This window comes from Shewanella algidipiscicola, from assembly GCF_900380485.1.
GTDB lineage: Bacteria > Pseudomonadota > Gammaproteobacteria > Enterobacterales > Shewanellaceae > Shewanella > Shewanella algidipiscicola.
On the sequence record NZ_OXJV01000001.1, the window covers coordinates 865073 to 922743 of the forward strand.

52 protein-coding genes and 1 pseudogene (2 of these 53 running past the window's edge) are annotated in these 57671 nt (G+C 42.3%); 7 read left to right on the forward strand and 46 right to left on the reverse strand.

Translation table 11 applies throughout. The annotated features are described in order from the left end of the window. The 4 genes and pseudogenes from rfbC to DN599_RS03910 all read right to left on the reverse strand — a co-directional run. On the reverse strand, nucleotides 1-292 hold the 5' portion of the coding sequence (gene rfbC / locus DN599_RS03895; protein ID WP_110456309.1) for a dTDP-4-dehydrorhamnose 3,5-epimerase. 263 nt of this gene lie to the left of the window's left edge; 292 of the gene's 555 nt are visible here — the first part of the coding sequence; the start codon lies at nucleotides 290-292; its stop codon lies beyond the left edge, outside the window. A gap of 10 nt (nucleotides 293-302) precedes the next feature. Beyond that, nucleotides 303-1187 (reverse strand): dTDP-4-dehydrorhamnose reductase, encoded by an 885-nt coding sequence (gene rfbD, locus DN599_RS03900; RefSeq protein WP_110456310.1) that lies wholly within the window; start codon nucleotides 1185-1187, stop codon nucleotides 303-305. Nucleotides 1188-1195: 8 nt separating this feature from the next. After that, a pseudogene (locus tag DN599_RS18835) lies at nucleotides 1196-1336 on the reverse strand (glucose-1-phosphate thymidylyltransferase); the annotation flags it as partial. 334 nt (nucleotides 1337-1670) lie between these two features. Continuing rightward, nucleotides 1671-2837, reverse strand: coding sequence for a nucleotide sugar dehydrogenase (locus DN599_RS03910; protein WP_110456311.1), 1167 nt, complete (start codon nucleotides 2835-2837; stop codon nucleotides 1671-1673). A gap of 553 nt (nucleotides 2838-3390) precedes the next feature. On the opposite strand from DN599_RS03910, the gene rfbB reads away from it, so the two are divergent. Next, complete coding sequence (gene rfbB, locus DN599_RS03915) at nucleotides 3391-4488, forward strand: dTDP-glucose 4,6-dehydratase (RefSeq protein ID WP_110456312.1); 1098 nt, start codon at nucleotides 3391-3393, stop codon at nucleotides 4486-4488. Between the two features lie 52 nt (nucleotides 4489-4540). On the opposite strand, the gene rfbA is transcribed toward rfbB, so the two are convergent. From rfbA to gspG, 15 genes are all read right to left on the reverse strand, one after another. After that, nucleotides 4541-5440: a glucose-1-phosphate thymidylyltransferase RfbA gene (rfbA, locus tag DN599_RS03920; RefSeq protein ID WP_110456313.1), complete on the reverse strand. Its 900-nt coding sequence runs from the start codon at nucleotides 5438-5440 to the stop codon at nucleotides 4541-4543. A 98-nt stretch (nucleotides 5441-5538) separates the two neighbouring features. Continuing rightward, nucleotides 5539-6420: a UTP--glucose-1-phosphate uridylyltransferase GalU gene (galU, locus tag DN599_RS03925; RefSeq protein WP_110456314.1), complete on the reverse strand. Its 882-nt coding sequence runs from the start codon at nucleotides 6418-6420 to the stop codon at nucleotides 5539-5541. A gap of 287 nt (nucleotides 6421-6707) precedes the next feature. Beyond that, a complete protein-coding gene (locus DN599_RS03930) occupies nucleotides 6708-7445 on the reverse strand; it encodes a DsbA family protein (RefSeq protein WP_110456315.1) in 738 nt (245 codons plus the stop codon). Between the two features lie 89 nt (nucleotides 7446-7534). Beyond that, the gene (locus DN599_RS03935; protein WP_110456316.1) at nucleotides 7535-9322 is read right to left on the reverse strand and encodes a hypothetical protein; all 1788 of its coding nucleotides are present in this window, start codon (nucleotides 9320-9322) and stop codon (nucleotides 7535-7537) included. A gap of 591 nt (nucleotides 9323-9913) precedes the next feature. Further along, nucleotides 9914-11788 (reverse strand): secretin N-terminal domain-containing protein, encoded by a 1875-nt coding sequence (locus DN599_RS03940; RefSeq protein WP_162599143.1) that lies wholly within the window; start codon nucleotides 11786-11788, stop codon nucleotides 9914-9916. A gap of 178 nt (nucleotides 11789-11966) precedes the next feature. Further along, nucleotides 11967-12479: a hypothetical protein gene (locus tag DN599_RS03945; protein WP_110456318.1), complete on the reverse strand. Its 513-nt coding sequence runs from the start codon at nucleotides 12477-12479 to the stop codon at nucleotides 11967-11969. Then, nucleotides 12476-13027, reverse strand: a complete 552-nt coding sequence (locus tag DN599_RS03950) for a GspMb/PilO family protein (RefSeq protein ID WP_110456319.1) — start codon at nucleotides 13025-13027, stop codon at nucleotides 12476-12478. The genes DN599_RS03945 and DN599_RS03950 overlap by 4 nt, the downstream gene beginning before the upstream one ends. Further along, a complete protein-coding gene (locus DN599_RS03955) occupies nucleotides 13024-14097 on the reverse strand; it encodes a hypothetical protein (protein ID WP_162599144.1) in 1074 nt (357 codons plus the stop codon). The genes DN599_RS03950 and DN599_RS03955 overlap by 4 nt, the downstream gene beginning before the upstream one ends. Continuing rightward, nucleotides 14094-14984 (reverse strand): type II secretion system minor pseudopilin, encoded by an 891-nt coding sequence (locus DN599_RS03960; RefSeq protein ID WP_110456321.1) that lies wholly within the window; start codon nucleotides 14982-14984, stop codon nucleotides 14094-14096. Before DN599_RS03960 ends, DN599_RS03955 begins: the two co-directional genes overlap by 4 nt. Next, nucleotides 14977-15678 carry a PulJ/GspJ family protein gene (locus DN599_RS03965; protein ID WP_110456322.1) on the reverse strand — a complete coding sequence of 234 codons (702 nt, stop codon included), beginning with the start codon at nucleotides 15676-15678 and terminating at the stop codon, nucleotides 14977-14979. The genes DN599_RS03960 and DN599_RS03965 overlap by 8 nt, the downstream gene beginning before the upstream one ends. Next, a complete protein-coding gene (locus DN599_RS03970; RefSeq protein WP_110456323.1) occupies nucleotides 15657-16046 on the reverse strand; it encodes a PulJ/GspJ family protein in 390 nt (129 codons plus the stop codon). Before DN599_RS03970 ends, DN599_RS03965 begins: the two co-directional genes overlap by 22 nt. After that, nucleotides 16033-16443: a prepilin-type N-terminal cleavage/methylation domain-containing protein gene (locus tag DN599_RS03975; RefSeq protein ID WP_110456324.1), complete on the reverse strand. Its 411-nt coding sequence runs from the start codon at nucleotides 16441-16443 to the stop codon at nucleotides 16033-16035. The genes DN599_RS03970 and DN599_RS03975 overlap by 14 nt, the downstream gene beginning before the upstream one ends. Further along, nucleotides 16430-17620 (reverse strand): type II secretion system F family protein, encoded by a 1191-nt coding sequence (locus DN599_RS03980; protein ID WP_110456325.1) that lies wholly within the window; start codon nucleotides 17618-17620, stop codon nucleotides 16430-16432. Before DN599_RS03980 ends, DN599_RS03975 begins: the two co-directional genes overlap by 14 nt. Further along, nucleotides 17620-19356, reverse strand: coding sequence for a GspE/PulE family protein (locus tag DN599_RS03985; RefSeq protein ID WP_110456326.1), 1737 nt, complete (start codon nucleotides 19354-19356; stop codon nucleotides 17620-17622). The genes DN599_RS03980 and DN599_RS03985 overlap by 1 nt, the downstream gene beginning before the upstream one ends. Next, nucleotides 19334-19738, reverse strand: a complete 405-nt coding sequence (gene gspG, locus DN599_RS03990) for a type II secretion system major pseudopilin GspG (RefSeq protein WP_110456327.1) — start codon at nucleotides 19736-19738, stop codon at nucleotides 19334-19336. The genes DN599_RS03985 and gspG overlap by 23 nt, the downstream gene beginning before the upstream one ends. Nucleotides 19739-20330: 592 nt before the next feature. Here gspG and wcaK point away from each other — a divergent pair. The 3 genes from wcaK to DN599_RS04005 are packed head-to-tail and all read left to right on the forward strand — an operon-like array spanning nucleotide 20331 to nucleotide 24126. Next, a complete protein-coding gene (gene wcaK / locus DN599_RS03995) occupies nucleotides 20331-21590 on the forward strand; it encodes a colanic acid biosynthesis pyruvyl transferase WcaK (protein ID WP_110456328.1) in 1260 nt (419 codons plus the stop codon). Next, nucleotides 21587-22804 (forward strand): glycosyltransferase, encoded by a 1218-nt coding sequence (locus tag DN599_RS04000; RefSeq protein ID WP_110456329.1) that lies wholly within the window; start codon nucleotides 21587-21589, stop codon nucleotides 22802-22804. The genes wcaK and DN599_RS04000 overlap by 4 nt, the downstream gene beginning before the upstream one ends. Further along, nucleotides 22801-24126, forward strand: coding sequence for an MOP flippase family protein (locus DN599_RS04005; RefSeq protein ID WP_110456330.1), 1326 nt, complete (start codon nucleotides 22801-22803; stop codon nucleotides 24124-24126). The genes DN599_RS04000 and DN599_RS04005 overlap by 4 nt, the downstream gene beginning before the upstream one ends. Before the next feature lie 16 nt (nucleotides 24127-24142). Here DN599_RS04005 and DN599_RS04010 read toward each other — a convergent pair whose 3' ends face one another. The 9 genes from DN599_RS04010 to DN599_RS04050 all read right to left on the reverse strand — a co-directional run bounded on the left by DN599_RS04010 (nucleotide 24143) and on the right by DN599_RS04050 (nucleotide 35131). Then, complete coding sequence (locus DN599_RS04010) at nucleotides 24143-25276, reverse strand: acyltransferase family protein (RefSeq protein WP_110456331.1); 1134 nt, start codon at nucleotides 25274-25276, stop codon at nucleotides 24143-24145. 14 nt (nucleotides 25277-25290) lie between these two features. Further along, nucleotides 25291-26043 (reverse strand): glycosyltransferase family 2 protein, encoded by a 753-nt coding sequence (locus DN599_RS04015; RefSeq protein ID WP_239473218.1) that lies wholly within the window; start codon nucleotides 26041-26043, stop codon nucleotides 25291-25293. Between the two features lie 14 nt (nucleotides 26044-26057). Then, nucleotides 26058-26864 (reverse strand): glycosyltransferase family 2 protein, encoded by an 807-nt coding sequence (locus tag DN599_RS04020; RefSeq protein WP_110456333.1) that lies wholly within the window; start codon nucleotides 26862-26864, stop codon nucleotides 26058-26060. 47 nt (nucleotides 26865-26911) lie between these two features. Further along, nucleotides 26912-27817: a glycosyltransferase gene (locus DN599_RS04025; RefSeq protein ID WP_110456334.1), complete on the reverse strand. Its 906-nt coding sequence runs from the start codon at nucleotides 27815-27817 to the stop codon at nucleotides 26912-26914. Further along, on the reverse strand, nucleotides 27814-28641 hold the full coding sequence (locus DN599_RS04030) for a glycosyltransferase (RefSeq protein ID WP_110456335.1): 828 nt from the start codon (nucleotides 28639-28641) through the stop codon (nucleotides 27814-27816). Before DN599_RS04030 ends, DN599_RS04025 begins: the two co-directional genes overlap by 4 nt. A gap of 55 nt (nucleotides 28642-28696) precedes the next feature. Next, nucleotides 28697-29983 (reverse strand): hypothetical protein, encoded by a 1287-nt coding sequence (locus DN599_RS04035; protein WP_110456336.1) that lies wholly within the window; start codon nucleotides 29981-29983, stop codon nucleotides 28697-28699. 6 nt (nucleotides 29984-29989) lie between these two features. After that, nucleotides 29990-30895, reverse strand: a complete 906-nt coding sequence (locus DN599_RS04040; RefSeq protein WP_110456337.1) for a Wzz/FepE/Etk N-terminal domain-containing protein — start codon at nucleotides 30893-30895, stop codon at nucleotides 29990-29992. 261 nt (nucleotides 30896-31156) lie between these two features. After that, a complete protein-coding gene (wecA, locus tag DN599_RS04045; RefSeq protein ID WP_110456338.1) occupies nucleotides 31157-32212 on the reverse strand; it encodes a UDP-N-acetylglucosamine--undecaprenyl-phosphate N-acetylglucosaminephosphotransferase in 1056 nt (351 codons plus the stop codon). A gap of 147 nt (nucleotides 32213-32359) precedes the next feature. Further along, nucleotides 32360-35131 carry an SLBB domain-containing protein gene (locus DN599_RS04050; protein ID WP_110456339.1) on the reverse strand — a complete coding sequence of 924 codons (2772 nt, stop codon included), beginning with the start codon at nucleotides 35129-35131 and terminating at the stop codon, nucleotides 32360-32362. Between the two features lie 910 nt (nucleotides 35132-36041). Here DN599_RS04050 and DN599_RS04055 point away from each other — a divergent pair. Next, entirely contained in the window at nucleotides 36042-37553 is a 1512-nt protein-coding gene (locus DN599_RS04055) for a peptide MFS transporter (protein WP_110456340.1), read from the forward strand. Between the two features lie 100 nt (nucleotides 37554-37653). On the opposite strand, the gene DN599_RS04060 is transcribed toward DN599_RS04055, so the two are convergent. Both DN599_RS04060 and DN599_RS04065 read right to left on the reverse strand, forming a co-directional pair. Then, nucleotides 37654-38757, reverse strand: a complete 1104-nt coding sequence (locus DN599_RS04060) for a response regulator (RefSeq protein ID WP_110456341.1) — start codon at nucleotides 38755-38757, stop codon at nucleotides 37654-37656. 122 nt (nucleotides 38758-38879) lie between these two features. After that, on the reverse strand, nucleotides 38880-39662 hold the full coding sequence (locus DN599_RS04065; RefSeq protein ID WP_110456342.1) for an MlaA family lipoprotein: 783 nt from the start codon (nucleotides 39660-39662) through the stop codon (nucleotides 38880-38882). Nucleotides 39663-39846: 184 nt separating this feature from the next. Here DN599_RS04065 and DN599_RS04070 point away from each other — a divergent pair, with 184 nt between their 5' ends. Both DN599_RS04070 and DN599_RS04075 read left to right on the forward strand, forming a co-directional pair. Beyond that, the gene (locus tag DN599_RS04070; RefSeq protein ID WP_110456343.1) at nucleotides 39847-41682 is read left to right on the forward strand and encodes a hypothetical protein; all 1836 of its coding nucleotides are present in this window, start codon (nucleotides 39847-39849) and stop codon (nucleotides 41680-41682) included. Nucleotides 41683-41694: 12 nt separating this feature from the next. Further along, entirely contained in the window at nucleotides 41695-42015 is a 321-nt protein-coding gene (locus tag DN599_RS04075; RefSeq protein WP_110456344.1) for an EscU/YscU/HrcU family type III secretion system export apparatus switch protein, read from the forward strand. 411 nt (nucleotides 42016-42426) lie between these two features. Here DN599_RS04075 and DN599_RS04085 read toward each other — a convergent pair whose 3' ends face one another. The 16 genes from DN599_RS04085 to fliQ all read right to left on the reverse strand — a co-directional run. Next, nucleotides 42427-42828: a DUF2802 domain-containing protein gene (locus tag DN599_RS04085; protein WP_204165101.1), complete on the reverse strand. Its 402-nt coding sequence runs from the start codon at nucleotides 42826-42828 to the stop codon at nucleotides 42427-42429. Between the two features lie 153 nt (nucleotides 42829-42981). After that, complete coding sequence (locus DN599_RS04090) at nucleotides 42982-43476, reverse strand: chemotaxis protein CheW (RefSeq protein ID WP_110456347.1); 495 nt, start codon at nucleotides 43474-43476, stop codon at nucleotides 42982-42984. A gap of 7 nt (nucleotides 43477-43483) precedes the next feature. After that, nucleotides 43484-44476 carry a chemotaxis protein CheW gene (locus tag DN599_RS04095; RefSeq protein ID WP_110456348.1) on the reverse strand — a complete coding sequence of 331 codons (993 nt, stop codon included), beginning with the start codon at nucleotides 44474-44476 and terminating at the stop codon, nucleotides 43484-43486. Further along, the gene (locus tag DN599_RS04100) at nucleotides 44460-45251 is read right to left on the reverse strand and encodes a ParA family protein (RefSeq protein WP_110456349.1); all 792 of its coding nucleotides are present in this window, start codon (nucleotides 45249-45251) and stop codon (nucleotides 44460-44462) included. The genes DN599_RS04095 and DN599_RS04100 overlap by 17 nt, the downstream gene beginning before the upstream one ends. 51 nt (nucleotides 45252-45302) lie before the next feature. Further along, a complete protein-coding gene (locus tag DN599_RS04105; RefSeq protein ID WP_239473219.1) occupies nucleotides 45303-45779 on the reverse strand; it encodes a membrane anchored protein in chemotaxis locus in 477 nt (158 codons plus the stop codon). Further along, on the reverse strand, nucleotides 45772-46890 hold the full coding sequence (locus DN599_RS04110; RefSeq protein ID WP_110456350.1) for a protein-glutamate methylesterase/protein-glutamine glutaminase: 1119 nt from the start codon (nucleotides 46888-46890) through the stop codon (nucleotides 45772-45774). The genes DN599_RS04105 and DN599_RS04110 overlap by 8 nt, the downstream gene beginning before the upstream one ends. A gap of 93 nt (nucleotides 46891-46983) precedes the next feature. Further along, on the reverse strand, nucleotides 46984-49155 hold the full coding sequence (locus DN599_RS04115; protein ID WP_110456351.1) for a chemotaxis protein CheA: 2172 nt from the start codon (nucleotides 49153-49155) through the stop codon (nucleotides 46984-46986). 15 nt (nucleotides 49156-49170) lie between these two features. Next, on the reverse strand, nucleotides 49171-49908 hold the full coding sequence (locus DN599_RS04120; RefSeq protein ID WP_110456352.1) for a protein phosphatase CheZ: 738 nt from the start codon (nucleotides 49906-49908) through the stop codon (nucleotides 49171-49173). A 13-nt stretch (nucleotides 49909-49921) separates the two neighbouring features. Further along, nucleotides 49922-50305: a chemotaxis response regulator CheY gene (cheY, locus tag DN599_RS04125; RefSeq protein ID WP_110456353.1), complete on the reverse strand. Its 384-nt coding sequence runs from the start codon at nucleotides 50303-50305 to the stop codon at nucleotides 49922-49924. Between the two features lie 42 nt (nucleotides 50306-50347). Then, the gene (locus DN599_RS04130; RefSeq protein ID WP_110456354.1) at nucleotides 50348-51067 is read right to left on the reverse strand and encodes an RNA polymerase sigma factor FliA; all 720 of its coding nucleotides are present in this window, start codon (nucleotides 51065-51067) and stop codon (nucleotides 50348-50350) included. After that, entirely contained in the window at nucleotides 51060-51941 is an 882-nt protein-coding gene (locus DN599_RS04135) for a MinD/ParA family protein (RefSeq protein WP_110456355.1), read from the reverse strand. Before DN599_RS04135 ends, DN599_RS04130 begins: the two co-directional genes overlap by 8 nt. Before the next feature lie 4 nt (nucleotides 51942-51945). Next, nucleotides 51946-53337 carry a flagellar biosynthesis GTPase FlhF gene (gene flhF / locus DN599_RS04140; protein ID WP_110456356.1) on the reverse strand — a complete coding sequence of 464 codons (1392 nt, stop codon included), beginning with the start codon at nucleotides 53335-53337 and terminating at the stop codon, nucleotides 51946-51948. An 11-nt stretch (nucleotides 53338-53348) separates the two neighbouring features. After that, nucleotides 53349-55448, reverse strand: coding sequence for a flagellar biosynthesis protein FlhA (gene flhA / locus DN599_RS04145; RefSeq protein ID WP_110456357.1), 2100 nt, complete (start codon nucleotides 55446-55448; stop codon nucleotides 53349-53351). A 92-nt stretch (nucleotides 55449-55540) separates the two neighbouring features. Continuing rightward, the gene (gene flhB, locus DN599_RS04150) at nucleotides 55541-56674 is read right to left on the reverse strand and encodes a flagellar biosynthesis protein FlhB (RefSeq protein ID WP_110456358.1); all 1134 of its coding nucleotides are present in this window, start codon (nucleotides 56672-56674) and stop codon (nucleotides 55541-55543) included. After that, nucleotides 56674-57471 (reverse strand): flagellar biosynthetic protein FliR, encoded by a 798-nt coding sequence (fliR, locus tag DN599_RS04155; RefSeq protein WP_110456359.1) that lies wholly within the window; start codon nucleotides 57469-57471, stop codon nucleotides 56674-56676. Before fliR ends, flhB begins: the two co-directional genes overlap by 1 nt. Nucleotides 57472-57558: 87 nt before the next feature. Continuing rightward, nucleotides 57559-57671, reverse strand: the final stretch of a protein-coding gene (gene fliQ, locus DN599_RS04160; protein ID WP_110456360.1) for a flagellar biosynthesis protein FliQ. Its footprint extends 157 nt past the window's final position; 113 of the gene's 270 nt are visible here — the last part of the coding sequence; its start codon lies beyond the right edge, outside the window; its stop codon occupies nucleotides 57559-57561.

Below are 57671 nucleotides of genomic sequence, written 5' to 3' on the forward strand. Positions count from 1 at the left end.
ATTGGCCAAACGTTGGTGAGCCTTTACGAATATCAACCGCGACATCGAACACCTCACCCGATATGACACGTACTAACTTTCCTTGAGTATTTTCAGTTTGGTAATGCAGACCACGCAAAATTCCTTTTTTGGACTTCGAATGGTTATCTTGCACAAAAGAAGTTGGTTTACCTGTGACTAACAGTTCAAATTTCTGTTGGTGCCAGCTTTCCATAAAGAAACCACGTTCATCACCAAATACCGTAGGCTCGATAATTTTCACATCTGGGATCGCTGTATCAATAACCTTCATAACGTAACTATCAACCTTTATATGCGTGTATATTGGTGTTAAGCACCTGTTTCCAGTCGCTCGCCTCGATACCGAAGTGCTGAGTAATTTTAGCCGTATCTAACATTGAATTAACTGGGCGCTTGGCTGGTGTGGGGTACTCTTGAGTGGGGATCGGAGTCAACTTGGGCTTGTTAGAGATAAGTGACTCATTGACCGCAATATCAAAAATAGCGTCAGCAAACTCATACCAACTCACATGCGGTAAACCTGAATAGTGATAAACCCCATATTCAATCGGCTCTTGCGTAGCAATCGCATCGGCGATGGTGAGCAGCGCACTGGCGATATCGCCGGCATACGTTGGGCCGCCAAACTGATCCCCCACTATGCTCAAACTGTCGCGCATGTCGGCTAGGCGAAGCATGGTTTTGACAAAGTTATTACCATGCTCACTAAACACCCAAGCGGTTCTCATAATGATATGTTTATCACACAACTGCATGACGGCACGCTCACCGGCAAGCTTACTCTCGCCATACACACTCTGTGGGGCTGGGCTGTCACTTTCTTGATAAAGCCCCTGTTTATCGCCAGCAAACACATAATCGGTGGAAATATGTAATAAGGTTGCGCCTATCTGTTGCGCCGCTAACGCTATAAACTTAGGGCCATCACTATTGATGGCAAACGCTAACTCAACCTCATCTTCGGCTTTATCGACCGCAGTGTAAGCCGCGGCATTAATAATAATATCGGGGGCATTAGCCAATATAAACGCCGCTACCGCGCTGTTATCGGTAATATCTAAGGTATCTCTGTCGGCGGCAATCACCACCATAGCGTCACGTTGAGCAAGCAACCTTGTTAGACTGCGACCGACTTGGCCATTACAGCCAGTAACCAGTATTTTCATCTATGAAACTACCTGTTTTTCTCTGTAACGAGCCGAGTAAGATACTGGCCATATTCGTTTTTCATCATAGGCTTAGCAATGTTTAACACCTGCTCTCTCGTCAGCCAGCCATTACGCCAAGCGATCTCTTCTAAACACGCCACTTTAAGTGCTTAAACACTCTCAATACGTTACATAAAAGACGACTCTTAACGCCCCACCCTTTGTTCATAACCATTTCAAACGTAAGGGTGTGATGGGTATATTGTATCGCTTTTTTTATTGCATGAAAAAAAATGCTGGCATGCCGGAATAAAAACACAACTTGGACAATAACTCAAAAAACGCTTGATAATGGCAAACGGCATAATACTAAAAACTCATACTAACAACTCCCCAATAAGAAGAAACGATAGCTTTCTTTCATCATAGGGAGATTTAGCCAGGCCAATGCAATTTAAATTTAATTACTGTTTTTCTTTCAACGTATAAAGCTTAATATAATCAATCTGAACCAAATAAATCGCGAGTATATACTTTATCGGCAACATCATTTAGTTCATCAACCATACGGTTTGACACGATAACATCTGCAATTTTCTTAAACTCATTGACATTCTTTATTACTTTTGAATTAAAGAACTCAGTATTTTCAAGCACGGGTTCATATACCACGACCTCGATGCCTTTAGCTTTAATACGCTTCATAATACCTTGAATTGAAGAGGCTCTAAAGTTATCGGAACCACTCTTCATGATTAAGCGATAAATCCCCACTGTGGTAGGGTTGCGCTTTATGATTGCGTCAGCGATAAAATCTTTACGGGTAGTGTTAGCATCCACAATTGCACCGATAAGGCAATTAGGCACATCAGCATAGTTTGCTCGTAACTGTTTAGTATCTTTAGGTAAGCAATACCCACCATAACCAAATGAAGGATTATTGTAATGGTTTCCAATTCTTGGATCTAAACCTACACCTTCTATAATTTGTCTTGCATTTAACCCATGACTCTCTGCATAGGTATCCAGTTCATTGAAGTAAGCGACACGCATAGCTAAATAGGTATTTGAAAATAGCTTAACAGCTTCAGCTTCAGTGGAATCTGTTAATAGAACCGGAATATCATGTTTAACAGCTGCTTGAGTTAGTAAAGATGCAAACACTTCCGCACGGGGTGAACGTTCACCTACGATCACTCTAGAAGGATGGAGGTTATCGTACAAGGCTTTACCTTCACGTAAAAACTCAGGAGAAAAAATAATATTGTCGCAGGAAAACTTAACTCGAGCACTCTCGGTGTAACCGACAGGAACAGTCGACTTGATAATGATAATAGCATTTGAATTTATTGTTAATACATCTTTAATCACAGATTCGACTGAGCTAGTATTAAAGTAGTTTGTTTCAGGATCATAATCTGTTGGTGTTGCTACAATAACATAAGAAGCATTTGTATAAGCGAATTGCTTGTCACTCGTCGCGGTCAGATTTAATGATTTAGTCGCCAAATAATACTCAATCTCACTGTCAGCGATTGGCGATTTCTTATCATTGATTAGCGCGATCTTTTCTTCAATAATATCAACAGCAACAACCTCATTATGTTGCGCTAATAGTACGGCGTTAGACAAGCCAACATAACCTGTGCCAGCAATAGCAATTTTCATTTTAAAACCTTCCCAAAAAATATGCGCGTACGTTACCATCTCAAAAGCAAAAAGTCTCGGCTATGTTGCACAAAACAGTCGTTGCATAGGCACTTTGATGTTGAGAAATTAACTGGTTTCTCCCCCCCTTTTACCCGCTAAAGACTTAAAATATAACGGCCTCTTTTATGAGAAAAAGCATCCACTATCCCGTCAACTATTAGGGCCTGTTGATCTTTGCTGGTTGAATGTTGTTCGAGACAAAAACGTGTTAATCGAGGCGAGTGGATTGCAGTCTAGTCATCTAAGCAAAATTCACTTAACAAAGAGTAAAACGTTACAGAGAAAAAATTATCATTAAAAACATCGACAAGTGCCTTTGAGAACGTTAAAAGTTTGCTAAGCACCTCATTACAAAACCCCAATACCCTACTTGAAAACGATATTGAAACCGCTTTAGCCAAAAATGGCATGATTTTTTGGTAAATTAAGCAACGGCACTGAACCTAGAATACCTTAGACGTTATAATATGCGGTGCCAGTAGCACTTTCAAAGAAACAACGGGTTTAAAAGATGAAAACTATCATAGTCACAGGTGGGGCAGGTTTTATCGGCAGTGCATTGATCCGCTACCTAATTTCAAATACAGACTCCAAAGTTATCAATATAGATAAACTCACGTATGCCGGTAACCTAAGTTCACTCGATAGTATTGCCAACCACCCGAATTATACTTTTATTCACGCCGACATCTGCGACAATCAAGCGATGAAACAGGCTTTTAAACAGCATAAACCTGACTTCATCATGCACCTAGCGGCCGAATCACATGTTGATCGTTCGATAGATGGGCCTGCTGCGTTTATTCAAACTAACATCGTCGGCACATACAACTTATTAGAAGTTGCCCGCGAATATTGGCAACACTTAAATGAAGATCTCAAACTGGCTTTCCGTTTTCATCATATATCTACCGATGAAGTATATGGTGATCTAGGAAACTCAGGTGACATGTTCACCGAAAAAACAGCCTATGACCCTAGTTCTCCCTACTCAGCGTCGAAAGCGAGTTCAGACCACTTAGTTCGTGCATGGCAAAGAACCTATGGACTTCCAGTCATCATCACTAACTGTTCAAACAACTACGGGCCATACCACTTCCCTGAAAAGTTAATCCCACTGGTTATTATCAATGCGTTAGCAGGCAATCCTCTTCCAATATATGGGGATGGCCAGCAGATAAGAGATTGGCTGTATGTTGAAGATCATGTACGAGCTCTGTATAAAGTGGTCTCTGAAGGGAAAACGGGTGAGACCTATAATATTGGTGGCTTTAATCAAAAAACGAATCTTGAGGTGGTTACCGCTATCTGTACAGTCTTAGATGAGTTGATCACTAACAAACCTGAGAAAGTCTGCAAAAAAGATAATAGCGCTTTTGCTAGTTTGATCACGTATGTAAAAGATAGACCCGGTCATGATTTGAAATATGCCATAGACGCCAGCAAAATTGCCAGTGAACTGGATTGGCAACCCCAAGAAACATTTGAATCAGGGATCAGAAAAACGGTTCAATGGTATTTGGCCAATGAGCAATGGTACCAAAATATACTCAATGGCAGTTATCAGGGGCAAAGATTAGGGCTGATAAGTAAAAGCCTTGATTTTTAAATAATTAAAAGTGGTCACTTAATACGATAACAAAGCTTCTAATTATCATATTTCACTTATTGAACAATCGTTTTTCCGCTACCAACCCTAAGAGATACTGACCATAGCGATTGTTAATCATAGGTGTGGCAATACGCTTAATATCTGCATCGGTTAGCCAACCATTACGCCAAGCAATCTCTTCTAAGCAAGCCACTTTCAGACCTTGCACAGCTTCTATGGTTTGCACATATGACGATGCCTGTTGCAAGCTATCAAACGTACCTGTATCAAGCCATGCAAAACCACGCCCAAGCAACTCGACTCGCAATTGGCCGTCCTCAAGATAAGCCTGATTAATTTGAGTGATTTCTAATTCACCACGCTTTGATGGCAGCAAACTTTTAGCAAAATCGACCACCCTGTTATCATAAAAATAAAGCCCGGTTATTGCCCAGTTGGATTTCGGTATTGTGGGTTTTTCTTCAATTGAAAGCACATTTAATACGGAATCAAACTCAACCACACCAAAACGTTCGACGTGATCCACTTGATAGGCAAAAATGGTTGCCCCCACCCTATTATTACTTTCCAAAGTTGATACAGTACGTTTTAATGTCTCGCTAAATCCTTGCCCATAAAAGACATTGTCACCAAGCACTAAGCAAACAGCATCATCGTCAATAAAGTCTTGAGCAATAATGAAAGCTTGAGCTATTCCCTCAGGTCTAGGCTGTACTTCGTAAGATAGACTGATGCCAAACTCACTACCATCACCTAACAAACGTTGGAATAAATGCTGTTCTTCAGGCGTAGTAATAACCAAAATATCACGAATCCCCGCCAACATAAGCACTGAGATAGGGTAATAGATCATCGGTTTGTCATAGACAGGTAACAATTGTTTAGATATTCCTTTTGTGATTGGAAATAATCGAGTTCCGGTTCCTCCAGCTAATACGATACCTTTCACACTTGCCACCTTATCCCAAAAGACTTTACCTATCACATAACGAAAAGTGCTCACGTTAACAAATTAAAGTGAGCACTTCAGGATGTTTAGCAACCTTGCTAATTTAATAGTTGTTTAACCAACGCCGCAAAATCATCACCTAACTCTTCATTGCGAAGACCATACTCAACAAACGCGGCCATATAACCAAGTTTATCTCCACAGTCATGTGATTTTCCAGTCATGTTGAACGCTTCAACGGTATCTGATTCAATCAGCATGTCGATCGCATCAGTTAATTGGATCTCATCGCCCGCACCCGCTGGCGTTTTAGCAAGTAATTCCCAGATTTTTTCTGACAACACGTAACGGCCGACCACAGCGAGGTTGGATGGCGCCTGATCCATTTCGGGCTTTTCTACCATAGCCTTAATCTTAGCGGCATCACCAGGAGCTATTTCGACGCCATTACAATCAGCTATACCATACTTATTAACTTCACTTTCAGGTATTGGTGCCACCATAATTTGACTAGCCAAGGTTGTTTTATAACGCGCTATCATCGCCGCCAAATTTTCGTTTTTTTGATCAGCGCTATACTCATCCAAAATCACATCAGGCAATACCACGGCAAACGGATTGTTACCTATACAAGGTTTAGCACACAATACCGCATGGCCAAGGCCTTTTGCTTCACCTTGACGCACATGCATAATGGTCACATCTTTAGGACAGATAGATTGTACTTCATCGAGTAATTGACGCTTGACGCGCTTCTCTAATGTAGATTCAAGTTCATAAGAAGTATCAAAATGGTTTTCGATAGCATTCTTACTTGCATGAGTAACCAATACAATTTCTTTAACGCCAGCCGCAACGCACTCATTAACGATATATTGAATAAGCGGCTTATCGACTAGTGGTAACATCTCTTTAGGAATGGCTTTCGTTGCGGGGAGCATACGAGTCCCAAGGCCTGCAACAGGAATAACAACTTTCATCTTAACCCTTAAGATCGAAAGCCCAAATTTGTTAGACTTTCTGATTAATTAATAGTAAAGCTTAGCTAACATCGTCAGCTAGATATCACTTGCGAACAGACCTCTAGTATAAACTTTATCTGCAATATCGAATATCTCTTTGTAGCGATGTGATGGATACCGCGCCCCCAAGCTTTCAACATTTTGCCAAGCTTGAAGCAAAACAGCTGGTTGTTGACCAATAGTAAAGGAATTATTGTTCGATAAAAAAAGCAGGGCCTAGGCCCTGCTTTGATGAGTATCTGCCACTATTTGGCTAGAATAGCCTCGATTTTTTCAATAAAGAAGGCACTGTCTTTGGCACCAGTGATCACTTCAAAATCAACTAGCTTACCATTTTCATTACGCCCTAATAGGAAAGTTGGGGTAGACTTAATCCCCATATCACGACCTACTTTCACTGATGAATTCACTTTCGTCTGCATAGCAGGATCTTTCATGCAGCTTCTAAACTTTTCACTATCTAAGTTATAATCTTGCTCAAGCTGGGCAAATTGCTCCTCTTGCGCCGCTTTCATCTCAAATAAGCTCTGTTTAACTTTTGAATAATCGGCTTGCTCTGAGGCACAACGTAGTGCTAATGCAGCAAAGCCTGCTCTTGGATGTAATGAAACCAAGGGGAAATCATGAGCGACAAGTACCATCTTACCCGTTGCTACATATTGTTCTTCTATCTCTGGCCAAATTGTATCGTTAAACTCTTTACAATAAGGGCAATGTAGATCGGTAAACTCCATGAGTACAACCGGTGCATCAAGTTTACCCTCTATCGCTGCGTTCTCGAAGCTCAACGATGTTGGTCTAACCAACTCCCCTAAACCAATACGGCGAGTCACTTCATGCAGTAACACTTGGTCTTGTTGCTGCTGTGCTTCCAACTTAGCAAGTCTTGTTTCAACTGAGCTATCAAAAGAGTGGCAACCTGCCAAAGTTGAGAACACCATAGTAGCGATAGCAAGCTTTTTAACGCTTTTGATTTTTAACATAATTTTTCCTTATAAAAACAAAAACCTCCGCTAAAGCGGAGGTTTTTTATTAGCGATTTATAACAAAGGGAGAACCCTTAAGTTATAAATTACTGTTGCCAAGTGTTCAAATCAAGAACAGGCATTACACGGTCGCCACTAGCAACACGTTGAACAGATACACCGTGAACAGTTTCACGAGGCGCTGTAACAGTGAAAGTCAAAGTGTGACGAACAGCGTTAGAACCAGCGTTAGTACCTAAAGCACCAGCAGCATAACCACCGTCTTGACCAACATAACCTTGGTCAGCTTCAGCTTTAGCCACTAGATCTGGTACAAAGTAAACTACTGAAGATTTAGCAGGTACTTTACCTAAGCTAACAGCGATTGCTTCGCGGTTTGCTAGGTTACCGTCAGTTGACTCACCGAAGATATCTACAGTGACTTCAGCTTCATCAGTATGTTCGTTAGTTACACGTACGAAGTTACCTTGTGCATTAGTTGCATAAGGAACTTTAAGTACTGCACCATTTACACCGATGTCGTGAGTGTTTTTAGCAGTTTCACAGTGATCAAGGTAAGTGCTGTCATCAAAGTTCAACGTGTAGTCAGTAGTGACTTTGTAGTTGAAGTTCATGATGTCAGCTGGTGAAGTGTTAGTCACAACATAGTATAGCGCGTTGTAAGCAGCACCATCTAGGTATGCTTTAGTTGCATCCATAGTACCAGTGTATGGGTTAGGTTCAGCGTCACCGCCAGTCGCTTCTGGAGTAAACACGTCAAGAGCTTCAGTCTGGTACATATCAGCAGCAGCTAGTGTTGCGCCAAATACACCGTACTCAGTACCAGTTTCAACTTCTTCTTGAGTATCTAGTACACCAGTAGCAGCTAGACGAGCGTTCCAAAGTGCCATTTTAACGTTTTCACGTGGGTCAGCACTTGCAACAAACTTAGTTTCTAGTTCGTCATCAGCACTTAGGGTAATGGCTTTATCTAGTGTTGCACCGCGGTCATAGAATTGACCTTTGTAAACAACTTCAGACTTCTTAGCAATCAGTTGCTTATCAGCATTAGCAGCATCGTATACAAACTCAGTACGAGCAACGATTGCCGCGCCAGCGCTGTCAGCGCTTTCAGCATTAACTTCAGCTTCTGAAGTTGCATGGTCGAAGAAAGTCACGAACTGTGGAGAGATATCTAATACAAGTTGCGCTTTTGAAATTGCACCTTGGATATCGTAACCTGTGCCACCGTCAGTTTTAGCCGTAGTAGCTGCGATGCTAACTTGCTTAGTAGAGGTAGGATCGGTACAACCGTCGTTAGTGATTTTCACTTCAACTGGCGCGATATCAGCAGCAGCTGCTACAGTCGCAGTTTGAGAAAGCGCTAGACGAGTACCCGCACCGATGGTGATACCGGCTTTAGTGATGAACTTAACTTTGTTAGTGCCATCAACGGTACCGTCTGAAGAACCAACAGCAGCGAAAGCAACATTGTCATCAGTTTTGATCAGGTGGATTTGGTTAGCGTTGCCAAAAAACTCAGCGCCTGACAGTTCCATCTCAATCAATGTCCCTGGTGGGATATCGGTAGTAGGTACATAAACGATGTGTAGATCGTTAGTCGTATCAATTGCAGTGAATGGCACTTCAAGTGACTTAGTCAACTCGTATGCAATTTTACCTTCAACAGTTTGTTCTAACTGATCAACAGCTGCACCAGTACGATCGGCATCAGCCACACAAGACGCATTAGCATAGATGTCGTCGTGAGCTAGAACACCAGTAGTCGTTGGTACTTTGTACACTTCGAAACACGCTTCGGTACCAGCGTATGCATTACTAGCAAGACCTGCTAGAACAGCAGTAGCTACTAGCGCTTTCTTTAAGTTTTTCATTCATTTTCTCCGTAAAAAAATTTTAATGAACGGTAAATTTTTTAAAATCCGTTCATTTGGTCCACGTGTCCCAGAGGATAACTAATGCCATTCAATTGGCAATCAGTTGCTTCCTCTTAAAATGTAAAATACGACTGCAACACATGTACAGCGGCCGGTGCTTGCATGCGTTCACTTGCCGCAAAAAGTGTCACCGTTAGATACTTTACGGCGGACATGATAGTCAGATTGTTTAAACATAGTCAACAGGATTATAACTAAATGAGACCTAGTTGTTTATTTTTCCAACGTCTCGTTATTTTCTACAGATAAGCGATTAATAAAAATACTAATCTGCATCCTATTGCCAGCAATAATATCACTCGTTCGTGTAAATTTAAAAGCACTAACATCACATTATGTATGCTTGTTCTCAGTACTCATAACAGCCAAGTCAATAATTGAATTCCGCGATATCAAATCGACCACAAATCCCCCTATAACAGGAGATCTCTCCCCATTAGAAACAGGCCAAACCAGATTAAATTTGCAACAAAAAAGCCCTATTTTAAGAATAGGGCTTTAGCGGTAACACTGTATTTGACTTAAAGATTAGTTAATGGTGACAGGAAAGCTGTATAACTCAGACAATTTACTTCCAAAATCATCTAAATCGACAGTATCTCTGATAATCCGTGGGGTAATAAGGATCATCAACTCGGTACGGCTCTTAGCGTTGTTCTTCTTCTGAAATAAACCACCAAGCCACGGAATATCCCCCAGTACCGGTACTTTGTTGTCGGTCACAGTTGTGCTGTCTAAAATCAAACCACCTAAGATAATCGTCTGACCATCGGCCGCAAACACACTGGTGGTGATACTGCGGCTGGTGATCGGCGGTGTTAGTGAGTCTTTCGAGGAATCTGGCACGTTTGAGGTCTCTGTCGATAACTCTAAACTGACTAGTCCGTCAGCATTTATCGTTGGAGTGACCGATACATTCACCCCCGTAGAGCGGTATTGAATTGCAGTTCGAATCGCGTTTGGATTATCATCGGTACTGGAGCTTTCTGTTTGTACGGGAATTTGGTCCCCAGAATTAATGCTGGCACTTTCACCATCTCTCACGACCAGATAGGGACGAGAGAGCACTTTAAAATCTGTCTTACTTGCCAGTAAGTTTAACGCAACCTTCCAGTCACCTCTGACGGCATTCATGACTAGGCTACTAGCAGAAGCATTGAGATCGACTGTGGCCATGTCTCCGCCTTTAATGCCTTTTTCATTATAAAACCAATCGATGCCGCGATTAACATCATTACCTAGGCTCACTTCGGCAATGATGACTTGCAGGGCGATTTGCCCTGGCAGTCTATCGAGCTGCTCCAGCAGGTTCATGATTTCATGGTATTTATTTGGCGTAGCATGGATCACAATCGCATTTTGTGATTCATCGGCGGTCACTTTAATGCTGCCCTCCATATTGGCCGGGGCAACGGCATCTGGACCCACTTTATCATCCGCCCTTCGACCGGACGCTGTGGGCGCTGGAGTACGGGGGAATAAGATATCAATGCTCTTAATTAAGTCGACCGCTTTGGCAAATTGAGGGCGATAGACATAAAAGCGCTCAGACTCGCCGCCTGTTGCTACGTCAATCTTTTGCGCCCACATAGAAACACGCTTGCCCAGTACGGACGAACCGGAATAGACCACCACAGCATTGAGTCGATTAAGTGGCACCATGGCGATATCTTCGCCAATAACCAGCCCTTCGGCTTGCATCAGCTCGGATAGCTGTTCCATTAATTCATCCGGGGTTAAATACACCAAACTTAATAACCGTATATCACGCCCTCGCGCATGGGGCACATCGAGCATAGCGATTACCTGTAGCGCGCGTTCAACATCTGCGCGACTGCCTTCGACGACTAACAATCGGTTAGCCGTGTCAGGGTACGCTTTAGCATTGCTCAGCTTTTGTAAAATACTGATCACCGCTCTTGATGAGTTATAGGTATAAGGAACCAACTGGACGATTTCATCACCGGTGGGCGGTAAATCTGCAGCTTCTCCACCGATACCAACAGAGCGGTTTGCAACGCTTGATCTGCTTTTATCTAAATAGACAATATTGTCTTTTGAGTACACCTCAATTTTATGTTGAGCCAATATCTTACGTGTGATTTCGTAAAGCTCATCGGGAGTGACTTCTTTTTGCAAATTTAACGCTGTTTTATCACGCATACGCTCAACATCGGATGACATGACATAGCTGATGGATAACACCTCACCAAAGACATAATGTACAAGTTGAGGGATCTCCATCTCGTTAAGTGCGACCTTTAGAGGTTCGCTAGAGGAAAATACCGGCGTTTGCGTCAATAGTGGTGAGCCCGTTTTCAACTCATCCATGGAGTTAATAACTTGCTCAGAAAAGGCCAACTCAGGTTTTTTATACTCTTCCCTCTCCCTTTTCTTATTCAAGTTGGCATCCTTTGAATGTAAAAATGAGCCATCCACCACAAACGGCTCATTGTTCGCAAAAGGATCTGCCATATTATCCACAGACGCGCATGACGATAAGAAGCTCATCACACCGAATGCAAATAGACTTTTTGTTATAATGTGTACTGTTTTCATTGATTCTTTTCCCAAACGCCAATTACTTAGATGCGTCATTATCGATAAACATGTTTAATTCAAGCGTCGCTTCATCCGGTCCGTTAAACGACGCTGTACGCAATGTAAGTTGTGCTAACTTAAAGCCAAATAGTTCATCACCAATATTGAGGTTATGAAACTCGGTCTGCCCGTCTTTAACGCTCATCACTTTTGCCTTGAGGGTATTGGCAACCCTGTAGACTGCAATTAACTTAGGCGCGTGATCCGGTAAACTCTCAACTTTATCTTCTTCATCTTCGCCCGCTTCACTGCTCAACGTAGGCGTTATGGCAAATGAACTGCTAAAGGCTCGTTTATGCTCGAGACTGCTTTTGTGCTCGATCAGCTCGATAATCGGAACCTGTGTTATTTCACGTGCGTTACGCTGCTTTTTATCGGGATATGAGCCAATGACTAACGAAAGTCCGTGTAAAAAAAGGCTAATCAATATAAGCGATAACACGAATAAATCACCGCGCCTGAAAGTGCCTAAGTGGGGCATCATGGATTTCATTCGTTACCTCCAACATCAGGTTGCGCTACGCTCGCGATAACAACCAACTCAACATTTGCAGTAAGCACCTTAGACTTCATATTCTGTTTGCGAACGATTGTTTGCACAATTCTAACCATAGGAGTACCCGATTCGATCGCTTCTAAATAACTCATCAACACTTCTGGTGTTCCTGACATATATAAGCTAACTGGATAACCAGGTATTGTTGAATCGGTTCTTGGCTTTACGTTGGTATTTTTAAGTTCTACCCCCAGCGCTTTAGCTTGCGACTGTAATGTGCGTAAAATTTCAACCGATGCCATAGAGTCTTTAGCTGTTATCCAATTACTGTCTAGCACTTGGTAACTTTTCTCAATGTTATCGACTAACACTTCGAGCTGTTTGCTGCGATTTTTTGTCTGAGAGAAACGCTCAACGTTAGCCGATAGTCGCGCTATATTATCGGTTTTTTCATTTATCCATTGTACCCAGGGTACGAATACAAATTTAGCAATCACTAGCAGCAATATGATTAACAAACTGTATTTGTTACGAGAAGTTGTCATTGCGATACCTCCTCTTTAATACTTTCAGGACGAAAAACCATACTAATAGTAAAATAATCAATATCTTTTCTACGTTGAACCTGCCTATCGAACCGCACTTCTGTCCAGTGAGGCGAAGCACTGAATTGGGCTAAGACCTCTGTCGCTGACTCGGTTTGTCCTGTTAGTTGAACCAAGGCACCACGGAGTTGGATATTTTCCAACGTAGCGATGTCACCAAGATCCTTAACTAAGGTATGTATGATCTCGGTTTGTGATGGATATTTATCGAGAAAGTTCTTATATGACTCTACAAGTTCTAGCTGCGTCTCTAACTCTGCTTGTCGCTGAAAAACCGCATTGGCCTCACTCCTTAACACAGAGACATCTTGTTCCAACTGGTACTCGCGCCACGATGCCCAAGAAGAAATAAGCGCGATATAACAAGCCACCGCAGCAACGCTAAGGAGTGATAATTTTTTCCAATTAAGAGAAGGTAAACGACTATTCGATCGATAATGAAACAAGCCTAGTAACATTTGAGGTTTGACCGTCACCTCTTCAGATATCAATAGCTGTTCACGGTCAAGCACAATGACTTCTTGTTGGGTGGTCACACCTAAGGCATCTAAAAAATTACGTGGATCAACCATTAAACCTGCGATAGAGGTAATATGAAGATCGCCATGCTTGTGTAAAAAAGCCCAATAGGGTTTGTTTCCATCAATCTGATACAACTGATCAGGAATTAACTTAGCGTACATGAGCCATGTTTCGGGTAATAGTAAGCTCAGACCATCGGGTAAGCTTTTATAGACATCAGCCTTTATCACAGCAAAACATACGGTGTAATCTTGTATACTAGCGGAACGAATAAACCATAATACTTTATGATTATTGCCGGCTAATAACTTGGATTCATTGCGAATCAATTTAATTAAATCAATAAATCCGCACTTATAATTGCGAAGCTCTTCTTGATAACTTCCTCGATTAAGCACGACAGTTTGGCATAGACCATTTTTTGTTTTATTGGTATCGGAAGATGCCAGCCACCTCATGTTTCCGAACGCAAAACTAAACCAATTCAATTTGATACAACCTTAGAATACTCAATTTTTCTCTCTGCTATTTGTGTTATTCGTTCTGTTCCATTAACTCTGATCAGCACAAACGAAATATGATATGCGGCATTATTCACTCGAGAGGTCATTTCGACCTTAAGTCTGTTTGATGGATAAAAGGTGCTCTGTTCTCCACTCTGGCGATCTATCGCCTTGTTCACATCTTGCCAGTTTTTACGAGCGTCTCTTGCTAGACCTGCGCGATATTCTCCCATCATAACCTCAAGAGTTTCTTCTGGAACAAAATCAGCATTGAGTTGGTCACCTGAGATATACGCAAGATACGGCGAGATTTTTCCCCATACGCTAGGCGTCATCCCCTTAACCAATGCTAATTCGGCAATAGTCTGAGGGAGGTCGTTGCGCGGTAATCCAGGCTGCTTATAATCCCTCTTTTCAGCACCGTTGAGATGTAAAAAATCATCCTCATCATACCAATCTTTTAACGCTGCAATAATATTATCAATATTTGTCGCGCCACCGTAAGCTAACAATCCCCTCCAAGCCGCTTCATTAAATGGCAAAACCGCAGTTAGACCAGAAAGGTCGGTCAGTGTAACTGTGACATCGTTATATTCAAACGATTTCCCATAAAAGTTCGTCATTTCAGGGAAGCCAGATTTTATGCTTAGCTCAGGTGATGGCCCGTAAAGCCATAATAGACTCGTAGAAAGCTGAAATATTAACTCTTCCTTGGTGGACTCAATTATCGCTCTCGCTGCGACAAAATCTTTGGCTTGCTGTGCCAAATTCAGTGTTGAACGAATAGTATATTGTTGTACCGTAATAACGACTGATATGATCGTGGTTATCATTAGCACTAACAACAATGCCATACCACGCTGTTTAAGCATCAAGCGCCCCCGTAAAGTACCTTAACTTATTAGGGTCGTTATCAAGGATATTGCTCCAATATTCTAGATTTTCTTTAGCATTACGATCTTCGAAAACTTGGATTTTCACCCAATCGGGTAAAAGCGTCATCTCATTTCCCTTATACGTCTCAGACCAACTGGGTTGGGGACGCGATGCCAAAGGTAAAAACTCCGACGTAGCGTTATATTTATCCATTCGCGATTTATAACCGAAATAGGTTATTTTGATTGCCTCTGCGGGATAAAGCGGCAACTTGAAGTTTTCACAAAGTGCTTCGGCATCAAATACACCACGTTGAACCAGATCAACTGATAATGATTGTTCACAATAGGTGAATTGACCATCCAATATCCCAAGCCATGACTGTGCTACTTGGTCTGGTTGACTTAGACCGGTCCGACTTACCCAAAAAATATCGCTATGACTGCCGCTAAAAAAAGGGACAAATCGTCCATTAGGTGATTTATATAAGTAGTAAAAAGCAGACGTTAGTTGCTCCTGCCAACGAGATTCTTTAAATAATAGATCGAGTGACTTTTCAACTTGCTTCTGCTTATTTTGGAACCCCGCAATGTAATAAGAATAAGCGCTACTCGATAACATCATCACAGATGACATGATCAACATCGCAATCAACATTTCGAGAAGTGTCATACCCTGTTGCTTAACCATACAGCCTGCTTAAATTCAAAATCATGTTGAGTGTTTTCATTGGTCACTTCGATACTAAAAAGATGTAGCTTACCGCTACCACTCTCTGGTAATCCTGTTTCTGGACTAACGGAATTGATCTCTGGTTTCGCTTCAATTAACTTTGCTTTCCAACTATATGGCATTCCAACCATATTCAATTTCCCTTCGCTCTCCCCTTGCTGCAAGGCAAACCGGATAGCCGCCATCAATGATTGCATCACTCGAGCTTCTTTGAGGTATTGTTGCGTACGCCTTTGTGTATCAAAGTTTTGTTGATATACAACACCAACGAGACCCAACGCCATAAACAAAATAATCGAAGCGATTAACACCTCAATCAGGGTCATTCCAGACTGTTTCTGTCTCTTCAAAACTTAATTCCCATCGTCTGGAGTCTACAGCCGCAGCCACTTTTTCTATTGGGCTTTTGCCAGTAGGTTCAAATTGAACACGAACATTATCAAACGCTATACGTTCTGTCTTTAGCGTTTTGTCATAATCTTTACTAAGCGCGGTTATTTGTTTGCCAATAAATTTTACTTGTATAGGTTGCTGTAAAAAAAAGCTATCACGCCTCACTTCTTGAATAAATAAATCAACAAGTTGGATTTCGCCCGATATTCGTGACTTTTCTACATTATCGACTGTTAATGGCAAAATAATGCTCATGCTCAATGACAACAACAACATAACCACAAGCAGCTCAATGAGCGTGAAGCCATTCTTACAGTTAAAGTGGTACATCGGATGTAGACACAATACTGAGTAACATGGTAACCACGACTGAGCCTACCATGCCGCCCATTACAATAATTAAAATAGGTTCTAGCATACTGGTTAACTTGATAGCCCATTGCTCAAAACGCCATCGAGAGCGTTCAGTTATCTCACCAAATACACCTTCTAAATTACCACTTTCCTCACCCACTCTGATCAATGACAACATCACAGGTTCTAAAATATCAGTTGATGCTAACGCATCTGACAACATCCAGCCCTGTGATACTTGATCTTTAACCCTACTCAGCTGCTTTTGTAACTTAACATCGGTCACAACAGGTACAGAAAAAGCCAGAGCTTGCGCTAGCGGCAACCCACTTTGCAGCATTAGATACATTGCGGAGATATAGCGAATTCGCTCACTAAATAGCAGCCCGGTGCGCAACAGTGGAAGCTTACGCATCACTGCTAACGCACTATCTTTAAACCAAGGTTTACGATATGAAAGCAGTACAAATACACTCATTAGCGCCAAGAAAATGCCTAAGAAAAATTGATTTCTACGCATCCATGCACTCGTATCGATAAGAAACTGAGTATAACTTGGCACATGCTTCATATTGTGAAACAGTCCCTCCATACTAGGGACGATAAAGTTAAAAATAGCAAAGAGTGCAACCATACAAACCATAAAAATAAAGCCAGGATAGATCATGGCTTGATTAACTTTGCCTTGTAACTCATTTTGGAATTTTAAGTTTTTTCCTAGCCGTTCTAACGTAATAGCAAGTTTGCCCGATTCTTCACCAATACGAACCATCTGACAAAATAGATTGTTGAAATAACGAGGATACTTAGCGAAAGCAATATGGAGCGAATGCCCTCCCCTTACCGATTCTGTTATCTCTGCCAACATAGCGGCAGCGGTACTATTTGCATTGGAATCGGACATCATCTCGAATGCCCTATCAAGCTGAACACCATTGCGCAACAGCAAGGATAACTCCATAACCAACTGTTCTAATTCGCTGTTACTTATTCTATTAAATAAACCACTTTCGACCCTTTTCTCTCGAACCGATAGTGGATGTAATGATTTTTCTTTTACTATGACTAACGCAGCGAATTCGGATTCAGCCCGAATTCGCCCTCTGACTTTTGCGCCTGATTTATCTAACGCTTCAAATTCCCACGTTTGCATTAGCCTGCCACCCGCATAACTTCCTCATAGGTAGTCACACCATTTAGGACCTTAAGCAGTCCATCTTCTTTTAACGTTCTTAGATTATTTTCTATTCTAAACTCACGAATTTTTTCTATAAAAGTGTGGTCTTTAGCCATGGATTGAACTTCTATATTGTTCGGTAAGTATTCAAGAATTGCCATTCGGCCCTTAAAACCACTACCACCACAACTCTCGCAGCCTTTTTGAATGTAAATATGCGGATGAGAGACTCCATATTGCTTAGCAATATGCTTCACCTCGGGTAGCTCAAGTAGGTGCTGAATATTTGGATCTAGAGCCTTGCAATTTGGACACAAGGTCCTAACTAGACGCTGCGCCATAATGGATATCACCGACGCATTAAGTAGAAACTCTTCGACACCTAGATCGAGTAATCGAGTGAAAGTGGTCGGCGCATCATTGGTATGTACGGTACTGAAAACTAAATGCCCGGTTAACGATGATTGCATCGCAATCCTTGCTGTTTCATGATCGCGAATTTCGCCTATCATTATGATATCTGGATCCTGACGAACTATACTGCGCAGGCCTTTCGCGAAATCATATCCAATTTCAGTGTTAACTTGCACTTGGTTAATACCGTCAAGCTGATATTCGATAGGATCTTCAAGTGTAATAATCTTTACCGCAGGTTGATTTAACTTTGCTAAAAAAGAATACAAACTGGTTGTTTTACCCGAGCCTGTTGGCCCTGTCATCAAGATAACACCAGTAGTCCTTGCTAAGTCCTTTTCAATTCGAGAAATTAAATCAGGCTCATAACCTATGGTATTTAAGCCGAAGTTGACAGATTCCTTCAGTAGAAAACGCATAACCATACTTTCGCCTTCGCCTAAAGGCAGCGAAGATACGCGGATATCTAGCTCTTTTCCTGCAACACTGGTTTCAATCTTGCCATCTTGTGGCTTCCGCCTTTCAGCGATATCCATACCTGATAATATTTTTATACGAGATATGACACCTAACTGCAGAGCAATTGGTACATTCTCACTCAAGTGCAGGATCCCATCGACTCGATATCTCACCCGATATTGACCTTTAAAGGGTTCGATGTGCATATCTGAGGCGCGAAGTTTAATCCCTTTTACGATTAAACTATTTACAAGATTAACCGTTGGCGCACCAAACGCGAGCTCACGTAGACGCTCTAATTCATTACCGCCTTTTACACTTGTTAATTTTTGTTCCGAGCTACGCTCCGCCAACAACTTAATGCGCAGTTCATCAAACTGCGATTGCGTTGCAAGATGGACATCTAAATCAAATTCAGAATCGATCCATAATTCATAAATTTGAATATTGAGAGGATCTAAAACGGCCACGGAGAGCAAGCCGTCACGGTCTCCTTGAGCGAAAGGTAATATTCCTTCCTCAATCCCTTTACTGACATCGAGTGACAATATAAATTCGGGAGACAGGGATAGTTCTATGTCGGAAGTGAATAAAGGAAGTGATAAGTAGTCGGCATACAAAGAGGTCAATTCATCTTTTTGTATAACGCCTAAGTTAATCAGAATCTTCTCTATTCGACCACCTAACTCTTGTTGATAATCTAGTGCTCTTTGGAGTTGCTCGTGAGAAACTATCTCTTTCTCTTTTAAAAAACGAACAATACCACTACCTTCATCTAAACTAACCTGAGACGTTGATACCTCTTGATCCTTGGCTTTACTTATACTCGATATCGGCATTCTCGCCTTCTCCACCTTCACGACCATCGGCACCTAGACTAACCATATCAAATGGACCATTATTGCCAGGGAAACGGTAAACATAAGGATTACCCCACGGGTCGAAAGGAACGTCTCTGGGCAAATAGGGGCCATCCCATTTTTTGTTAGTGCTCTGTCTCAATTCAGTTAGATTATCGGGATATTTACCGACATCCAATCGATAAGCATCAAGAGACGTCGCTAGCATTTGCATTTGTGCTGATGCCGTGCCTCGACGCGAAGACTCCACTTTAGAAAACATCTGTGGCGCAACAAGAGATGCCAGAAGGCCAAGGATGACCATAACAATGAGTAGTTCAATTAACGTAAAGCCCTGATTTAAAAACCTTTTACTTCTCATAATTCTTGATTACCTGATAATTATTATCGATGTTAAAAACAACCGTAAAAACATGATTCTCTAGCGAATCATAAAAGCCTACAAAACCAACGCTATTACCCTATATAAACCTATACAGTATCAAGCCTATAAGGAATGAAATGCATCAGGAAAAGAAAGGCTATTTATGATTAAACAATTGGCTTTGATGATGGTGATATCGGCGCCTATTATGACGGAAAGCTTTCACTAAAATCAAGTTACCACTAGGCCTTTGATGGAATGAATATGATTGAGTCATGCGAGCACTAAAAGTGGTCAAAATAACCGCACTCGCTCGGATTCACTTTATTAAATCTTCAGTTTTTATCGGTAATAATTGGCTGGTTATTCGACTGACTTAGTCAAATGCGTAATACGCGATCCCTTAGTGAAACCCCTTGCCACAAAATCCTTGTCTGATAGCTCCAAGCAAAAGCACTCACTTCTTAATCTATTTTCCTTTGACAGCGACAAACGAATCAAACTATCAATTGTATTACTTGAGCCTACGCTAGCATCGTCGTAAAATGCCTCCCTTTTATCGGTAGGGCAACGCAGTGAGACTGAGAACATGAACAATAAACGGGTATTAATTGCTGGGAATCATACTTGTGGAAACCGAGGCGATTCAGCAATTCTCAGAGGATTGATCAGTTGTATATCGAGAGCTGCACCGAACATCGAATTGGTCATTAACAGTCGCTTCCCTGAAAGCTCAGCTTACTTATTAACGCAGCCAGTCATTGCCGATCCTTTGGCTAAGTATCGTACAAAAACAGCAAAGACTTTGAAAAGTAAAATAATCAAACGTCTCGCGAGCAAATTTATATCGAAAATATTACTACTTAAATTACAACATAAAAAACTAGCGAGTTTGCTTCCATTACCTGAAGCATATAAGCAATATATTCAAGATCTGTCGCAATATGATGCTGTCATTCAGGTTGGTGGATCCTTTTATGTTGACGCCTATGGCGTATCCCAATTTGATAATGCGCTTTGCACTTTAGTTGCTGAAAAGCCGCTAATATTCATCGGCCACAGCGTTGGGCCCTTCGGTGATGGGCATTTTGCACATGTATCTAAGAGTGTATTTTCGAGAACGCCTTTTTTGGGCTTAAGAGAGTCGGTAAGCCTAGAATTAATTAACCAGTTATTTGAAAACGATCTTCCTGCGGTAGATATGGGTTCAGACACTGCTTGGCTAGTCGATCAAAATGTTGATGTGACGCCCTTACCATTCCAAACAAAACGGAAAATTGTTGCTATCACAGTAAGAGAACTTGCTCCCTTTGATCGTACCCTTGGAATAGAACAATCGGCTTACGAGCGCAAAATGGCAACTATCTGTCAGCAACTCATTGCACAAGGTTATGCCGTGCTGGCTATCTCTACCTGTACCGGCATTGATGGCTATCCAAAAGACGATAGAATGGTGGCATTAAGGATTCAGTCACTATGCGATCACGATACAAAAGCGCATTTCTACGTTGCTATGGACGAATATAATGATGTCCAGCTTGGTAGCTTACTATCTCAGTGTGTACTAACCATTGGAACTCGTTTGCACAGCGCAATTATCTCGATGAATTTTGGGACTCCGGCATTCGCATTAAACTATGAACATAAATCTAAGGGTATCATGGAAGGACTTGGTCTCGATAAGTTTGCAATCCCGTTAACTTCTTTTATGAATGGTGACTTTGAAATTCAATTATCTGAACAGTTAAAAGATCTCGATAGCTTAAGGGAGCTCACGTCACTGAGAGTATCTCTAGAGAGACAGAAAACGATTGCATTTGTAGAAAGAGCCTTAAAGGAAATATTATGAAAGTCATCTATTTCCTAAGTGAGTTTCCATGCTACTCAGAAACATTCATCATTAACCAAATCAATGGACTAATCGAACGCGGTATAGATATTAAGATCATTACCCTGAAACAGGGTGAAGCCAAAGATATCGAAATCATTAAACGCCACGATCTAATATCTCGAACCACTTGCCTTACAGATGTGTCTAACGGCAGTATTAGCAAGCGTTATGGACAACTTAAAAACATTTTATTTTCTCTGACAAATTCAAATTTCAGAAAAATAATGATAAAAAAGTTAAAAGATAAAGACTTTTGTTTTGTTAACTATGCCAATCTCATCAAAAAAAGAAGCCACTTTGAAGCCGATGCCATTATTGCTCACTTTGGCCCTAGTGCCATTATCGCCGACGACTTAATTGAGCTTGGCTGCTTATCCGGCAAACTCTATCCTGTTTTTCATGGGTATGACATTAGCCAAAAAACAGTACTAAAGAAATATTTACCAGCGTATCAACGTCTATTTAAAAAAGACATTATTGCACTTCCTATCAGTGAGTTATGGCGACAAAAACTATTAGAATTTGGCTGTCCCGCAGAAAAGATTATTGTCAACCGTATGGGGATCGATGCAGATTGTTTTACTTTCAACCCCAAAGTTAAACTCCACTCACCTTTACAATTACTCACTGTTGCACGCCACTCAGAGAAAAAAGGATTAGAGTATGCGATACAAGCGATGAAGCTTTTACAGGCTGCCAACATTGATTTCCAATATAATATTATTGGTACAGGTCCTTTATTCGACGATCATCAGCAACTAATTGGTGAGCTGGGACTAATAAGTTCAGTGACACTACTGGGCTATCAAGATCCAAACGCAATTAACCAGCATTTAGAAAATACAGATGTATTTATCCTACCAAGCGTTACTGCAGCATCCGGGGATATGGAAGGTATTCCAGTTGCGTTGATGGAAGCTATGGCCAAAGGCGTCATCTGTTTATCCACATTACATAGTGGCATTCCAGAATTGATCGAAAATAATCACAGTGGCTATTTAGTACCCGAACGAGATCCTAAAGCATTGGCGACGATATTAACTGAAATAGTTAATGGAAAACACAACCTTGAACAGATCAAGGCTACCGCGTTACAAACAATTTTAGATATGTACAACCAGAAGCATATTTATGATCAACTTGCCGACTTGCTCAGGAATAATACAAAGTGAGTCAACTCAAAAAACAGGCTAGTTGGACCCTAATCTCCAGTGTCGTGACAGCTGTCGTACAAATGGCTCAAATGGTCATTCTGGCTAGATTAGTTACAGTAGATGAGATCGGACTGCTTGCAATAGCCAATATTGCCATTGCTCTTGTACTGGTATTTCAAGATATGGGGCTCAGTAATTATCTTATACATAGACAAAATACAACATCTAGCGAAAACTCTGCGCTACTATTTGTTAGTTTATGTATTGGTATATCATTAGCAGTCATCACACTCTTTATCGCTCCCTTTATCAGTCAATTTTATTTACAACCTAAACTTACTATTCTTCTGTCTACTGCTTCTGTAAATTTTGCTTTAATTGGCATATGTTCATTATTTCAAGCAAGCTTAATCCGAAACTTTGAACAAGAAAAACTGGCAAAGATTGAGATCGTAGCCCGTAGCTTGAGTTTTTTATTTGTTATTACTTACCTATTTTTATACGAAATAAACATTATTGCCGTCATATATGGCGCTATCATTAACGCCATAATAAAACTTATTCTTTTTTCTATATTCAAATCTAATGAGTTCAAATTTTCTTATAAGCCAGCATGGACTATTGTCGTCCCCGCATGTAAGTTTGGAATCTACCAAGTAGGCTCTCAAGTCATTAATCAACTAAGAACACAAGCTGATCAAATTATTTTAGGAAAGTTGCTTGGGATGGAGGTATTAGGTTTTTACTCTATAGCTAAAGAACTTATAATGAAGCCGATACGCTTCATCAGCCCATTAATTTCTAGGCTATTATTACCACGATTTGCAATAAATCAAAAAAACAATGTCAAAACAAGCGAGTTGCATATAAAGACTATACAAGTATTGAGCTGGTGCAATTGCCTGATTTATGCTTTTATTAGTCTACTTGCCTACCCTATTATTTTTCTCTTGTACGGTGTTCGCTACTTAGAAAGTGCTCCATTGCTCGCCATACTTGGGCTGTTTGGGATGATTAGGCCCTTAGGTGGTGTATTTGCAGCATTGGCTCAAGCAAGAGGACGGAGTGATATCGAGTTCGGGTGGAATATCATCGCCAGTATCATTATGACATTTGCCATTAGCCTCGCAGCGATTAGTGGTAGTGTATTAACTGTTGCTATAACCCTGTCTACGATTCAAGTTATGCTCACTCTTTTATCAAGTTTTTACTTTAGTTACGCACTCAAACTTGAGACTCAACGCACTTTCATAAAAACAGTGACAACACCATTACTTGTATCAATAGTTGTAACTGTATTGACCTCTATGTTTGCAATAAGTCTAACAACTTCATCATAATCCACAAGTAAGCCTTCTAGCTAATAGCAGGCTTACTTCTTGAATAATACTTTTTGAACCAATTAAGCATAGGCTTTTCTACCAAATAATAGAATAAAATTCCAACTAATACTGAACCTATGGTCATAAATAATGCTATCATTTCAGCATTTATATTAGCCAATAATGTTTCTGGTACTTTATATAAAACCCTAAAACATAATTGATAAATAAATAGCATATGTACAAGATATATAGAATAGGAAGCATCGCCTAATGTAATAAATAATTTAGGAAACTTAAAATCTTGGTTCAGTGTTAACATCCCACAAAAAATTAATGCCGCTCCGACTCCTGTGGTTGCGAACCGAAAGTCATCATCAACATTGAACATGGATGCTAAGATAATAATCAGTACTCCAGAGATGATTGCAGTCGCATTAGTGTTCATTGGTAAGTATCGTTTCTTGAACATAAGTCCAATTAACGCACCGAATATAAACTCAAATATTATTGTATTTGATAAAAAAGCATGCACAACTGTTTCTTTGGACGAAAAATAACCAATAAAAAATAAAATTAATAATGACCCACCTACCCAAGGAAGTGGATTCTTTGTGCTTACTTTTAATGATATGGCAAACACAACATAGAACAATATTTCATAATTCAATGTCCAGCCAACCCCTAATATAGGTTGTAAATGGCCAGACTCATTAAACGATGGAATGAAGAAAAAACTCGCAAGCCTGTAAAGCTGCAGATCAAACGAAAACTGATCGAAAAAAAACAGTTTTCTAAGTAAAACTAAACATATAACCGTCGTTACCACGGCATATAACGGCCAAACTCTGATAAATCTTTGTGCTAAAAAATTCGTTAATGAAAATGACTCTTTAGAGTACTTATCAGAGATATAGAACATCAAAAAGCCACTAAGAACAAAGAAAATATCGACACCAGCAGCACCAATATCCATAACAGTATGATTATCAATAAACCAGGGCGATGAAAACACCATATCCCCATTATTGATTGTTACAGCCCTTATTGAATGATGGATTACAACCGCTAGTGCAGCCAAGCCTCTTAACACTTGTAACGACTGTATATTTTCCTTCTTCATCGTATTTTTTATCTCATCCTTTCCAAAAGCAATGTCTATAAACAACTAAATAGCCGGCATTATATTCGATTTAAAATCCCCTTTAGCGCATAAAAGCAGAAATATCGAAGCGAAGATAGGAATGGTAACTTTTCTACTTCGCGGTATACTCTCCACTGATACTTAGCAGCAGTTATTTTGTTAGAAGATACGCTATTAGTGGCCACTGTATAGTCGGCTAGTACCTCTGTTAATCCATAAGCTTCACCAATCTGCCGCATAATTTTAAGCCAGAGCGCAAAATCTTGTCTCTTTGCTATATTTGGCATATACACTTTACCATTTAAGCGTTTCGTATCATAAAGTGCTGTAAGACAACCAATGCGACAACACTTTAACAACTCTTCGTAAGTTAATTTTTCAGGGGGGATAATAAAACCTAACTCACGACCAGATTCATCAACTCTGCGATACGCAGTATAAGACAACGCAACCTTATGTTTATCCATAAATGTCAATTGTTTGCTTAGTTTTTGGGGATACCACATGTCATCAGCATCAAGAAAAGCAATATAACGACCATTCGCATGACTAATTCCCCTATTACGGCTTACAGCTGGCCCAGCATTCCATTTACGAGTAATGAGTTTTATTCTATGGTCTTTATCAGCATAAGCTTGTACAACAGCTCTTGTATTATCAGTTGAACAATCATCGACGATGAGCATTTCCCAATGCTGATAATCCTGTTCTTGAACCGACTTTATCGTCGCACCAATACTTTCTGCGCAATTAAATGATGGAGTAATAACAGACACTAATTTATTTTTCATTAACGACCCCGTCATCACTTCGAAACGGGCATAAAATACCCCCTAAATAAGGAACTTAATGAGGATTTCCCCTCAAGCTGAAACTTACTTCTATTTTTTAAATAAAAATAACAGATTGCTGGTATCCCCAAAAACACGCCGAAAATCTGTCGGAACGCAACTCCTCGGCAAAGCAGTGCTTCTTCTGTATTAAACACTTTTCCAGAAGATAGTTTCGGATGATAACCAATCACTTGAGGACAAGACTCCAAACGCAACTTCTTATCGATTAATCTCGATAAAAAAACCGGTTCCTCACAAGCAGGAAGGCTTGTTCCAGCCCCAAGATACTCAGGAAAACAGACTCGACTATTTCGCAGCGATTCAAGCTTACAGGCCATTTCAATAGTCCCTGTCTTCAAAATAGTTTTTCTATTATGAACAATAATGTCCTTCGGATAGTCTTTGAGTAAGGCTCCGGTATCCGTATCGGCAATTTGAAAGGTTATGAGATCTGCTTTTTCCTGCGTTTCAAAGGCATTAATAACAAGCTGATAAATATTAGGTTTCAAGGTGACATCATCATCCATAAACAAAATGTAGTCGCCAACGGCATTAGCAATAGCCACATTGCGACTCTTCGCAACTCCACTCCCTTCAAGCGCAATATAATGTATATCAGGCCTGTCATGGCAGAGTTGCTGAACTTCATCTTGAAACAATTCTGTTTCTACTTGATGCACAACAATATACGACAAACTAGGATGCTTGTGTTTTACAACATCTTTTACAGCAGATATTCGCTCTTTATAAGTAGATATCAGAATAGATAACTTATGCATGTTTGCCTTCAAAATGGGGATACCTCAGTTTAATCTCGAGCATTTAATTATGACTTTCTCAATCGTTTGGAGACACTTAGTCTAGTTCGCGTGATAAACGCGATTAGAATGCGAATACCTAAGCTTTTGGCATTCAAGGTTTTATGCATAGCGTTTGCTCTAACCAACCTTAAATACTCAATAAATAAATTACCACTTTGACTATTAAACAAGTGTTTAATGTCCCCACCAGATAATTCATAGTGCTTTATTATAGGAAATTGACGTAAGGCCCTATAAGCTGCGTTTAACTGCTCATCGCCATACACACTCGACACACTCGAAGAGTGTACCCTATACATCAGTAACTTATCAGCTAAATTGACAACCTTTAGCTGCTCTCGCCAACTAATTCTAAGCCAGAGTTCATAGTCCTCTGCGTGTTTGTATTCAGCATCGTAATTTAATATGTGCCCACAAACATCCACATTAAACATTACCGTAGGATGAGCAAAAGGAGAACCAAAGAGTAAAGATGCCTTCAACAACCCGTCATCACAAATAATTTTTCGGCTACCTATCTTGTTATCATTCTCATCAATATAGTAGTATCCAGTTCCCACCAGAGCGACCGACTTATCATTTAGCAGATGCTGAACCTGTTTCTCGATTCTGTTCGGATGAGCAATATCATCGGCATCCATACGAGCAATGAACTTACCTTTAGCCATTTGTATAAGCTGATTAAGGGTATAGACAAGCCCCCTATTTTCGCGACTAATAAACTTGACTCTATCATCGGCTTGTTGAAAAGCTTTGATAACGTTTCCACTACTATCTTGAGAGCCATCATCAATTATCACTAACTCAAGATTTGGATAGGACTGGGTCAAAATGCTGTCTATAGCGGAAGTTAAAAATTTCCCGCCATTATAAACAGGCATAATGATAGACACTAAAGGAGAGTCGCTCATTGACGTACCAACTTTACAAGCATTCTTTTAATATTATGAGTGTTAAATAGTCTGAATAGATCAAAAACCTTAATCTTGTTACCAGAGATAATAAGCAATTCACTTTCTATTGTTTTTAGGTGTTTTTTACTTAGAATATCCCTGTACTTAAACATAAACTGCTCGATACCCATTTGGGCCTTTTTTGAAGTGCTTATTCTCTCACTTTCATGGCTTATATCCATTATATAGTCAACCGAATCAAGCCCATATGCATCGCCAAACTTTTGCATTATTCTAATCCAGCAATCATAATCCTGCCAAGCGAGTAAATCTTCATCAAATAAACCAGCTTCAACAATTCGACTTCGCTCTACAAAAACCTGATTACCAACATAATTCTTATGTAATAGACGGTCGAGATCGAGCCGACCTTTTTGATTTTCACTATCTCTAGCATGAATCTTAGAAACTACTTTTCTTTGAGAATAATAGAATGAATATTGGCCATTATAGTTATTGATAAATGTGGAAATCCTTGTCGGCAAAAAAAAGTCGTCATCATCTAATCCCGTTACAAAGTGACCTGTACAATTCTGTATTGCTAGGTTTCTCGCATGATTAGCGCCTCGGGCAGTCTCTGTTCGAATATACCTGACTCTGTCATCGCGTAGCATAAGAGCGTTACAGATATCAGGAGTATCGTCGCTTGAACCGTCATCAGAGATAACCACTTCGATATTTTTATAATCTTGATTCAAAACTGAATATACAGCCCTAAAAAGAAGACAGCTTCTGTTATGTGTTGGTATATATACAGATACCTTTCTATCATTATCTTTCATATCTTAATAACTCAAATTCTAAATAGATCTCGTAAACAGGTTATCTAAAAATTAATTAACTTTTCTTAACCTTAATATGCCCGAGTCGATAGCACACCAGAATCAAACTCAACACCCAAATAAAATGAGTACTTAAATATTCTGAGCGATACAATGAAGTGATAACCATATGTATTGTAAGAAGTAACCCTGCCTCAACATATCTATCATTCATATACCCCTTAAGCCCATGATAAAGCAATAGAGCGAAAAATATTATGATAAAGCTTAATCCTACAAAGCCCCCCTCCCACAACATATCGAGATAAAAATTATTACTAATGCTAAATATGAAATCTTCTTTAGGAAGCCCAAATTCGGTAAGTACCCCCATGGTCCCCATACCATGACCGAAGATCAGCTGGCTAAAACCACTGTTAGCTATTAGTTGAATCAGTGACACCAAAAATTGACCACGAGAAGATTGACCAGCGGCCTCACCTTGTACTTTGTAATAAAGAAACTCTAAAAGTACATCGCCAACAAAAATGATGAAAACAAAACAAAGAAACATGCCAAAGATAAAAACAAAATCATGCCCCTTTAACACACCTTTCATTAAGCTACGGAAAAGAGATAAGATCCCATATACAAAGATGAGCAATAGCAAATTGATATACACGCCACCAGAAAATGAAAAAAGCACGACAAACAGACCTAACGCATAAAGAGTATACTTAATATTTCTCCCGCCTATAACTAAACCAGTAATAATTAAATACTCTATTAATAGCGGCGATAGAAAGTTAGGTTCTTCAGCGATTGAGGTTAATCGTTTAGGCACTACAGAGCGAATCGCACTTGGAACGCCATGCATCCAATCACGTGTTTCGATAAAAAATGGAACGCCAACTAAATTACCAATAAATTGCAAAATACCAAGAAGAACGAAAACTAACAAAATAAAGAAAGCAACTCGTAAGGCTTTTTCTAATTGTTTTGCATCACTAGAGGCGAGCCATATATTTACCAAGTAGACCATCATCAAAACCGTAATAAAGGTAAATAATCGTCCAATTATGACAGAGTCAATATATTCCCCCGTTAGATGCTCCCTCGTGAGCAATATAGCAAAAAGGGCAATGACAAAGGCTGCGACATAACACAGGCTAGAATAGAGAGCTAGAGACCAAAATCTATTTTTCTTTGACAGTAAGCTACTAAGAAAAATTACCATTGAAGCTAATAAAAAAATAGAAACAATAACAACTTTATTCCATTGGGTTGTGGATAGTGGCCCCACTATAAGAAATAAGAACATAAATATAGACAACAATCTATATTGGGTCATTTTCCAAAACATCTGTAGTTACTTTCTCGCCAGAATATGACGAATCAAAGCAATCAAAAGTGCTAAGAATCCCCCGATAAACGTCCCCAAAATACATATAATAGCTCTGCGAGGAGAGTCTTTCTCTTCGGGAACAACCGCAGGATCGATTACCTTGAACACATACTCCTCTTGAACCTCTGCAAGCATCAGCTTTTTAGTTTGCTCCTCTACCAGCTGATAAAAAACCTTTTGCATTTCAGCAACTTGCGTGGAGTTTATTTTTTCATTAATATAGGCAATATTTGCGGTAAACTCCTTTATATCCCCCTTCTTTATCCATTGATTCAAGTCATCCACCAACCAATCAGCCCATTGTTGTGCTAAATACGGTGATTGTGACTCTACCGATAATTTGATGAAGCCGCCCATTTTCAACCGTTCATAATCAACTATCAGCTCAAATTCTTTATAAGCCTCCCATGCAGTAGGGATCACTGACTTGCCTTCAGCAACAGGACGAATCCACTTATGGGAGCTTTCATCATATAGATCAGACTTAATGACGACTTCTCCACTAAGTGCATCCCAGCGCTCCATAGCCATTAACGGGATAAGTATGTTTCGTTTGTCGATAAAGTGTTGTGTAAATTTGCGCGATTTCAGCGTCTCTAGTGCCAAATCCACTCTTGAAGCTCCCTGCTTACCCACATTTATCCCTGCCATAGCAGCTATCCCGCCCAGCTGATTAAGTGCACCAGACATCTGCGAGTCTTCAAGAGCTGGAGCCAATAGAACCTCCGCTTTGTATAGGTTGGGCAAAGAAAGAGCAAACAGCACTGAGGCTACTGCGAATATTGTAGTGATAATTATGATTAAAAATTTCTGACGCCACAAAGATGTGAGTAAGTCTTTTATATCAATCTCTATTTCTTGCTTTTGCATAATTATGTTCTATGAATACGTGAGCGATAAAAGCTCAAAAAATTCTTAATTTCCTTGTATAAATAAGCTCTAAATGAAAAATATAATGAAATTTAATACACTAAATATCATCATATTTCCATATTGCATCATCAACAGAGGATCCCATATAAATAACGAGTTTTAGTAAGCCCTGTTACAGCTAGTTTCATTGCATAGCGAAAACCGTAGTAAGTATAACCTATTCAATATTAACGATAAAAACCTTAACAAAATATCGAACTACGTTCTACGCATTAAATTTCTAAAGGTTGAAATAATTTGCCAAGCATGCTGAATCGCATAACTATAAAGTGCAAATATAACAAGAAAGCCGATAAACATAATGGCTTCAGGTACCTGATAGAGTTCAGATAAAACGCCTATAAAAGCAAATAAACTTGCACAAGCACTAATGATAGCTAACGACTGTAACGGACTAAATCCAGCTCTCATAAATATATGATGTAAATGATCACGATCAGGCTTAAAGGGGGAGTCGCCTTTATTGATTCTTCTTAACATTATCGCAGCCATATCCATCAAAGGTATAGCGATAAGATAGAGCGCTGTGACAGGTCTGAATGCATTGACATCACGATCAACTCCAATGACAAGAAGCCAGACCACTGTCAGACCAATTAACATACTTCCAGCATCACCCATAAATACTTTTCTAAGTATCTTATTAGGCCAGCCTAAGTTAAACATTAAATACGCAACCAAAGCTGCAATAAACAACAGAGGCAAAAGATACCAATCACTCCCAACTCGACTCAACAAAAAGGCTAAGCCAGCAAACGTTATTAGGCTAAGCATTCCGGCTAAACCATCTATACCGTCAACCATATTGAAGGCATTAATTGCTCCGATCACAGCAATAACAGTGATAAATGCGCCAACAAAGCCAAGCGAAATGAGACCAAAGCCTAACAAATCTCCGAGATCTTTCAAATACAACCCGGCACCAAAGATCATCATTGACGCGACTATCACCTGAGCAACCAAACGATATCGTACAGGTATATCGTATTTATCGTCTAATATACCGATAAACAGGATTAATGAAGCTGAGACGAGATAGATATTAAGCGACTGATTATCAGGGATAAAAATTAAGCTAGTTGTCATAACACTAAGATATATTGCAAATCCGCCAATCAATGGCACCCTACCGTTATGCTGTTTTCGCCCTGTAGGGATATCAACTAAACCTACTTTCTCAGCCACGGGAATAATCCATCGTATGACTAAGAATGATACAAAAAAAGAGCAACTCAGGGGGATCAAATAATCCATGAACGCTTTCCTTATTTACTTACACAAATGGAACACTATACATTGGCGACAATTAGCATCGCTTCTTTTACATAAAGTATATGCAAAAGCGTTTCTATAACGCTTTTGCACTGAGTTAATGCTTACATTAAGATTTCCATCTTCTACTTACAGATTAGCAATAGCGGCAAATGCGACAGCTGTGTTATAAACGATACTAGTAACCTGTGACCAAAGCGATAAGTTATCTTTATATTCGGTGTCCAATGGCACAATAATAGTATCTCCTGGCTGTAGCTTATCTTCACTGCTAAACCAAATTGAACGACTAGGCAGCATAACGGAACCATTTGCTTTTACTACATAGGTTCTTCCATCATCGGCGCGTTCTCTGACACCCCCAGACATATTTAAGTACTGATCAATTGTTAACCCTTCTTTATATCTATGAGTCGCTGCATGCTGTACTTCGCCCATCACAGCAATCGTTTGTTTGGTTGATGGGACATAAAGCACATCAGAATCTTCTAACTGAAGGTCTGCCTGCTCAATTCCAATTGAGATGGCGGACAGATCAACAACAAGACGACCTACCGCTTCTATATTTTCAAGATCAGCTAGCATCATCTGAGCATCTGCGTAATTGACTACATCCCCACCTTTAGATACACCACGGGTGGCTAAATCTCGGCGCAGCTGGTCGGCCAACTTTTTAATTTCCAGCTGCTCTTGCTGGCGGATCGATTCTCGTACAAACACCGCCGAAGGAAGATAAGCAAAACTAGTAAAGCCACCAGCCCTTTCTATCACTTCTTTAAGGGTTTCACCGCGCCTAATGTTATAAACTCCAGGGAACTTAACCTCGCCACGAATTTCTACGGATTTATTCTCTTGCCATTCTGGCGTGGTCATAACGGTGAGAATATCTCTGCCTTTCAACAGAAGATTTGAGCTATCTTCACCATTAAGTGCCGAAAGAAGTTCTATATTTTTATGGATAATACTCGAACCGTCGGCGAGAGTAATGGTGCGAGTCAATTCTGCTCTTGCTGTGTATGCCCCCTCTTTCAACCCACCAGCGGCTTTAACTATCTCAGAGACTCGAGCATTGACAGCAAGCGGATAAATTCCCTCGTGATAAACCTGTCCTTTGACTGCAACTACCGGCACATCTTCGCCAAAACGATTCTGATGATTCAGCTTCATAATGATCGGATAAAGAAGCTCACTTCGGTTCATCAAGCCACTGAGCTTAATAAGTTCAGGATCTTCAAACAAGTTTGCCATCATCCTGTTGACTTCACCTTTAATCGCTAACGCTTCGTCATCCTCTACCTGCTCTTTAGCGACAACCACTCCACCTAGTTGGCTGCGGTTAGTTAACTTTTGATTTTCTAACTGAGAGAAACCTGCTTTAAAAAGATCTTTTGACAAAGAACTATCACCAACAAGTTGTACGACTTCCTCAACCCTATCTCTAACAAGCTTATTAAGCTCAAAGCGATTTTGTGAATCATCACTAAAGTTAAACACCATCACTATGTCTCGAGGACTTAATTCTAAATCTTGATTTTCTGATTTATTGATAATCGCTCGAGAGGGTGCAAACTGGTGTACCTCGATATCGCCATGTTTGTTTATTTCACGAATAATGATGGCATAATCTAGATCGGCTGAAGGCAGGAAATCCCCCCAGACAGAGGGAAGTAGATCGCTAATTTTTTGTCCTTGATACCATTGATACTTGCCAGGACGAACGACGGCACCGATAACAGTGACCGCATCTTCAAATTGACTTGTTGCAGTCTTCACTTTAATGATGTCACCGGCTTTAGCTTTCTCTGCTCGGCCTTTATCTGTTGTCAAATCTACATTCTTTATCGATTTTAAACCTTGTTCATTGTATCTCTCAATACTGCTGCTTCTAGGATAAGCGTCACCTTTAAGGCCGCCAGCCATGGAGATAACCTCTTCCATGGACTCATTACCTTTAAGCTCATAAATTGCCGGACGTCTAACTTCACCATCGACAGAGACTAGGCCACCAACAGAAGGAATGAACACCACGTCACCGGAATGCAAGCGCATATCATTCGATGCGTCACCACGCATCAGTAGATCGTAAAGGTCTAATGTGCCTATAAGCTCACCTTTACGTCTTAGCTGTATATTTCTTAACGACCCAATTTCAGCAATACCACCAGCCACAAACAATGCCTGAGTTATTGTAGAAAGGCTGGAGACAGTATATGAACCAGGTTTATAGGCATCACCGGCTATAAAAATACGAATTGAGCGCAGCTCACCCATAGTGATATTAGATTCGACACCTATCATCTGCTGCTTAATACGCGCAGAGACGGCTTGACGCATGTCTTCAAACTTTAAGCCTAATACAGAGATAGGACCCAGTTCAGGGAATTGAATATTGCCATCGCGGCCAATAATTAGGTCATACTCTTTATTCTCTTTACCATAAAGCTGCACTTTTATCGTATCACCAGGACCGACTAAGTACTCACTCGGTATCGGTATATCTGATACAGGGGCAAAGCTTACCGGCTCACCCTCGAACAAATGATAACCATAAGGCTTTAACTCTTTAGAGTCCTTATCTTTTTGCTCTTTTAAGAATGCATTGACTTCTTTGATAATAATCTGTTGTTCTTTGAGTTCTTTGAGCTTTTTATCTTCATCTTCATCGGCTCTAGGTATTACTACAGGCTGATTAATTAGATCCTTTTTTGCATCAGTTATTTCACCGTTTAATACAGCAGGATCGAGCCCATACTGCTTGGCAAGTCTTTCCTGTTCAGCTTTAGATAAAGTTTTAAATTGCTCTATCATCTGAGGAGATGGAGTAATGGCTTGGACCGCACCACTGAATAAACATATAATCCCTATGCCTGCTATGATTATTTTTTTTACTTTGTGTAACACCCGAATCTCCAATAATCTGACTCATACAACCATCCGGTTGGACTAAGGCTAAAATACCAGTAGATTATAAAGTTATAAGTCTACCTCGAAGCTCTTCCTTGAAATCGCCAAATGGTACTAGCGATTTTTTACTAAATTTTGCTAAAAAATGAAGCAACAAATTACTTCTTAAAAATTTCGCACGATTATACGCCTTTCATCAACTCAGTACAGCACAACATCTATGCATCCCATAAAAATTAATCGAATGCGATGTCTCTGGAAACTTGTTGACCAAATCGAAACAAGATGTCTGTTAAAAGTACCTATTACATACACCGAGAGCAGCGACAAAGTCATCACTAAAAAATGGCTACAGCCGCTTGCACCTCAATAAACCAGATATGTGACAAATGGTCATCTGAGAAACGCAGCGGTGAAAGCGTTTAATGGTCGGCCGATTGAAAGAATGGCAGCAAGAACGAAGGTCATCACATGCATTCTCTATTTGAAACAGTGATGCATCAGTTCATTTAAATTACATACGACGTTGTTTAGACATTAACATCTGCCCACACTTTTTTAAATGCAATTAGAAATAGAGAATGCAAGCCTAAATCAATGATATTAAAAACATTTTTACACCTCACCATCTTATTATTTAACGCTTTTCACTTATATGTTAAATTGACTTTTAGGGGCTTAAAAGTGTATACAAGGTGGGTTTAAAACAATTTAACACGTTTAGATATTAATAAATAACAAAAGTCTGCAACAGATAGACAACTAAAAACTTGAATGATTTCTTTAACTTAAAATCAGATCATCTCAAGTAAACGTCAGTTGTTAAGGCATTGATAATATTAACAACAAATTTTTCTACATAGATACTGTTATGTAGGCAATCACAAGCGAAGGTGGGAAAACTTACATGAGCGCAGCAAAACCTCAAGGTACGATGCTCGGGCATCCTAAAGGGCTGTTTCTGTTATTTACAACAGAGTTATGGGAACGGTTTAGTTATTACGCAATGCGTGCGATTTTGGTGCTATATCTAGTCGATGCAGTTCAATCACAAGGTGGACATGGATTGGGCTGGACTCAAGCCGATGCGCTCTCCTTATATGGTACCTTTACAGGTTTAGTCTATTTAACGCCACTGCTCGGTGGTTGGTTAGCCGATAATATTTTAGGTCAACGTAAAGCTATCTATATTGGTGGCGCACTGATGGCCATTGGCCAGTTTGTTCTGGCCGCACCTCATAGCTGGATGCCAGGTTTAGAAACAACGGTATTTTATATCGGTCTTGGTACGCTAATTTTTGGTAATGGTCTGTTTAAACCCAACATTTCAACTATGGTTGGTGATTTATACGAAGAAGGTGATCATCGTCGTGACGGCGCATTTACTATCTTCTATATGGGTATCAACTTAGGCGCTGCACTTTCAGGATTTATCGTTGCCTGGGCTTACACGACTTTTGGTTACACTCAAGTGATCGATGGACAAGAAGTGTTTGTTAATAACTGGCAAGCTGGCTTCTTCTGCGCCGGTGTCGGTATGGTGATATCGCTCATTATTCAGTTTCTGTTCGCACAAAAATTATTAGGCGACATTGGTACTGTTCCCGCAGCTAAATTAGAAAAACAAAATGCAGAAGCTAGAGGTGAGATCCGTAAAGAGCCCTTAACCAAAGTCGAACGCGATCGAATTAAAGTGATCATGGTTATGGGCCTATTTACCATCATTTTCTGGGCAGGTTTCGAGCAGGCTGGTGGCCTGATGAACTTGTTCACTAATGATTTTACCAACCGTATGATTGGCTCATTTGAAGTGCCTACTACCTGGTTCCAATCACTTAACGCTATATTTATTGTGGTCTTTGCTCCTGTAGTGGCTTCTATTTGGATTCATTTAGGTAAAAAAGAACCCAATTCACCGGTGAAGTTTGCCCTTGGTTTAACCTTATTGGCCATCGGTTTCCTATTTATGATTGGTGCCGTACTCGAGATGGGTGGCGATGCGAGCGCTAAATCAAGCATGTGGTGGTTAGTCGGTGCATACTTCTTCCATACTATGGGTGAGCTGTGCTTATCACCTATTGGTTTATCTATGGTGACCAAACTGGCACCGCTGCGTATTGCATCACTCATGATGGGTGCATGGTTCCTGTTTATTGCAGCTGCAAATAAAATTGGTGGTCTTGTCGGCTCCTTAATTGGTCCTGGTGGCTCGGCAGAAGATCAACTGGCTAACGCTATGTCTATCTTTGCGGGTATTGCCATTACAGCAGCGATTTCAGCGGTTATCCTTTACTTTATGGCGGACAAACTTGTCGACTGGATGCACGGCGCTGAAGATAGCCCTAAGACTGAAGAAGAAGCTTTAGAAGCTGAGATTGCAGTGACGGCTGAACATGAAGCGATAACAGTTAAAAGATAAAAGATAACGATATAACTAAAACGCCTTACTAGACTTAGTAAGGCGTTTTTTTATGTCTTAGATTTGATGTCAGCGGATGTGTAGGCTTAAATTAAGCCAGTTAACAACTCATCTGTACATAACCACCTGGCGCAATTGTGGTTTCATAGGTTAAGCCAACAAAATGATTGGCCAAAAGCATGGCTTTATGTTCACTACCACTTGAGACAATACACAAACGTTCTGCTGGTAATAAGTCTCTAAACTGGATACTAGGCTGACCCCAATCAAAAATACCCAACTGCAAGGCATCAGGCATAGCTAGTGGTAATAACCCCTCATCATTACGGATATAACATCTCAGCCCTTTACCAGCTTGAGCTATTGAAGCGCGATAATGGGTTAACTCCACCACCACATAAATAAGGTCAACATAAATATTCAAGCCAGACTTACTGAGCCTGTCGTTGAGATAGCTGAGCATACTAAACGGCTCGATAACCGTGTGGCTATTACCGTTACGAAAGAGTTTTAATTTTTGGTTCACAAAACTTTTAAGTAGTACACTGGCAAACGCTGAACGATTATCCTGCGGATGAAAATGAGCCATATACATAATTTGATACTGCTCACCAACATTTGCACTATCGATAAAGTAAGCACTAACGTCGTCATTCTTGAATAAACTATAGTCGATGGTAGCTTTGGGATAATCAATTGCTGATGGGGGAAAGAGTTGTTGCTGCACACTTTTGGCTGCTTCAGCGTTTTGCTCAAGTAAATTTAGGTGCTCTTGTAATTCTTGATAGGACAGTTCTTCTAGATCATCAAGCTTCACATCTTGTTGACGCGGGCCGTCGATACATTGGTGAATGGCATTTTCAATCAAAAAAAGATCGTTGACAGGCTTCACAAGATAATCGCTAGCGCCGATCCGCAGCGCTTCGACAACATCGGCCATCACCTGATTGCCCGAAATAACGATTGATAAGGTATCAGGCTTACGCTTAACCATCTGCTTTAGCATGTCTAAACCGCCTAGGATCGGCATACTTAAATCCGCTAATACGATATCAAAATCAGTCTGGCTAAAACGCGCTAATCCCTGACGACCATCATCGGCCTCGACAACCGTGGCTCCTCGGCTCGAGAGAAAAGCGGCGACCACACTGCGAAAAACCGGATCATCTTCAACCAACAATATCACTAGATCTTCTAACGCCATTGAGCTTCCTCATGCTTTGCACAGCGACAAAGCTAACTAACCTAGTACATCTTTGTACGTGATAATAAGCAATAAAACTCACCCCTTAAGCATGATTGGTTAATCAAGGGGCGAGTGATCCGCTAATCTAACTCTTTCATATATTCATCGAGCAGCTCATCATCATCGGTCGAGACAGGTACATCTCCGTCATAGACTTTATAGTCTAAATGTTGAAAATAAGCTTCTTTAACAAAAGCATACGGGTCTAATGCGTTATCCACTAAGCGCTCTTGATCGATTGCAGAAGCACGTCGATGCAAGTTTTTTAAGCCCCATTTAGCCAGTGACTGCCACATAGTGAGTTCTGATAATGGGAAATAGAGCCCATCAACCCAATCAGAGGCTAATTCACGCGTCACATAAGGCCCTAAGAAAGGCGCCATAAAATAGGGACCGTTTGGCACGCCGTAATAGCCTAGTACCTCACTAAACTCATCTTGCTTACGTGGTAGTCCCATCATATCGGCCACATCAACTATCCCGAGCAAGCCCAATGTCGTATTAATGGTAAAGCGACCACCAGCATTCGCTGCCCAGCCCCACTTACCTTGTAAGGCATTGTTGACCAAGGAACTTGGCTCTTCAAAATTCTGTACGAAGTTATTAACCCCAGTTTTTACCGGGCGTGGCAAGTAATCATTATAGCCGTGGGCGACAGGACGGTATAAATATCTGTCTAAGTATAGATAGTTAAAATCCCACATAGCACGGTTAAAGCTCTCGAAAGGATCTCTGTCATCATTATAAATAATAGACACTTCTGTGGCGCTTTCCTTAGCACTAGCTTCATCTTCTTGTGGCGTTTGGGCTGCCAATGGCGCCCCAAGCAATAGCAGGCTCAACGCACTCCATTTATACTTCATATAACTCGGATTCCTATACAGTATTGCCTATAGCTAAAGTCATCTGTACTTATGACGATATAGGTAATACTAGACTACACAGTTTGCTTTTCCTTTCAGACCGCTAAGGATACTCAGCAAAATGACTAGGTCAAATTGAAATTTGTAAAATGTCTTTAAACACTTCATCATTTGGGGCAGCCACTTGAGTCAAAATAGCATTACAACGCCTGTAACCACGGGCGCAGGGACACAAAAACCCGGCACGCCCAGTGGCAATAAAGCAGAGGTACTCATTCCGGTTGAGATCAAACGTACCGCCGAAGGCGATTCAATAAAGCTTAATAAACATGATTATCGCATCGATTATTCTCGCCGTGTTGATCGCCAAGCACTGAGCAGGATTGATACGCAACAAGTTGTGGTCACTCGGGTTGTGCCCTCCACGGCGGCATCAGCCAATTTAAGCGCGACATTACAATTACTGGGCAATACCTATAACGAACCAATTCCCGCCCCTTTGCAGGCTTACATTAAGGGAAATCGAGTCAATCTTGCACAGCTAACTCAGCTAGCAACAAGAGTACAAGGCTACCCCCTTGGTGAGGCGAAAGTGGTAGCGGGTATGGTTAGCTTGGCAGGTGCTCTCGCCTTTACCTCTGGCAATAGCAACTTACCCTCAGGCACCTATAGCGCAGCTATCATAATGGAAAACGGACAATTACAATTAAGTTTAACAACCAAACTTGATCAAATAGCCGTTACCTTGCTCCCTGTAGTGTTAAATCAAGCACCAAAACAAGACGTAACCAACCAACAACTGCTCACCCTTCCCTCACTGACGAGCACTTACAGTCAGCTGAGTCAGCAACTTGCAGCACTTGCTGTGCCTCAATCACAAATTGCCAGCTTACACACCGCATTATCTGGGCTAAAAGTGCCAGACAGATTGGCAGAGGGACACTTAACGGCCCAGCGTCCAGCAGGTATGGGTCAGCTTTTAGGCCCCATCACGGCACCAAGTGATGCACTTAGCAAGACAAACCTGTTTCAAATGGCAGCAAGCATTAGCACCTCACTCACCGATGCCAATCGAGTATCACCAATGCTAAACGGCATTAGCCAATTGATGCTAAAACCAAAATCACTCGCATTACCAGTGAATGACACCAACCGTCAAACAGTCAACACCTTAGGAAAAGCAGCATCGCCCCCCTTACATCGAGGATTGACCCAAGCCATGCAGCAAATGGCAGGAAGCGAAGCCACCCGCAATACTGACACAGTAAAAATAGCGACTGAGCAATCCCTTCTAAGCTTAGTTAAGCAACAATTAGCGCTTGCCTTTCCACGTCCATTAGCCGATCTCGCCGTACCAAGCCTTGTGCAACGAGAACTCATTGATACATTAGCTGGGATAACCCCACCAATCTCCAATCATACTTTAGGTAATAGCAGCCATAGTGGCACTATTGCGGTGCTCTTTCAGTTATTGTTAGGTCGTAATCTGCAGCAAAATACTCAGGTCGACGCCAATAAGTACCTCCAACAATTACAGCGACAAATTGGCGTTAGCTCAACATTACTTAGATTGTTAGATAAAGCCGGAACTGGAGAATCAATGGGTAAGCTGTTATCAGGGCTCTCCTTGTACCAGCAAGCCAGCAGTGATAACAACCAAGACATTAACTGGTATTTTGCCTTACCTTACACCTTAGACAACAAGCAAGAGGAACTAGAAGGCCACTTTGAACAAACCCCACAAGATTCAGATAAACATGATAAATGGCGTTTACAGCTTAAGTTTAACTTATCCAGTGGCAGCCTACTGATCAATGCTGATATCAAACAACAGCAACTTAGCCTGAGTTTTACCGCAGATAGCAAGCCACTGCTCACAACGATTAATCTCCGCCTTGAATCACTTCAGCAAAAGTTGTCCAGTATCGGTATGCAAAGCGTTAACATTGTCACCCAGCAAAGCCAGGTGCCTGCCAGCCTGTTACCTGGTGAACACTACTTAGTCAAAATTAAAGCATAGGTAAAGCTCATTATGTCGACCAAAGATAACAATACACCGGCATCAACCCAAGCGGTTGCATTAAGCTATGATGGTATATCTAGTCCGAAAATCACCGCCAAAGGCAGTGATTTAGTGGCGGCAGAGATCATCGCCTTAGCGAAAGAGTCTGGCATTTATATTCATCAAAACCCCGACCTGAGTAATTTTTTACAAAAGCTTGAGATTGGTGAAGAAATTCCAAAGGAGCTTTACCTGCTTATTGCCGAGTTAATCGCTTTTGCCTATATGTTAGACGGTAAATTTCCCGAGCGCTGGGATAACATGCACCATAAAATCGTCCAAGAAGCTTAAGATCGGTTAAACCTTGATGCTTTTTTACCACAGTTGCAATTTGAGTTATTGGCGATTTGAGGTATGTGATACCTATCAATGACTTGAGTTTTTGGCGATATGGTAAGGTAAACAATGATAACGGCGCATTCTCTTTCAAGAAGCTGTAATACGGTAAAAAACAAGAAGCCCTGCTTTTTGGTAAAGGCTTTCAATGCACTTATACAGCGATTGCGCTCATTGCTGGCATTGATACGTGGTGCGACTTTTTTGTTTAAACTAAGTGATCCTATCCTTGCCCTGACCATGGCTCGCTTTAACCTTGCGCGAAAAGTATTACATTTGAAATCTTAGCTCGACAACACAGCGCAGCCTAGATGATGACTCTCCCTCCTCATTTGGCTGGCACCTAAAGTACCAGCACATGTTGAACTAGCCTTTACCATGTAACCTAAGCAGCAATTCCGCTTCAGCTTTAGGTAATTCACATTCTGCCACCAGCTCTTCAACGCCAGCGCCCAACGATACCATTTTCATCGCTCGGGAATAGAGCCGCGCTTGAGGATCTTGTTGGCTGGTTTCATCAATTCTAGCGTCTTGCTTTGCGAGTCGTTTTTCCAATTCTAACATCCGGCGGCCAACACCTATGGTGCCGCTACGTAACTCTTGCAATTCACGTTTAACCGCTTCGCGCTGGCGATCACTTTCCTTGACTAATAACGTCAGCGCTTCTACTTTGGAGCGTAATTTAGCCGTTTGTTTTTGCTGATATAACACTAACCCTAAACAAGCAACGACATAGAGCAATGCCGCGATTAAGATTTCATCGGCTATCATATCTGGTTCCACTCCATTTATTGATATAACTGATACGCAAGGATCGTAAAACCACAATCATGCTATGAGTGTTGTCATTATACTAAAAAGCCATCGGTATTCGCGATGGCTTTTACACTAACAGAGTAATACTCTGAATAGATAAATCTATTATAATTGAGTGAGTTCCATCCACTCTTCATCGGATAATAGCTTATCTAAATCAACCAAAATCAGCAGTTCATTATCTCGATTACTGACGCCTTGAATAAACTTAGCGCTTTCTTCAGTGCCCACATTCGGCGCGTTGTCGATATCAGAAGCTCGAAGGTAGACCACTTCAGCAACGCTATCGACCAAAATACCAATCACTTGCTTTTCAGCTTCGATGATCACGATACGGGTAGAGTCATCTACATCAGATGAAGCCAAGCCAAAGCGTGAACGAGTATCGATAACAGTAACCACATTACCGCGTAAGTTAATGATACCCAATACGTAATGCGGTGCACCTGGTACCGGAGCAATTTCGGTATAGCGCAGCACTTCTTGAACCTGCATTACATTAATGCCGTAGGTTTCATTGTCTAAACGGAAAGTAACCCACTGCAACACTTCATCATCTTTACTTGCAGCCACTGCCGCGACGTTTCTTACATCTGCCATATAAACCTCAGTCAATAGAGTCCTGACTACTTAATCCTAAATTCAATAATTCAATCAATGCTTGCACATGTAATATGCCGCACATCTGCTCTTTCACTACGCCAGCTAACCATGGGCGTTTACCCGCTTTGGTGCGCCAGTTAACTTCCGATTTTAAAATTTTAACCGAGTTGACCAGCGATTCGCACGCCAATCCCCAATTACTGTTCTCTAGCAACACAATATATTGGTAATTAACCGATTGTGCTAGCTTGTCATCGTATTTTTCGGGCATCACCCAAGCACAGGTATCGACCACGTTGAGCTGCGAGTCCCGGTGCGCTTGGACACCATAATACCAATTAGGCCTCCCCATTATATGGTTAACCCGCTCAATTTTGACTATGCCACCTAAACTCACTAATGGAACGGCAAGGGTCAAACCAGCCACTTTAAAAAATAACACCTGAAATTGTTCATCTAAGGTGTCAATTAACGACTCCGTTATCCCAGGTGGCGTTGCGCCGGTTTGGGTTGGTGGCACAACAACTTGCTGAATATCTTTATCTTGTTGGCTGTCCAACTTAATACTAGTGGAAATTTCTAGCTTTTCTTTGATTTGTGGCGCAACCACCGATGGTTTTTTAGTTGCTATGGCCGCGACAGCTTCGGCAAGCTTTATCTTAGGTTGGGTACTTAACTGCACCTTAGGCTCGGCCTGTGCGGTCACAAGTTGAGTCTCGATATCGCTCCCATGAGCTCCAGCAACTGGGGCTAGCAGTTGAGCTAACGATTTTTTATTCGCTTTGTGACTGGCAAACGAAACCCTTGCTGTCGTTTTCGGCTGCGTTAAGGCCGGTTTCACCTGCGGCGAAGAAGTAGATAGCTCCTCAAAGCTTGTTAGCTTATCGGGTTGATTGGTTACCGTCGGCTTATTGCTGACTTCGCAGCTATCACTCACATCGTCCGCTAATAATAATGCAAAATAGTCTAATACCGCATCATCAGTTGAGTTTGACATGGGCAAACTCCTTACTGGACAAATAATCTAGCAAGCGATCATAGGCTTTTACTCCACGAGAGTGAGCCGCATAGTGCGATGCTGGAAGATGAGCTAAGCTCGCGTCTCTGAACTTGGTATCTATGGGAATGACATCTGGCCACAACGCAGCACCGTAATCGGTTTCTAGCTGTTGTAGTGCCGATGAGGACGCTTTAGTACGTCGGTCATACATAGTCGGAATAACAGTGTAGCTATATGTTATCTGTTTCGAACGCCCCATTAAAATCATGGTTTTCACCATTCTATCGAGGCCTTTTATCGCTAAAAACTCAGTTTGTACTGGCACCAATATATGCTCACTTGCAGCCAATGCATTGACCATCAATACCCCGAGAACCGGTGGGCAATCGATTAATACCGTATCGTAATCCTCGGCCACTAAAGCTAACAATTTTTTTAAGATAAGCCCCATACCTTCTTGATGACCTAAGGAGCGATCTAATGTGGCCAGTGCCATGGTTGCTGGCAGTAAGCTTATCCCCTCGACTTTAGTGGATACTATATGGCTAGATACCTGCGCTTTAGTCAGGGCTTTATGATTTAAAAACAGATCATATAAAGACGCAGACACCGCCTCAGAGTCAATACCCAGATAGTAGCCCAGTGATGCATGAGGATCGGTATCGACCATCAGCACACGCTGCTCACGCTTTGCTAACGCACCGGCAAGGCTTACTACCGTTGTCGTTTTACCGACACCACCCTTTTGGTTTGCTATGGTCCAGATCTTCAACAAAAACCCCTTTATATCGTCATATCGTCCAGCGTTGGCTAGTTTACTGACTTAATTATCATCACGCGTAGTCACTCTAATGCCACCATGGGGCAAGGTGATAACCTTAACACCATCTTTACTTTCTGGCAGCTCATCGGCTTGAGTTTTGATAACGACGTCGCTATTTTCAGACCCATGCACTGCTGTCGTATTAGGTTGCGGCATAGTCAATGCCTTAACATTATTATCTAAGTGGGACGGCGGCGCAGCCCCGCCCATTTCCACCCGCACTTGCGAGCCTGGCTTAGCTTGATCGATAATCGACTGCGTCACCTTAGGGTTCGCAGCCATCCAATCGGCTAGAGGTTGCGCCTGCTCCTCGGGCACCATGAGCAGCACTTGGCTATTTTCAAGCTCTGTAATTTGAGCTTCTAATAAACTATTCTTGTGGCGCATATCGAAATACAGCGCCCCTGTAACCACAGTGCTCATGGTCAATAAAAATAACCACAACAAGAGTGTGGTACTGGGCTGTTGCTTAGCCACGCGCGCTCTCGGTCAAAATAGCTTCTGCCATATCATCAAGGGCTAAGGACTTACTCGATATACCCGCAGCGGTTACCGCTTGCGGCATACCGTAGACGACACAGCTGGCTTCATCTTGTGCCCAAATAGTCGCCCCCATATTTTTCAGCATTCTTGCCCCCTCGCGTCCATCGGCGCCCATACCAGTGAGAATAACGGCAAGCGCATCGCCACCCACTAACTTTGATGCCGAAGCAAACGTAATATCGACACAAGGTTTGTAATTCATATCGGCACTACCAGCGATAATTTTAATACGCCCATAAGCGCCACTGCGCTCAAGCATCATTTGCATCCCGCCTGGAGCTAAATAAGCACAACCAGCCCGTAGCTGATCACCATTTTCAGCCTCTTTAACATTAATGGCGCAGAGGCCATTTAAGCGAGCAGCAAAGGCAGGAGTAAATGCCGCTGGCATGTGCTGTATCAGTAAAATCGGATGCGGATAACTCGCGGGTAATTTAGTTAAAATGCGCTGCAAAGCCACCGGGCCACCCGTTGATGTACCAATAAGCAATATCTTGTATTTTTTACCACTAGCGCGATGCGGTGTTTGGCTACGTAGTGAAGGTCTTACCGGTTGTACCACTTCTCGACCCGCCGCGGCACCAGTCATATTCGGTCTAGTCGAAGGGCTCACTGGCGCAGGGCGTGGCGCAATGGGTCGATAAATTCGACGTCGACCCAAGGCTTTTATTCGCTGCTGTAACAATAGAATGGCGTCATCTTTATTAGTGGCGATATCTTCAAAACGTTTTGGAAGAAAGTCGAGCGCGCCAGCTTCTAACGCATCTAACGTCGCTTGAGCACCATCGTGAGTCAAAGAGGAAAACATCAAGATAGGTGTCGGACACTTCGCCATGATCTGACGCACGGCCGTAATACCGTCCATCACTGGCATCTCGATATCCATGGTGATCACTTGAGGCTTGAGCTGTTCGGCCAGCTTAACCGCTTCAGCGCCATTAACGGCGGTACCTATGACTTCTAAATCAGGATCTTTGCTTACGATCTCACTGACTCTTCGACGAAAAAAGCTCGAATCATCGACAACTAATACTTTAATGGCCATTCAATTTCCTATCGACAGCATGTGTCTGTTAGTAATAAAGCGCGACCCCATTACGGTGCCACGCTTAGTTACAATCAGACTGTATTACCAAGGTTACTGCTTATTTTTAGCGTAATGCTTTAATAATCCTGGGACGTCTAAAATCAGTGCAATACCACCATCAGAGGTGATCGTCGCACCCGCCATTCCTGGCGTCCCATGAAGCAAGGTCCCTAGAGGTTTAATCACCACTTCTTCTTGACCGATCAAGGAGTCAACCACAAAACCTATCTGTATCGTACCCAACTGGACAATTACCACATGACCATGCTTCTTATCGCCATGTTTAAAACCGCTCATTTTCCTGTTAAGCCAATTTTCTAGATAGAATAATGGCACCGCCTTTTCACGGACGATCACAGTCAACTGTCCATCAACCACATTGGTTTTGGTTAAATCAAGATGGAAAATTTCATTGACGCTCGATAACGGTAAGGCAAACACTTGTTGAGCAACTTCAACCATCAGCGTCGGCATAATCGCTAAGGTAAGAGGAACTTTAATCTCTAAACAAGTGCCCTTACCTTTAAAGGAATTAATATGCACAGTACCGTTAAGTTGGGTGATACGTGTCTTAACAACGTCCATCCCTACACCACGCCCTGAAATATCAGAGATCTCAACCTTAGTTGAAAAACCAGGTGCAAAAATCAGATTATATGCTTCTGAATCTGTCATGCGGGCTGCGGCATCTTCATCGAGCACGCCACGACTGATAGCGATTTGCTTGAGCTTATCGGGATCCATCCCTGCGCCATCATCCTCAATCTTGAGCAGGATATGATCCCCCTCTTGACTGGCTGACAAGGTAATGGTGCCGGTACGCGTTTTACCATTGGCTTCACGTTCATCGGGCATCTCAATGCCGTGGTCAACAGAGTTACGCACCAAGTGGACTAATGGGTCTGCCAGTGCCTCAACTAAGTTTTTATCCAGATCTGTGTCTTCACCTATCATGCGAAGATCGATCTCTTTGTTAAGCGTTCTGGATAAATCTCGAACCACGCGCGGAAAACGACCAAATACTTTTTTGATCGGCTGCATACGGGTTTTCATGACCGCGCCTTGCAGATCGGCAGTCACCAAATCTAAGTTAGCTAAAGCTTTTGACATGTCTTCGTCATCACGAGAAATACCAAGGCTAAGTAAACGATTTCGCACCAACACTAACTCACCGACCATGTTCATGATCTCATCGAGTCTGGCGGTATCTACCCGCACTGTGGTTTCTGCTTGTGGCGTATTCGCTGCAGGTGCTTTGGCTAATGGAGCTTTTTCTTTGACCACGGTTTTAGCAGAACTCGGAGCCGGCGCTGCGGATTTGGACGGTTCAGCCGCTTTGGCTGCAGGAGTTGCTACCGAGGAGACACCCGGACCTCCACCAGAGCCATGTAATTCGTCGAGTAACTTTTCAAATTCATCGTCACTAATTTCGTCGGCATCGACTGCTGAAGCAGGCGGTTCAGGCTCATTAGCAATTGGCGCCACTGGAGGCTTGAAGCTACCCGCGCCGTGTAATTCGTCGAGCAGCGATTCAAACTCATCATCGGTGATATCGTCACTAGCACTACTTATGTCGTCAGAAGCAGATTCTGTCGCAGATGGCCCTTTGCCAGAACCATGAAGTGCATCAAGTAAGGCTTCGAATTCAGATTCGTTGATTTCATCGATACTGCCATCGCCATCCTTGCTTTCCCCCATATCCGTTGTTGCTTGCTCGCTCGAATCAAGCGGCTCAAACAGCGTAGCACCTTCGTTGCTTTGGTTATCGGGTTGCTCATCGACAATCGTTGCCACTGGCGTATCGGCAGACAATGCCACTTCGGACGCCAGCATACCGCCAGAACTTAACAGCTTCAGGTTAGCCAATAGAGTGTCATCGGCGGGACTTTGAGATTGTCCAGCTTTCGTCTCGGCAAACATCGAGTTAATTGCATCGACCGCCTGTAGAATAATATCCATAAGCTCAGCAGAGACGCTTCGTTTGCCTGTACGCAACAAATCAAAGGTGTTTTCTGCTTCATGGCAGACATCGACCATGGGAGTGAGACTTAAAAAGCCCGCTCCGCCTTTGACGGTATGAAATCCACGAAAAATGGCATTGAGCAGTTCGGTATCATCTGGATTATTTTCCAACATGACCAGCTGTTCAGATAACAGTTCGAGTATTTCTCCCGCCTCTATCAAAAAGTCCTGCAGTATCTCTTCATCAACATCAAACGACATTAATATGACTCCTACTTAGAAACCTAGACTCGACAGTAAGTCATCCACTTCATCTTGCCCAGTTACCACATCATCACGCAATTCTGCGTTCATAATAGGACCTTCGGCTTCGACACTCTTGGTTGATTTAAACGTCTGACTCGAGGCTGGTTGTTCACCAAACATGGTCAACATGGACACCAAATTATTTTCGACTTCACGCACTAACTCAATCACTCGGCGGATCATCTGCCCGGTAAGATCTTGGAAATCTTGAGCTAACAAAATATTGTTCAACAGCTCTTTCAAACGAGTTGAATCAGACTCACTGCGGTCGATAAACTGCTGCACATCGTGACATAAGGCTTTAAACTCATGCAGCTGGATGTCTCGCTTCATTAAGCGATCCCACGTTGGTTTAACCGCTTTAATATTGGTGGTTAGTGCATCGGCGAGGGGTAATGACTCTTCAACCGCATCCATGGTTTTATTGGCCGCTTGCTCTGTCATCTCGATGACATAACTTAAGCGCTCTTTAGCATCAGGGATTTCACTGTTAGTCAGTTCAATCAAGCGATCATCGACCTGAAAATCGACAATGGCACTGTGAAGTTGACGTGTTAATCTGCCGACTTCATCAAATAACTCTTTTTGAATCGGACTGGCAATGTCCTTTACGATATCGTCAGCTTTATCCTGCTCATTAGCCTCAAGCAATTCAACAAGTTGTTTTGCTTGTGCTAACGTGATCAGTCCTAAAGTATCTGCCTGCATAGCTCAACCTTAATTAACTGAGACGTTCAAAAATTTTGTCTAACTTCTCTTTTAATGTTGCTGCGGTAAAAGGCTTAACAACATAACCGTTTACACCAGCTTGCGCCGCTGTAATGATCTGTTCCCTTTTTGCTTCCGCTGTCACCATTAACACCGGTAGGTGCTTAAGATTGTCATCTGCGCGAATGGCCTTTAGTAGGTCAATCCCTTGCATACCAGGCATGTTCCAGTCGGTTACGACAAAATCAAAATCGCCTTTCTGTAGCATAGGCAATGCCGTTGAACCGTCATCTGCTTCCTGAGTGTTGTTAAAACCCAAGTCTCTTAACAAGTTCTTGATGATACGCCTCATTGTTGAAAAGTCGTCAACGACGAGAATCTTCATATTCTTGTCCAAGGTTTCCTCCACGGAGCTATTTTTATGTTGCTCATGTAATCGTTATATTTGGGTCCAATGCGTTAACTTAGCTTTTAATCTCAACATGGCCTGACTTAATATCTGGCTCACTCTCGACTCGCTAACGTCCAGCACGGCACCAATCTCTTTTAAATTTAATGCTTCGTCATAATATAATGACAAAACTAAACCATCTCTTTCTGGTAATAATTTAATCGCGTCAACCAAGGCTTCATGAAACTGAGTTTCGGCTAATGCATGGAACGCATCGTCTTGGTGATCGTCTTCCTGCCTTACTATATCGACCGAAACGCCCAGATCTTCAATACCAATTACTTTTCCGACAGACACATCGTTAAGAATGTGATGATATTCATCTAATGTCATGTCTAATCGGTCAGCAATTTCATTATCTTTAGCGTCACGGCCAAGTTCTTGTTCGAGCTCGTCAATCACTTGTGCAACACGGCGTTGATTGCGATGTACCGAACGCGGTACCCAATCGCCACGCCTTATTTCATCGAGCATCGAGCCCCTAATTCGAATTCCCGCAAAGGTTTCAAATTTGGCGCCTTTGCTGCCATCGAAATTTGACGATGCTTCAAGCAGACCCATCATACCTGCTTGTAATAGATCATCCAATTGAACAGATGCTGGCAAACGGGCTAATAAATGGTGGGCAATCCTTTTTACTAGCGGCGCATACTGTTCAACGATAGACGCTTTATTATCTAAACAGGTATACGCGGCTGCTTTACTCACTAGTGCGTTCCTCTTGCTGATCGTTACGTTGTATTAAGCGTTCAACAAAAAACTCTAAGTGACCACCCGGTTGTTGTGGGATAGGCCAACTGATGATTTTATTCGCGAGCCCATGATAAGCAATTGATGCAGGTGATTTGGGAAAAGCCTCAACGATAAGCTTTTGTTTACGTACTGATTTTCGTAGATTCTCATCGAATGGAATCGTGGCAACAAGCTCAAGAGCAACATCAAGAAAGCGATCGGTGACTTTGCTTAATTTAGCGAACAGCTCCATCCCTTCACGCAGGCTTCTGGCCATATTGGCGACAATTTTAAAGCGGAACACACCGTGCTCGCGGCTTAGAATCTTAATTAAAGCATAAGCATCAGTAATCGATGTTGGCTCATCACATACCACTATGAGTACATCTTGCGATGCCCGTGAAAAGCTCAGCACCATGTCAGAAATACCGGCGGCGGTATCGACAATTAAAATATCAAATTGAGTCCGCATTTCACTAAAGGCGCGGATGAGTCCAGCATGCTGGGCTGCAGAGAGCTCAACCATCGACTGTGAGCCCGACGTGGCGGGAATAATGCCTATGCCCTTAGGACCTCTAACGATCACATCATCAAGATCGGCATCGCCTGACAGCACATGGGATAAATTACGTTCAGCCCTTAGGCCTAACATCACATCGACATTCGCTAGGCCCAAGTCGGCATCGAGCACTAAGACACGTTTGCCCTTTTCAGCGAGCGAAACCGCGGTATTGATAGAGACACTGGTTTTACCCACGCCCCCTTTACCCCCGCTCACTGCAATTACTTTTACTTTTTCGTTATTTGGTTGATTCATCATTCGTAAACCGCTTGCTTGATCCCGACTCATTGTTTTACTCAAATGCATAGGCCTGTTGATGTGACCTTTCAGTTTGTTGTACAGGTTGCTCTTTCTTATCTAATACTGAAAGCGCCTTATGTGCTAACGCGAGTGTATCTGCAACCTGCATATCTTCTGGAACTCGTTGGCCATCAGTGACATAACTTAATGGTAAACCACTTTGGATCAATACGCTCAAGGCTGGTGCTAAGGCGACCGACTCGTCCAATTTGGTTAATACTACACCCGATAATGGGATTCTAGCGAACTGCTTCACCGCATCTTCTAGTACTCTTCTTTGACTCGTTGACGACAGTACCAGATAACTGCGTATAGGTAATCTGGTATTTGCCGTTAAATTGTCAAGTTGCTGGAATAAGCGTATATCACGCTGCCCCATGCCAGCTGTATCTATCAATACTAGCTTGCGATTGCGCAGCTGATATAAAATTTGTTCCAACTCATTGAGATCATGAGCCTGCTTTACTGGACACCCCATTATTTTGCCATAGGTTGCCAGCTGCTCAAAGGCTCCAATGCGATAATGATCAGTTGTTATCAATGCAACTTGATCTGAACCATGGTGTGCAGCAAATCGAGCGGCTATTTTGGCAACACTGGTGGTTTTTCCAACACCCGTTGGCCCCACAAAAGCGACCACGCCACCTTGGCGCACAATATCATCACCTTGATTGTCGAGCATGTTGGCTAAACTTCTCGGCAAGGTTTTAACTAATTCAGCTGGCGGATAATGTTCACTCAGCCCTGACAATTTGGCTGCCACTTCGGCCGAAAACTCCGCCGCTAAGAGGCGGCTTTCAAGCATGGCACCAACAGGATCCTGGCGACTCTTTTGCTCGCTTAGTAGCGAAGTCACTTGATGGGTCAATAGGTTACGCAGTGATGCTAACTCTTCTCGCATTGAGTCAAGCTCTGCACTTGCAGGTGCCGGTTTATCTCGCTTTTGACCAAAGTGATGTTGACTCGCTTCTGCGCGTGCCGGCTTAGGGTCGTTGTTAGGCGCTTGTAACCCTTTAGCCCATTCGGGCATCTCTAACTCTTCATTGGTGCAACCAATCTGTTGATTGACACGACTTTGTTGACGCTCAAGCAGGGCTTGCAATGAATCGGCGGCGGGCGCAGGTTGTTTTTTTGACTCGGTCTTAATGGGTTGTCGGCTAATAGAGACTTTTTCATCGGCAAGATCCAGTAAGCTCGACGGCGCCAGATTCATCGAGGCTGAACTTGGGGTCTTCTTGGGCTCGTCATAATCGACAGCGGCGACAATCTCTATCCCACCGGTGACTTTTTTATTAGACATGATCACCGCATCAGAACCTAAGGTCTCTTTCACTTGGGCCAAAGCTGAGCGCATATCTTTTGCTAAAAAACGTTTAATTTTCACCTAAATACCCTCTACTGGCCGACCGCTGATACGATGCGTATTTGTTTTTCATCGGGCACTTCTTGATAGGAGATCACCCGTAAATTTGGAATCGTATGTTTAACGAATCTAGACAGCGTCGAACGTAACATTCCTGAGGTCAATAAAATAGCGGGTTCTCCCACCATCTCTTGACGTTGCGATGCATCGATAAGCGATTTCTGCATCCGCTCAGCTAGGCTAGGTTCGATATTCGGCCCATCGCCTCCTGTTGCTTGCATTGACTGATGCAACATCTGTTCCAACTCTGGCGCCAAAGTAATGACAGGAATTTCAGACTCTGGGCCGCTGATCTCTTGAATGATCATGCGCTTCAAGGCGATACGCACCGCAGCGGTCAACACTTCAGTGTCATTACTCTTGGGCCCATATTCTAACAGGGTTTGTACTATGGTTTTCAAATCTCGAATAGACACGCCCTCGTTAAGCAAGTTTTGCATCACTTTTACCACAGTGCCCAGCGGCATGACATCGGGAATAAAACCATTAACTAACTTAGGTGAATGCTTAGCCAGCATATCCATTAACTGCTGTACCTCTTCATAACCTAACAACTTAGAAGCGTTATTGGTGAGCAATTGGCTAAGGTGCGTAGCAACCACTGTTGCCGCGTCAACCACGGTATAACCTAAGGTTTGTGCGTGCTCTCTCAGCTCGGGGGCTATCCAAACGGCCTCAAGCCCAAAGGCGGGATCCGTGGTTTCAACCCCATCGAGCTTGCCATACACTTGGCCTGGGTTAATCGCAAGTTCACAGTCATGGCGAATTTCAGCCTCACCCGACGCCACGCCCATCAAGGAGATGCGATAGGTGTTGGGCGATAAATCTAAATTGTCACGGATATGCACCGCCGGCACCAAGAAGCCTAATTCCTGTGACAGCTTCTTACGCACCCCTTTGATACGATTGAGTAATTCCCCACCTTGGCCCTTATCGACCAAGGGGATTAGACGATAGCCAACCTCTAACCCTATGGTATCAACATGTTGCACATCATCCCAACTCAACTCTTTAGGCTTAGCATCGCCAGCAGGACTCGGGGAGGTTTTCGCTAGCTCTAACGCTCTTTGACGGTCGAGATCTTTTTTACGGTGAATATAATAGGCACCACCAGCAGTCAGTAAACCAAAGCTGAGAAAAGCAAAATGCGGCATGCCGGGCACTATCCCCATAATTAACAATACCGCGGCGGCAATACCTAAGGATTTAGGGCTGTCAAACATCTGCCCCATCACCATTTGACCCATGTCACCCGACTCATTTTGACGCGTCACCATTAACGCGGCGGCAATCGACAACAACAGGCCTGGGATCTGCGCCACTAAACCATCACCAATTGTCAGCAAGGTATAAATTTCTACAGCTGAGGAGAAATCTAGCCCGTGCTGCACCATACCAATGACAAAGCCGCCAAGAATGTTGATCACTAAAATCATGATGCCCGCAATTGCATCACCTTTTACAAATTTTGACGCACCATCCATTGCACCATAAAAGTCGGCTTCTTTAGTGACTTCGGCGCGGCGCAAGCGCGCCTGATCTTGGTTTAACACCCCTGCGTTTAAATCGGCATCGATAGCCATCTGTTTACCTGGCATCGCATCGAGGGTAAAACGGGCGCTCACTTCAGAAATACGCCCAGCACCTTTGGTGACCACGGCGAAGTTGATAATGATCAAGATAAGAAATACAACCAGACCAACAGCATAATTGCCGCCAATCACCACAGATCCGAACGCTTCAATTACTTTACCGGCGGCATCGCCACCATTATGGCCTTCGAGCAATACGATACGGGTCGAGGCCACGTTTAGCGCCAGTCGCAGCAAAGTAGCAACCAGCAATACCGTTGGAAAGGCTGCAAAGTCGAGCGGGCGATCAGAATAGATAGCCACTAAGAGCACCACCAAGGCCAAGGCAATATTGAACGAAAATAGGATATCGAGTAAGAATGCCGGCATCGGCAAGATGATCATCGCCAAGGCGGCGAGCACGAGTACAGGCGTGCCTATGCCCTTAAAGTTTGCCGGTTTAACCTGTTTTAGTTGACCTAATGTTGCTTTCAAATCCATCAATTTTAGCGCCTGAACTTTGACATCTGAACGGTTAACAGCAAAAAGCGCGCCAACCTACTTGCAGTCACCTAGCTACAGCAAACACCACGCTAATATTTCAGCTCATCGGGAATAGGCTGATTTAACGGCACGGGTGTGGGTCGCTTACCGCCTTTTTGTTGATATTGCTTCAACTGAAAGACATAGGCCAATACCTGAGCAACTGCGGTGAAGAGCCCTTCAGGGATCTCTTGCTCTATCTTAGTCGTATGATAAATCGCCCTTGCCAGCGGTGGCGCAGATACGATAGCCACCTCGTGCTCTCTGGCAATTTCACGTATCTTAAAGGCAACCTCATCGACCCCTTTAGCCAGCACATAGGGCACAGCGGCCTTAGTGACATCATATTTAATCGCCACCGCATAGTGATCAGGATTGACCACTATCACGTCGGCATTAGGGACTTCGGTCATCATGCGACGCTGCGCCATCTCACGCTGCATCTGCCGCACCCGCCCCTTAACTTCGGGTTGCCCTTCAGTATCTTTATATTCGTCTTTGATCTCTTGCTTAGTCATGCGCAGCTGTTTGCTGTGGTTCCAAATTTGAAACGGCACGTCGATAGCGACAATGATCACTGTCGATGAACATAAAATAATAAACATCCATATCAGCAGATCTAACGCATTATAAACATTACCCGGTAGGTGCCCTTGTGACAGGGTTAAGATATCGACGAAATAGTAATACAGTAAAAAGTACGCCATCATAGCGACCACAGAAAACTTTGCAATTCCCTTGGTTAATTCCACTAACGCTTGCACACCAAACATACGTTTAAAGCCGCTAACTGGGTTCATTTTGCTCGCTTTAGGCATAAAGGCTTTCACTGAAAAGGTGATCCCACCGATAACGATGTTGCCCAAAAAGGCTACCACAGCCAAAAACACGATAAAAATCGCCATTGGCATGGCCAACTCACGCAGCACCAGCTCCCACACGTTGTACATGCTATTGGTATCGAAAATCGCCGCGCGCTCCATCGTGAACAGCTTTTTCATTACATTGATAAGCGCCACGCCTAAGTCAGGGCCCACTATGACAAACCCAAATGCCGCCGACATGAGCACCGCAGAAGTACCTAGCTCTTTCGAGCGGGCAACCTGGCCTTTATCACGCGCCTGTTGGCGCTTTCTGGAGGTGGCTTCTTCGGTTTTTTCTTGGCTAGAATCATTTTCTGCCATTAGAAACTCCCATCAGCACGACACTGTAACTGCACCACATCACACAACAATAACTGCGCCGAGCGCCAGACTTCATCGAAATGCGCCATAATGGGCGTTAAAGTAAGCCATAAAATCACCAGACCACCGACCATGGTAACTGGAAAGCCAATTGCAAAAATATTGAGTTGCGGTGAGGCACGGGTCATGACCCCAAACGCTAAGTTAATCAATAGCAACGCCACAATCGCCGAAATAGACATGGTCAGCGCGGCGCCAAACATATAACTGCCCCACTCAGCCAGTTGACGATAACTGGCGATAGAAATACCTTGATTAGATACGGGGATGGTGTCGAAGCTAGCGACCAGCATACGGATCATCACGAGATGGCCGTCGATAGCAAGAAAAATCATAGTGGTTAGCAATAGAAAAAAGTTACCCACCACTGGTGTCTGCTGGCCGGAACTGGGATCCACCATTGAAGCGAAACCTAGGCTGGTTTGCATACCGATAATTTGACCTGTTAACACAAACGTTTGCATGATTAACAAGGTAACAAATCCCATCGCCACACCGATCACTATCTGCTGCGCGGTGACAAATACAGCCGCTAATGAAAACAGTTCCACATCGGTATTAACGGGTAACACTGGGGCAATGGCAAAGGTTATTGCCACAGACAACAACAGACGGATCCGCACTGAGGTGGTGTTAGCGCCAAAAACAGCCATCACCATCAACATACTGGACACCCGGTAAAGCGGCCACATGTAAGCGGAAATGGTTTCCATAATGGTGGACATTAATATTTCCATATTCGCCTCACCGCTTAACCAACTACCGGGCGTAACCTAACCATACTCAACTGATCAGGGTTAAATATGGCAGAATAAACGGTCATGTTAGCCAACGACCATGGGGATCATGTCGACCATTTCAAAAAAGAACTCCATCATGGTTTGCACTAACAGATGTCCTAGAAACATTAGCGCTAACAAGGTCGTAAGCAGCCTAG

What these genes read in the sequence shown, in the direction of transcription:
- DN599_RS03930 (WP_110456315.1), bottom strand. Translation starts at nt 7,445, where the DNA reads ATGTTAAAAATCAAAAGCGTTAAAAAGCTTGCTATCGCTACTATGGTG.
- DN599_RS04110 (WP_110456350.1), bottom strand. Translation starts at nt 46,890, where the DNA reads ATGGCCATTAAAGTATTAGTTGTCGATGATTCGAGCTTTTTTCGTCGA.
- wecA (WP_110456338.1), bottom strand. Translation starts at nt 32,212, where the DNA reads ATGGATTATTTGATCCCCCTGAGTTGCTCTTTTTTTGTATCATTCTTA.
- flhA (WP_110456357.1), bottom strand. Translation starts at nt 55,448, where the DNA reads ATGGATTTGAAAGCAACATTAGGTCAACTAAAACAGGTTAAACCGGCA.
- DN599_RS04000 (WP_110456329.1), top strand. Translation starts at nt 21,587, where the DNA reads ATGAAAGTCATCTATTTCCTAAGTGAGTTTCCATGCTACTCAGAAACA.
- DN599_RS03975 (WP_110456324.1), bottom strand. Translation starts at nt 16,443, where the DNA reads ATGTACCACTTTAACTGTAAGAATGGCTTCACGCTCATTGAGCTGCTT.
- DN599_RS03960 (WP_110456321.1), bottom strand. Translation starts at nt 14,984, where the DNA reads ATGCTTAAACAGCGTGGTATGGCATTGTTGTTAGTGCTAATGATAACC.
- DN599_RS04060 (WP_110456341.1), bottom strand. Translation starts at nt 38,757, where the DNA reads ATGGCGTTAGAAGATCTAGTGATATTGTTGGTTGAAGATGATCCGGTT.
- DN599_RS04035 (WP_110456336.1), bottom strand. Translation starts at nt 29,983, where the DNA reads ATGTTTTGGAAAATGACCCAATATAGATTGTTGTCTATATTTATGTTC.
- gspG (WP_110456327.1), bottom strand. Translation starts at nt 19,738, where the DNA reads ATGAGAAGTAAAAGGTTTTTAAATCAGGGCTTTACGTTAATTGAACTA.
- DN599_RS04015 (WP_239473218.1), bottom strand. Translation starts at nt 26,043, where the DNA reads ATGAAAAATAAATTAGTGTCTGTTATTACTCCATCATTTAATTGCGCA.
- rfbD (WP_110456310.1), bottom strand. Translation starts at nt 1,187, where the DNA reads ATGAAAATACTGGTTACTGGCTGTAATGGCCAAGTCGGTCGCAGTCTA.
- DN599_RS04030 (WP_110456335.1), bottom strand. Translation starts at nt 28,641, where the DNA reads ATGAAAGATAATGATAGAAAGGTATCTGTATATATACCAACACATAAC.
- DN599_RS03965 (WP_110456322.1), bottom strand. Translation starts at nt 15,678, where the DNA reads ATGGTTAAGCAACAGGGTATGACACTTCTCGAAATGTTGATTGCGATG.
- DN599_RS04120 (WP_110456352.1), bottom strand. Translation starts at nt 49,908, where the DNA reads ATGCAGGCAGATACTTTAGGACTGATCACGTTAGCACAAGCAAAACAA.
- DN599_RS04090 (WP_110456347.1), bottom strand. Translation starts at nt 43,476, where the DNA reads ATGGCAGATGTAAGAAACGTCGCGGCAGTGGCTGCAAGTAAAGATGAT.
- DN599_RS03985 (WP_110456326.1), bottom strand. Translation starts at nt 19,356, where the DNA reads ATGCCGATATCGAGTATAAGTAAAGCCAAGGATCAAGAGGTATCAACG.
- DN599_RS04135 (WP_110456355.1), bottom strand. Translation starts at nt 51,941, where the DNA reads ATGAGTCGGGATCAAGCAAGCGGTTTACGAATGATGAATCAACCAAAT.
- DN599_RS03980 (WP_110456325.1), bottom strand. Translation starts at nt 17,620, where the DNA reads ATGCAAACGTGGGAATTTGAAGCGTTAGATAAATCAGGCGCAAAAGTC.
- DN599_RS04065 (WP_110456342.1), bottom strand. Translation starts at nt 39,662, where the DNA reads ATGAAGTATAAATGGAGTGCGTTGAGCCTGCTATTGCTTGGGGCGCCA.
- DN599_RS03935 (WP_110456316.1), bottom strand. Translation starts at nt 9,322, where the DNA reads ATGAAAAACTTAAAGAAAGCGCTAGTAGCTACTGCTGTTCTAGCAGGT.
- DN599_RS03945 (WP_110456318.1), bottom strand. Translation starts at nt 12,479, where the DNA reads ATGAAATCCATGATGCCCCACTTAGGCACTTTCAGGCGCGGTGATTTA.
- DN599_RS03970 (WP_110456323.1), bottom strand. Translation starts at nt 16,046, where the DNA reads ATGACCCTGATTGAGGTGTTAATCGCTTCGATTATTTTGTTTATGGCG.
- DN599_RS03910 (WP_110456311.1), bottom strand. Translation starts at nt 2,837, where the DNA reads ATGAAAATTGCTATTGCTGGCACAGGTTATGTTGGCTTGTCTAACGCC.
- wcaK (WP_110456328.1), top strand. Translation starts at nt 20,331, where the DNA reads ATGAACAATAAACGGGTATTAATTGCTGGGAATCATACTTGTGGAAAC.
- DN599_RS04020 (WP_110456333.1), bottom strand. Translation starts at nt 26,864, where the DNA reads ATGCATAAGTTATCTATTCTGATATCTACTTATAAAGAGCGAATATCT.
- DN599_RS04095 (WP_110456348.1), bottom strand. Translation starts at nt 44,476, where the DNA reads ATGTCAAACTCAACTGATGATGCGGTATTAGACTATTTTGCATTATTA.
- DN599_RS04055 (WP_110456340.1), top strand. Translation starts at nt 36,042, where the DNA reads ATGAGCGCAGCAAAACCTCAAGGTACGATGCTCGGGCATCCTAAAGGG.
- DN599_RS04040 (WP_110456337.1), bottom strand. Translation starts at nt 30,895, where the DNA reads ATGCAAAAGCAAGAAATAGAGATTGATATAAAAGACTTACTCACATCT.
- rfbB (WP_110456312.1), top strand. Translation starts at nt 3,391, where the DNA reads ATGAAAACTATCATAGTCACAGGTGGGGCAGGTTTTATCGGCAGTGCA.
- DN599_RS04075 (WP_110456344.1), top strand. Translation starts at nt 41,695, where the DNA reads ATGTCGACCAAAGATAACAATACACCGGCATCAACCCAAGCGGTTGCA.
- DN599_RS04025 (WP_110456334.1), bottom strand. Translation starts at nt 27,817, where the DNA reads ATGAGCGACTCTCCTTTAGTGTCTATCATTATGCCTGTTTATAATGGC.
- flhB (WP_110456358.1), bottom strand. Translation starts at nt 56,674, where the DNA reads ATGGCAGAAAATGATTCTAGCCAAGAAAAAACCGAAGAAGCCACCTCC.
- fliR (WP_110456359.1), bottom strand. Translation starts at nt 57,471, where the DNA reads ATGGAAATATTAATGTCCACCATTATGGAAACCATTTCCGCTTACATG.
- DN599_RS04115 (WP_110456351.1), bottom strand. Translation starts at nt 49,155, where the DNA reads ATGTCGTTTGATGTTGATGAAGAGATACTGCAGGACTTTTTGATAGAG.
- galU (WP_110456314.1), bottom strand. Translation starts at nt 6,420, where the DNA reads ATGAAAGTTGTTATTCCTGTTGCAGGCCTTGGGACTCGTATGCTCCCC.
- DN599_RS03950 (WP_110456319.1), bottom strand. Translation starts at nt 13,027, where the DNA reads ATGACAACTTCTCGTAACAAATACAGTTTGTTAATCATATTGCTGCTA.